The organism is Streptomyces enissocaesilis (assembly GCF_039533765.1).
In the GTDB taxonomy this organism is placed as follows: domain Bacteria; phylum Actinomycetota; class Actinomycetes; order Streptomycetales; family Streptomycetaceae; genus Streptomyces; species Streptomyces enissocaesilis.
Genome location: NZ_BAAAUD010000054.1, coordinates 1 through 57,379, shown reverse-complemented (window position 1 = coordinate 57,379; position 57,379 = coordinate 1). Strand labels below are relative to the sequence as shown.

The window sequence follows — 57,379 nt, the reverse complement described above, 5'->3', positions numbered from 1 at the left end:
ACGGGGCGCCGATGGAAGACGTCGCGCGACGGGCCAGGGTCGGGGTCGGGACGGTGTACCGCCGCTTCCCGAGCAAGGACGTACTGGTGCGCCGCATAGCCGAGGAGGAGACCTCCCGGCTGACCGATCAGGCACGTACGGCCCTGGGGCAGGAGGACGAGCCGTGGTCGGCGCTCTCCCGCTTCCTGCGCACTTCGGTGGCGTCCGGCGCGGGCCGGCTGCTGCCGCCGCAGGTGCTGCGGGTGGGCGTGGAGGGCGGCGACGGCGACGAGTCGCCGCTGGTGCAGGACGAGGCGCGGGTGCCGCAGCAGCGGCAGGCCGTGGGGTCGGCGGCGCCGGACCTGCGGTTGGTCGAGCCTCGGCCCACGGGCGCCGATGGTGCCGGGACGGACGGCCTGGGGAGTGACGACGCGGGCGCCGCGGCGCTGCTGGAGGTCGTGGGGCGGCTGGTGGACCGGGCGCGTGCGGCCGGTGAGCTGCGCGGCGATGTGACGGTGGCCGACGTGCTGCTGGTGATCGCCACGGCGGCGCCTTCGCTGCCGGACGCGGCGCAGCAGGCGGCGGCTTCCGCCCGGCTGCTGGACATCCTGCTGGAAGGTCTGCGGTCCAGGCCCGTGTAGGTGCGCGGACGCCGGTGCCTGTGCAGGGTGCAGGCGCATGGACGCCGGTGCAGGTGCCTGTGCGTGGACGCCGGTGCAGGTGCATGGGTGCGAGTGCGTGGGCGTGGGCGTGTGCGTGGGTCCATGGGGCCGGGCGGGCTGTTTCTGCGGTCAGAGTGCGCGGCGCGGTGGGACTCCGCCGGCCACCGCGCGCTGGCGGGGGGCCGCCGTGCCCGTCCAGCACGTGCCCCGGCGCGACACCAGGCGGCGCAGCCACAGTTCCGTGGAGACCAGGTCGGCGATCCCGTCGAGCTGTACGGGTTCGCCCTCGGCCGCCGCGCGCAGGGCCTTGCGTACGACGCGGGCCTCGATCAGGCCCGCGTCGGCCAGCAGGGGCGCGTCGAAGAGCGCGATCAGGTCACCGACGGCGGCGCACAGGCCGGCGCGGGCGGCCGCCGCCGAAGAGGCGTGGGACGTGGCGCCCCAGCCGGGCGGCAGGTCCTTGATCCCCGCACCGGACAGGACCGTGCGCAGGATCGCGGCGCGCGCGCCCGGCTGGACGCGCAGGGCTTCGGGGAGGCCGCGGGACGCCCGTACGACCTGGTTGTCGAGGAAGGGCGCGTGCAGCCGCTGGCTGCGGACCTCCGCGGCCTGCTCGAAGACCCGGTGGTCGGCGGCGGCGCGGGCCAGGGCGGCCCGCGCGCGGGCCTCGCCGGGCCGCTGCACGGACGTGGGCCTGGTCGCCGCCCCCTGGAGGCGAACCGATACTTCAGCCAGCGCCTCACCCGTCAGCCAGCGTGCGGCCGGTCCCGGCCTGCTCCAGGCGAGGGCGGCCAGCGAGGCGTCCAGCGCGCTGCCCTCGCCGCCGTTGCCCCCGCCCCTGGTGCCCGGTTCGTCGAAGCGGCGCTCCATGAGGCGGCCCGCCGTCTCCTCGATGCCCGCGCGGTACGGCGTACGGGCGAGGCGGCGGGCGGCGCGGTAGACGGTCAGCGGGACGAAGAGCGAGTGGGCGGAGGGTCCTTCGACCCTGGCCAGCGCGGTGACGGGGCGCAGCAGGTCGCGCCGCCTGCGGTCCATGAGCAGGTCGGCGAGGCGGGCCGGGTGGGCGTCGAGGACCTGACGGGCTCCATGGCCCGTGAAGTGGTCGGCGCTGCCCGCGGCGAGACGGCGGCGGTGGCGCTCTGCGGTGACCAGGGACGGGCCCGGTTCGTCGGTGAGCGGGCCGCTGCCCAGATCGGCGTACGGAAGGGCCTCTTCACCGGCGGCGACGACCACGTGGTGCAGGCGGGGGTCGGCGGCGATGGCGCCGGCCCGCTCCAACTCCGCCTTGTTCCCCCGGCCTTCGGCGGTCAGGTCGTTGAAGGTGACGGCGAGCAGCCGCTCCCCCGCACCCGTGCCGTGGCCCAGGACGGTGCCGGGCAGCCCCGGCAGGCCCGCGGCGAGCAGGGCGAGGGTGGCGGAGGCGCTGCCGCCGGAGAGGTCGGCGCCGATGCCGGGGACGGGCGCGCCGCGGGCGGCCCGGCGCTCGGCGGGGCCCATGCCGGGGACGGGCCCGGGGTCGGGCGGCAGGGTCTCGGGGGCGTGGCGCGGCGCGGTGAGTCTGGCCCGTACCGCTTCGACCAGGGCGTCGCGTACGCCGTCGACCGCGCGCTCCGGGTCGAGCTGGGGCGCGGCGACGGCGAGGGAGGCCACCGGTTCGTAACCGGTGATCTCGCGCGAGCCCTCGCGCAGGACGAGGGCGTGCCCCGGCGGAATGCGCCGTACGCCCGCGTACGGCGTGCCGTCGCGCAGCGCCTCGGGGACGTCGGGGCAGGCGAGCAGCGCCGCGAGGTGGCCGATGTCGAGCTGTGCCTCGATGAGGTCGGCGAGCGGGAGCGCGGCGGTGGCGTACGCCGTGCCATTGGCCCAGGGCGTGTAGAAGACCGGTCGGGCACCTGCCAGGTCACCGACCACGGTGACGCGGCGGCCGGCCTGGACGACGGCGGTGTAACTGCCGGACCACGCGGTCAGGTGCCGCAGTGCGCCGCCGCGCGCCGCGAAGAGACCGACGCGCAGTTCTTCGTCGGACGCGCCGCAGCAGCCGAGGACGGCGATCCGGGTGAAGGCGTCGACGCTGAGGGTGCGGACCTCGTCGGGACGCCAGTCGCCGACGGCCCACAGGGGGTCGGGATCGCCCCACAGGAGCTGGGCGCCGACCGGGTGCACGGTGAGGGATTCGTGGTCGGAGAAGACGGAGGAGCCGGGAGGGGCTGAGGAGCCGGGAGAACCGGAGGAGCGGGCGGCGCCGGCCGTGCCGACCGCGCCCACCGTCCCGAAGCTGGCGGCGACACTGCTCCACCCCACCAACCACCGCATCGCCGCCTCCACAGGCTGTGGGCAACCAAACGCACGTACCGAAGCAGCTTCGAGGAACACTGCGAGAAGTAGCTTCGGGACCATGCTGCCACGACAACGGCGTACGAGAGGGGCTGCGGAAGGTGCGCGGGCAAGACAATGCGCCCGCTGCGCCCAGGACTTCGGCCGGTTTGGGCGACAGGCGCCATTCGGCCATTCTGCGGGCGCGGTACAGCCACGGGTGGACGCACGGTCCGGGAGGCACTGTTCGCCCCCCGGACCGGTCCGCCACCCGCGGGGATGAAGGCGGCGGTGTCCCCCAGCCCGCTGGATCCAGTGCAGCGGGCCGACCCACGCGACTCCCATGGAAGCGGCTCCGGCACGGGCCCGACGAGAGCGCACGGGCGGGCGCACGGCCACACGCACGGAGCACGGGGCGGGGCACGGGCATTCGTGTAACTACACGAATCTCGCCATACGGAACACCGCCCCTTAACGGTCGGGATGCGGCGAACTACGCTGGGTTTACTGATGTCCTGCGCGGGCCGCATATTCCGGCTGGGCTGGCCGCGCGCTCGTGCGGGCAGTAAGGCCGGGAATGTCCCGGCGGACGGCCGTCTGTGTCGAGGGGTGGCGCATGTCCAGGGAGCAACGCGGGCCGAACGAAAAGCTCGGCACGGTTCTCGCCCTCGCGGGAATCAGCAACGCCGGCCTGGCGAGGCGGGTCAATGATCTCGGGTCGCAACGCGGCCTGACACTTCGTTACGACAAGACGTCGGTGGCCAGGTGGGTGTCCAAGGGCATGGTGCCGCAGGGCGCCGCGCCCCACCTGATCGCCGCCGCCATCGGCGCCAAGCTCGGCCGTCCCGTGCCGCTGCACGAGATCGGCCTGGCGGACGCCGATCCGGCGCCGGAGGTCGGCCTGGCCTTTCCGCGCGACGTGTCGGCGGCGGTGCGGTCGGCGACCGAGCTGTACCGGCTGGATCTGGCGGGCAGGCGGGCGGGCAGCGGCGGCATCTGGCAGTCGCTGGCCGGTTCGTTCGCGGTGAGCGCGTACGCCACACCCGCGTCCCGGTGGCTGATAACACCCGCCGACTCGTCGGTCGCGCGGGACTCCACGGCGACGCCCTCCGGCGAGCCGGCGGCCGACGCGACGCCGCTGCGGGTGGGGCACGCGGACGTGGCCAAGCTGCGGGAGGCGGCGGAGGACGCACGGCGCTGGGACTCCAAGTACGGCGGCGGGGACTGGCGTTCGTCGATGGTCCCGGAGTGCTTACGGGTGGACGCGGCGCCGTTGCTCCTCGGCTCGTACAGCGACGACGTCGGTCGCTCGCTCTTCGGCGCCACGTCCGAACTGACCAGGCTGGCCGGGTGGATGGCCTTCGACACCGGACAGCAGGAGGCCGCCCAGCGGTACTACATCCAGGCGCTGAGGCTCGCCCGCGCGGCGGCCGACGTGCCGCTGGGCGGGTACGTCCTGGCGTCGATGTCGCTCCAGGCGACCTACCGGAGCTTCGCCGACGAGGGCGTGGACCTCGCGCAGGCCGCCCTGGAGCGGAACCGGGGCCTGGCGACCGCCCGCACCATGAGCTTCTTCCGGCTCGTGGAGGCGCGGGCGCACGCGAAGGCGGGCGACGCGCAGGCGGCGGGGGCCGCGCTGAAGGCGGCGGAGGGGTGGCTGGAGCGGGCGCGGGAGGGCGATCCGGACCCGTCCTGGCTGGGCTTCTACTCGTACGACAGGTTCGCGGCCGACGCGGCGGAGTGCTACCGCGACCTGAAGGCGCCCCGGCAGGTGCGGCGGTTCACGGAGCAGGCGCTGTCGCGGCCGACGGAGGAGTTCGTACGCTCGCACGGCCTGCGCCTGGTGGTGTCGGCCGTCGCCGAACTGGAGTCGGGGAACCTGGACGCGGCGTGCGCGGCGGGCACGCGGGCGGTGGAGGTCGCGGGGCGGATCTCGTCGGCGCGGACGACCGAGTACGTACGGGACCTGCTGCACCGGTTGGAACCGTACGGCGACGAGCCGCGGGTCGCGGAGCTGCGGGAGCGGGCACGGCCGTTGCTGGTGGCACCGGCGTAGGGCGCGGGCAGGGGCAACCGCAGGGGGAGGGGACGGTCCTGGCGGTGGCCCTGGCGGTGGTTTGAAGGCGTTGTCAGTGGGTCAGTGCATCATCGGGAGTCCGGGACGCTCTCCGGGAGGACACGGACCCCGACACGGCCGTGGTGGGAGGTGAAGCGATGCCGTACGACCGCTCTGGCCGTTACGACTGCGACGTGCTGGTGATCGGTGCGGGAATCGTCGGTCTCTCGGCGGCGTACGCCGTCACGCGCGCCGCGCCGGGCACGCGCGTGGCGGTGCTGGAGAAGGAGCAGGGCCCCGCCCTGCACCAGACCGGACGCAACAGCGGCGTCATCCACAGCGGCATCTACTACCGGCCGGGCTCGCTCAAGGCCCGGTACGCGGTGCGGGGCGCGGCCGAGATGGTCAAGTTCTGCGCGGAGTACGGCATCGCGCACGAGGTCACCGGCAAGCTGATCGTTGCGACGGAGCGGACGGAGCTGCCGCGGCTGCACGCCCTGGCGCAGCGCGGCCGGGAGAACGGCATCCCGGTGCGGGAGCTCGGTCCCGCCCAGATAGCGGAGTACGAGCCGAGGATACGGGGCCTGGCCGCGATCCAGGTGGCCACGACCGGCGTGTGCGACTACGGGGCGGTCGCGGCGCAGCTCGCGGAGAGCCTGAGCACGTCGGGCGCGGAGGTCCGGTACGGCGCGGAGGTGACCTTCGTCGACCGGCGCCCCTGGGGTGTCGCCGTGCGTACGGCGGACGGGGCGGTGGTGCGGGCGCGGGTCCTGGTGAACTGCGCGGGGCTGCACTGCGACCGGGTGGCGCGGCTGGCGGGTGACGACCCGGGTGTACGGATCGTCCCCTTCCGGGGTGAGTACTACGAGCTGACCCGGCCGGAGCTGGTGCGCGGCCTGGTCTATCCGGTGCCGGACCCGGCGTTCCCCTTCCTCGGGGTGCACCTGACGCGGGGCATCGACGGCGGCGTGCACGTCGGCCCGAACGCGGTGCCGGCGCTGGCCCGGGAGGGGTACGCCTGGTCGGTGATACGGCCGCGCGAGCTGGCCGGGACACTCGGCTGGCCGGGCTCCTGGCGGACAGCGCGGCGCCACTGGCGGTACGGCGCGGGCGAACTGCACCGCTCGGTGTCGAAGCGCGCCTTCACGGAGGCGGTGCGGCGACTGCTGCCGGAGGTCACGGAGGCGGATCTGCGGGCGGCGCCGGCGGGGGTACGGGCGCAGGCGGTGCTGCGGGACGGAACGCTGGTCGACGACTTCCTGATCCGGGAGACACCGCGCGTGATCCATGTTCTGAACGCCCCGTCCCCGGCGGCGACCGCCTCGCTCCCGATCGGCAGACGGGTGGCGCGGCGGGCGCTGGGGGCACTGGAGACGCAGGGGGCTCTGGGGGCGCAGGGGGCGCAGGGGGCGCAAGGAGTGAGGTAGGCCAACGCCATCCGGGGCCTGCGGCGCCTCGGGCCCGCCGTGCCCTCCGGGACCTCCCGTCCCCCGGGACCTCCCGCCCTCCAGGGCCTGCGGCCCTCCGGGGCCTGCGGCGCTTTCCCCCTCCCCGTCGCGCCGTAGAATCGGGGCATTGTGTCTGAGTCCTCCAGCGTCCGTCCCGACGCCGCCCACCACGTCTCCCCCTTCCACCGAGCGAAGGGCGAGCCCCGTTTCCCCGGCGGTCCCGCGCCCGACCCCGCCGGGTCGCACCACGAGCGGCGGATCCGCAGCTTCCAGCCGCGGCGCAGCCGGGTGACCACGGGGCAGGCCGAGGCACTGGAGCGGCTCTGGCCCCAGTGGGGCCTGGACATCGACGGGCAGCGCGTCCTCGACCTCGACGAGCTCTTCGGCGGCCGCGGAATGCCGGTGGTGCTGGAGATCGGGTTCGGGATGGGCGAGGCCACCGCGCAGATGGCCGCCGAAGACCCCGGCACCGGGATCCTCGCCGTCGACGTGCACACACCCGGGCAGGGCAACCTGCTCGGTCTCGCCGAGCGCGCCGGTCTCACCAACGTCCGGGTCGCCAACGGCGACGCGATCATCCTGCTCCGCGAGATGCTGCCGCCCGCCTCCCTCGCCGGGCTGCGCGTCTACTTCCCCGACCCGTGGCCGAAGAAGCGCCACCACAAGCGGCGCCTCATCCAGCCCGAATTCCTCTCCCTCGCCGCGCCCGGCCTCGCGCCCGGCGCGATCCTGCACTGCGCGACCGACTGGGAGCCGTACGCCGAGCAGATGCTGGAAGTGCTCACCGCGCACCCCGACTTCGAGAACACCGTGCCGGACGGCGGTTACGCGCCCAGGCCCGGATTCAGGCCGCTCACCCGCTTCGAGGGACAGGGGCTCGACAAGGGCCATGCCGTGCACGACCTGCTGTTCCGCCGCAAGTAACAGCCACACGTACCACCCGTGGGCAGGGCCGGGGAGCAGAACCCGCAGGCAGGGTCGGCAGGCAGAGCCCCTGGGCATCACCGGCTGTCACGGCTGTCAGTGCTTCTCGTTAGGGTCGTCGGGTGTACGAGTCGCCTCCGCACCCCCGGCACCACCCGGCGGTCCCGGACTGTGAGCAGCAGCCGCAGTTCACCGCCGTACCGCCGCCTGCGCACTGGCGCTACAAGCCGCGCCGCGCCTGGTGGCGCACCAGGGCGGTGCGCGCGGGCGCGGTGATCACGCTGCTCGTGCTCTGCGCCCTGGTGATCCTGGCGATCGTCCGCGACCAGACCGGCACCCAGGGCTTCCTGGTCGGCCTGGGGCTGGCGGTGCTGCCGGTGCCGCTGCTGGCCGCCGCGTTCCGCTGGCTGGACCGGGTGGAGCCCGAGCCCTGGCGGAACCTCGCCTTCGCCTTCGCCTGGGGCGCGTTCGCCGCGGCCCTCGTCGCGATCATCGCGAACAGTTTCGCGACCCGCTGGATAGCCACGGCCACCGCCGATCCGGCGGGGGCCGAATCCCTCGGCGCGACGGTGATAGCCCCGGTCGTCGAGGAGAGCGCGAAGGCGGCGGCGATACTGCTGATCTTCCTGTTCCGCAGACGGGACTTCACCGGGATCGTCGACGGAGTGGTCGTCGCCGGCTTCACGGCGACCGGCTTCGCCTTCACCGAGAACATCCTCTACCTCGGCACCGCCTTCGGCGAGGACCAGGCGGCGGGCGCCTCCGGCCTCGCCTCGGTGACCGCGGCGACCTTCTTCGTACGCATCGTGATGTCGCCGTTCGCGCACCCGCTGTTCACGGTGCTGACGGGCATCGGCTTCGGGCTCGCCGCGCTCGCGCCGCAGCGACGCCCGGGCCGGTGGCGGCGGATCGCACTGCCGCTGCTCGGCCTGGTGCTCGCGATGGGCGTGCACGCCCTGTGGAACGGCTCCGCGGTCTTCGGGACGTACGGCTTCTACGCGGTGTACGCCGCCTTCATGGTCCCCGCCTTCGCGCTGCTGACCTGGCTGGTGATCTGGACGCGCCAGCGCGAGCTGCGCACGATCGCCGCCGAGCTGCCCGCCTACGCCGCCGCCGGCTGGCTGGGACCGGCCGAGCCGTTCGCGCTCGCCTCGATGCGGGCCCGTTCGCTGGCACGGGACGCGGCGGCGCGTGCGTACGGGAGCGGTACGTACGGCAACGGAAGCGGTCCGTACGGGAGCGGCCCGTACGGGATCAGTGCAGCATCCGGCGGGCGGGCCGCGTCCCGGGCCGCCGCCCGGGCCGTCGCCGAGTACGAGGTCTTCGCGACGTCCCTTGCCTTCCTGCGCCACCGCGCCCACCGCGGCGCGGTGGGCGCGGACTTCACGGCACGCGAGCAGGAGCTGCTGCACCACCTGTGGCAGCGCAGGGACGTGGCCGGACCGGCGCTGGAGTACGCGGCGCGGGCGACGAGCCGGGTATGGGCCCCGCCACCGCCCCCGTGGCAGCCCCGGCCGCACCCACAGCCGTCACCGGCGCCGTGGTACGGGCCGCCGCCCCAGCGTCCCGCCCCGCACCGGGACCACGCCGTCCACAACCCGTACCGGCAGCAGCGGTAACAAAACCGGCAGCCCTGGCGACGGGGGGTGTGTGCCAGGACTGCCGGGGACTGGGGGAGAACCGCGGGAAACACCGTCGGGCCACCGGGCCGTCGGACCGCCGGGTCGTCAGGCCGTCAGGCCGTCCGAGCCGTGTCAGGCCAGCCGGGCCACCGGCCGTCAGACCGTGAGGCCCTTGTCCCGCAGCCACGCGGCCGGGTCGATGGCGGAGCCGCCGGGCGTGCGCACTTCGAGGTGCAGGTGGTCTCCCGTCACATTGCCGGTGGCGCCCACGCGGCCGATGACGTCGCCCGCCCCGACCTCTCCGGAGGTGACGGTCATCGAGGAGAGGTGGCAGTACCAGATCTCCGTGCCGTCCGGGAGCTCCAGGACGATGCGGTAGCCGTACGCACCCGACCAGCCCGCCGACGTGATGGTGCCGCCGTGCACGGCCTTGAGCGGCGTGCCCTTCGGGGCGGCGAAATCCAGGCCGGTGTGCTGGCCGGAGGACCACATCGAACCGGACTGGCCGTAGGTGGAGGTGAGCGTGTACGACGAGAGCGGCAGCGAGTAGCTGGCGGCCAGCTTGGCGAGCCGCTCCTGCTCGGCCTTGCGCGCGGCCTCTTCCTCCGCCTGCCGCTTCTCCTCCTCGGCCTTCCGCTTCTCCTCCTCGGCCTTGGCCTCCGCCGCGCTCTGCTGCTCGGCCGCCTCGGCCGCGGCCTGCTCGGCGGCCTTCGCCTCGGCGGCCACCTTCGCCTCGGCGTCGGCGGCGTCCTGCTGCTGCTCGGCCTGCTGGAGGATGCGGGCGCGCAGCGCCTCGCCCGCGTCGGTGGTGCCCTGCTGCGCGTCGGCGGTGGTGATGCCCGCGGTGGTGAGCGGGGCGGCGGCCAGAATCGTTTCGCCCGCTGTGCCCGTACCCGCCTGAACGCCTGAGCCCGAGTCGTCGGACACCAGGGAGCCGATACCGGGAAGGGACTTGGCGTCGGGCAGCGAGTCCGCTATCGCGTCGGGAAGGGAGATCGAGACGGCCGGCTTGTCCTGCGCGGTGGCTATGCCGCCCGCGCCGACCGCGGCGATGACGCCGACGCCGAGAACGGTGGAGCTGCGGCCGATCCCGCCGCGCTGCTTGGCGACGCGATGACGGCCGCGTACGGGCCGGATGGACTTCTCGGTGGGATTCCACTCTCCCCAGGTTCCCTCGGCGCCACCGGGAATCCCGGCGGCGTTCGGAACGTTCGGTACCTCGTACCCGTAAGAGGGCAGGGGTGCTTCGGGGGCAGGCCTGTTGGACGCCACGGAGGCGTGCTCCTTTCCTTCCTTCTCGCCTACCGGGTTAGCTGACGGGTTCGGAGCAGGAAGGTCTCCTACGGGCCTCCTCGTAGGTACGAAGGAGTCCGATTCACCCCAAGGAACGTGGTTCCCCGGTTCCCTTGCGGAATTCGGCGCGTGCGCACGGTGTCGTCTCTTGTGACGACTGGGACGACCGTGCCGCGTTATCGAACGTTAATAGACACCGGGTCCGCTTTCCAAGCCGTTCCAGTTGATCGTTAACGATATTGGCGCGGACCAATCGCTACACAAGTGGTCACAGTGGGGCGAGTTGCTGTTCCCCCGATCCACACTCCGAAACCTCTCCGTAGTGACGGTTCGTCAATTGTTATGCGCAGGGGCGTCTTGCGACTACACGGTGTCGCGGGGTTGGCTTCACCACCATGGTTGTCAACAGCACGCGCTCCGTGACCGACCGCTACCGCGAGTTCTCCGAGCAGCAGGCCCGCGGCGTCTCCCCCGCCTACGCCGAACTCACCGCCCGCATCAGCGAGGACGAGGAGCTCTGCGCCCTCATCGCCGCCCTGCCGCCCGGCAACAAGCAGCAGCCCAACCTCCTCCTCGCCGCCGTCCGCTTCCTCGGCGGCCCCCACGAGCGGTGGACTCCCTTCCGCGCCTGGACCCTGGCCCACTGGGACGCCGTACGCGCCGTCGTGCTGACCCGCTTCACCCAGACCAACGAGCCCGCCCGCTGCGCCACCCTGCTGCCCCTCCTCGCCGCGCTCCCGCAGCCCCTCGCCCTCATCGAGGTCGGCGCCTCCGCCGGCCTGTGCCTCCACCCCGACCGCTACGCCTACCGCTACGACGGCGGCGCCGTCCTGGGCTCCTCCCCCGCCACCTTCGACTGCCGTACGGAGGGCCCCGCGCCTCTGCCCACCGCGCTGCCCGACATCGCCTGGCGCGCCGGCATCGACCTCAACCCCCTCGACCCCACCGACGAGGACGACGTCCGCTGGCTCCAGTCGCTGATCTGGCCGGGCCGTGCGGAGCGCCCGCGTCAGCAGCTCGCCGCCATCGAGGCCGTACGTACGGCGCCCCGCCCCCGCCTCGTCCGCGGCGACCTCGTCGACGAACTCCCGGCGCTGGCCGCCGACGCCCCGGCGGACGCCACCCTGGTCGTCTTCCACACCGCCGTACTGACCTACCTGCCGCTCGCCCGCCGCGAGGAGTTCGCCGCGCTCGTCCGCGCGCTGCCGGGCCACTGGATCTCCAACGAGCACCACACCGTGCTGCCCTGGCTCGACGCCCCCGCCCCCGACGACGAGCACCTGCTCACCCTCGCCCTCGACGAGCGCGCGGTCGCCTTCACGGCTCCGCACGGCCAGAGTCTGCACTGGTTCGGTGCGGCGAGTGCGACGGGCGAGACGGGTGCGACAGGTGCGGCGAGTGCGACGCCACCCGCCTGACCAGGCTCACGGTCCGACGGCGGTCCGGCTGCCCCTCGGCGGGCCGCGCGACCGCCAGCAGGGCCATGTCGTCCGTGGCGGCCCCGTGCGTGTGCAGCCGTACGTCGTCGGTGATCGCGTCCAGCAGCTCCTCGGGTCCCGGGAAGATCCGCCCGCGCAGCCGCGCGGGCGGATCGTAGAAGACACCGGCGGCGTTCCTGGCCTCGGAGAGGCCGTCCGTGAAGAGCAGCAGCGTGGCCCCCGGCGGGAACGCGCACTCCTGGGCCCGGTCGGGCCAGGACCCCAGCTCCCCCATCCCCAGCGGCAGCGCGGCCTCGTCCGGCACGATCTCGGCGAGATCCCCGTCGGCGTACAGCACGAGCGGTTCCGGATGGCCGCGGTTGACCAGCCGTACGACGCCCTGACCGCGCGGGATCTCGGCGAGCACCGCGGTCGTGAACCCCTCGAAGGCGTCGAGCCCGTCCCGCCGCGCGCCCTCCCGTATGAGCGCCCGCTCCAGCCGCTGCGCGACGCCTTCGAGCGACCTCTCCTGCTCGGCGGCCTCACGGAACGCCCCGATGACGACGGCCACCGCCTCCACCGCGCCGAGTCCCTTCCCGCGTACGTCGCCGACCACCAGCCGCACCCCGGCCGGTGTGTCCTGTACGGCGAAGAGGTCCCCGCCGATGAACGCGTCCGCCTGCGCGGCCTCGTACCGCGCCGCGACGTGCAGACCGGCGATCCGGTCGGGCGGCGTGGGGATCACGGCGCGCTGGGCCGCCTCGGCGATGGTGCGGGCGGAGGCGAGCTGCTCCCCGCTGCGGCGCACGACGCGGTTGATGACCAGCGCGAGGACGGCGACGGTGACCATGGTGACCAGCTCGGTCGCCGCCTCGATCTCGGCCGAGGTGCCGTTGTGGAGATGCAGCCCCACGACGGCGCCGGTCGCGGCGGCGCCGGTCAGGAGCGTGTTGAGGAGGGAGAAGAACGGCGCGGCGATCAGCGGGGCGGCGGCGAAGAGCGGCGCCGCGGTGAAGTGCGGCGGCGTGACGACGTCGAAGACGAGCCCGCCGGCGATCAGCAGCGCCGGCAGTGCCCGGAGGAAGTGCCGGGCCGCGCTCACGGCACCGACGCCCGCTCCGTCTTGCTTCCCCACCTGTGGTCTCCCGCTCGCTCCGCATCCGCGTGCGGACGGTACCGCGCCCAGCCCAGGCTGGCCGTAGCCGCGCCGCACGGCCATCCGGGGACGGCCGACCGGGGGACGGCGACGCCCGACGCGAGCCGGAAACGACGAAGGTCCGGATCTCTTCCGAGATCCGGACCTTCGTCTTCTTCTTCAGTAGCGGGGACAGGATTTGAACCTGCGACCTCTGGGTTATGAGCCCAGCGAGCTACCGAGCTGCTCCACCCCGCGTCGTTGAACTCAACTCTACGCCATTCGGGGACCGGCTCCGACCACTTGCGCCCGCGGCCGCCGTCCCCGGCACCCGGCCCCCGCGGGTCACCTCGCGCCCGGCGGCGACAGCGCTCTCGCACCGCACCCCGGCCCCCACCGCGCCGGGCCCGTCGGGGCCGGTCCGCCGACGGTCCCGCCGGGCGGCCCCGAGGACCAGCCAGGCCCCGAACCGTCACGGTGTCACCGCAACGACCACGCCCAACCCCCTTCCGGGCGATGGCCGTTGCCCGGCGGCGCTACTCGGCGACCTCCGTCCGCTCCCACCACTCGTAGACGGTCAGCCGTCCTTCGTCGCTGTCCTGGTGCCTCGTCGTGACCTTGAAGTGTTCGTACCCGCCGCGGTGCGGGATCTTCAGTTCCTGCCCGGGAGGAGTGATCGGGACGATCCGCCCGCGCAGATCGTCCGGGCCGCCTTCGAGAAGTGCCTTGTCCGTCATGCCCCCAGTGTTCCTACGCACGGACCGGCGCGCACGTGGAGGAGGCCGGGGCCGAGGACGCGAAAGCGCCCCGGCCGGGACGAGCCCGGCGGGGCGCTGACGTGCGGGTCGGCCGGGGATTCCCGGCCGCCTGGGGCGGTAGGCCGTGTGGGACTCGAACCCACAACCAACGGATTAAAAGTCCGCTGCTCTGCCAATTGAGCTAACGGCCCTCGGCGAGTCACCCCCGAGCATAGCCGCAGCGGGCCCGGCAGCCGATCGGGTATCGGTTGCCGGGCCCGTCGCAGTCTGCTCGGACCCTAGAACAGGCCCTTGTAGTTCTGCCAGCCGATGGCGATCTGCGTGCGTCCGCCGAAGGAGCCGCGCCCGTTGCCGTCGTTGCGGAACAGCTTCCCGGCGGTGTCGCGTTCGACGATGTCCGCCCTGCCGTCACCGTTCAGGTCACCGACGCCGACGATGGCGTTGTACGACCGGCCCCAGTCCTTGAAGACCTGGACCCGCCCCTTGAACGTGCCGTTCCCCGTACCGTCGTAGCGCCACAGCCCGCCCGTCCTGTCGTGCCCGAGCAGGTCCGCCCTGCCGTCGCCGGTGATGTCGCCGACGCCGGCGATCCGCCCGTACGTCTTCCAGTTCGCAGCGATCCGCACCTTGGCCTTGAACTTCCCGCCGGCCACGCCCGCGTAGAAGTACATGTCTCCCGTCGACGCCTGACGCGCCACCAGGTCCGCACGGCCGTCACCGTCCATGTCGCCGGGGGACGTCAGCACGTCGTACTGCCCCCAGCCCGTCCCGACCGAGGTGTACGCGGTCGACGGCGTCAGCGCCTTCCCGCAGCGGGGCCTGTACGCACGCAGCTCTCCCGACGGCTGCCGCACCAGCACGTCGTTGCACCGGTCGCCGTTCACGTCACCGAACGGCACGGCGTACGCCGACACCGGCCAGCCGCTGCCCGACGTCCTGCCGGAGAACTTCCCTCCCGCCGTTCCGTGCTGGAAGGTGAAGGAGCCGGAGCTGTTGAGCGTCAGCAGGTCGCCGACGGCGTCGCCCGCGGCGAAGTCGTGGCGCACCGGCCCCGCTTCCCGCAGCCTGACGGTCCCGGTCCGCCGCAGCGCGGCGCCGTTGCCGTCCGCCGGTACGGCGGACAGCGTCCAGGCGTAGGTGCCGTTCGGGAAGGGGACATCACCCGGCACGTCCCGGACCATGCCGTGCCAGTGGGCGGTGAGCCGCTCACGCGCGGCCCCGCCCCGCACCGTGTCGACGGTCCTGCCGGTGGCCCTGTCGCGCAGCGTCAGCGTCCAGGACGCGGCCGGCTTGGACAGCGGGGTGGTGGTGACGTCCCGGGGCACGGCGTCGAAGGTGCGCGGAGTGATCTCCGGGTGGTCCTCCGGCGTTCCGGCGGCGGTCATGGGCTGTCCGAGGACACCGGACGGGATCAGGTGCGTCCGCTCCTGGCCGTCCACGTACGCGGCGTTCCCGCCGAAGCGGTCGACGGTCCACCGCACGTGCCGCTGCGAGACCCCCGTGTCGGGCAGCTCGCCGACGGTACGGCTCCGGGCCTGCCCGGTGTCCACCGTGGTGAGCACGAGTTTCCCGGCGGACCTGTCGTGCGTGACCAGCCACCCGTCACCGAGGAGCGTCTCACCCGAAGGCACGGGCACGGACTTCTTCGCCGTACGGTCGTACACCCCGGCGGGGCCGCCCGAGGGGCAGCTCCAGTACAGCCAGCGGCCGACCGCCTGCAGTTCGTCGGGCACGCAGCCCGCGCCGGTGTCCGCCGTTTCGGCGATCGTCCCGGCGGCGAGGTCGCGCGCGGTGACCACGCCCTTCGCCGTGCCCGCGGTCCACAGCCGGCCCGCCCAGACGGCGGCGGCACCGGGGGCGCGCTGGACGAGGGCCTTGCCGTCGGAGAGGCGGTAGACGGTCTGCTCGCCCGCCGCCCCGGAGGTGTGGACCAGGTGGTCCGGGGTGACGGAGGTGATCTCGCCGCCCTCGGGGACCACCAGCGTGCCGCCGTCGCCGGCGGCCGGCCCTTCGACACGGACCAGGTCCCGCTCGGCGGTGTCCCGGTCCAGCCGCGCGAACCGCCCGTCGCCGACGCCGTGGAGGGCGCCGCAGGCCGCGTCGCCGTCCGCGCACGCCGGGAGGTCGGAGCTGTCGGCGGTGAGCCGGCTGCGCTCTCCGTACGCCGGCGTGCCGGTGGGGCTGAGCGTGCGGCCGTAGTCCCGCCTCACGCCTGTGCTGTTGTCGACGGAGCCGAGGCGCCCCTGCGCGAGCGCCAGCCCTTCCACCGTGGCGGGCAGAGGCGGCAGTTCCTTGACCGTCGTCACCTGCGGCCGGCCGTCCGGTCCCGCGGTGATGCGGCGTATGCCCCAGTCGTCGGCCCGGTAGCCGCCGACCGCCACCGCCGTTCCGTCCGGCCCCGCCAGCAGGCGCCTGTTGCTGCTCCGCAGCAGCGTGATCGACGGCCCTCCGGCGAGCGGCACCGCCTGTACCGCCGAAGAGACGCCGGGCACGTACACGAGCCAGTCTCCGACCACCGCCCAGCCGGTCACGGGGTCGGACAGCCCCGACTCCAGCGGCAGCGGCCCCGGGGTGGCGGAGAGGTCGTCGCGGGGAACGGACAGCACGGTGCGCTCGGTCGTGCTGTAGAGGGTGAGACGGTCCGGCGACAGCTCGGCGTACGAGAACGTCCCGCGCAGAGGCGCGGTCACTCCGCTCACGACGCCCGTCTCCTTGTCGACAAGGATCATGCGCTGCGTGCCGTCGACCTTCCCCGTGAGGACGATGGAGGTGTCGTCACCGCCTCGGGAGGAGCCGAGCACCGTGCCCTCGGGCAGGCCGCTGACCGGCACGTCGCGGGTCGTGCCGTCGGCGGCCGGCGAAAGCAGGTGCAGCGAAACGGTGTTCGTGCCGTCGCCGTTCGCGACCGACGCCGAGGTCAGGGCGGTCGAGCCGTACGTGGCGCGGTACGTCTGCCCCTCGGGGAGGGTGATCGTACGTACGGAACCGTCCGCCGCGTCACGAAGCTCGATGACGCGCCCGTCCACAAAGGCGAGCGCGTCGCTCCCGGTGGCCTGGCCGGGCCCGCCGTTCCGAGCGGTGCTGACGGGAAACGTCCTGCCGTCCGCGAAACGGGTCCACAGCCTGCCGCTCAGGCCCTCCTCGGTGTGGAACACACCCCGCCGACCGGTGGCGTCAGCGCCACCGACCACGGGACCCTGCAAGGTCGCGTCCCGAACCGCACTGCGGAATTCCGCTGGAACCACGACTTCTTGGACCTCTTGAACCCCGCCGTCCGCCACGGCTGCTTGCAGCGGTGCCAGACCTGCGGTGAGTCCGATTCCCACAGCGGCGGCGATCGTGCCGCGTACAAGGGCATGACGTGTCACTCGGTTCCCTCCCCGGGAGCCTGAAGAAGGCACGGGGAAGCGACGGCGGCTGTGCGCGCCGTCGGCGAATCGAATCGAGCCACGCCCCCCGGCAGTGCTCCCCATGCAAGTGGGCGGATCGTAACAGCGGTGACGCATGCGGGGGAAGGAAAAGAAAGGCGGGCCCGTTCGTGAAGAACGGACCCGCCTTTGCAGATCAGCGGCCTGCGCCGCCGACTTGATCAGCTGTCATGCGTCAGCTGCCGGTGGTCAGCTGCGCTTCCAGCGCGGCTTGTCGTCACGGCGGCCGAACGAGCCGGTCGCGGTGCCGGTGCCGGTGCTGCCGCCACCGCGGTGGTCGTCACGACGGCCCTGCGGGCGGTCGTGGCCACCGGTGCGGAAGCCGCCGCCGGCCGGACGGTCGTCACGGCGGTCACGGTTGAACGGACGGTCGGCGCCGCCGGAGCGGAAGCCGCCACCGGTGGCCGGACGGTCGTCACGGCGCTGGAAGCCGCCGCGGTCGCCGCCACCGCGGTTGTCGTCACGACGGTCGTTGTCGCGGCGGAAGCCACCGCCACGGTTGTCGTCACGGCGCTCGAACGGACGGCCACCACGGTCGCCGCCGGCCGGACGGTCGTCACGGCGCTGGAACCCACCGCGCTCGCCACCGCGGTCGTCACGGCGGAAACCGCCACCACGGTTGTCGTCACGGCGCTCGAACGGACGGCCACCACGGTCGCCGCCGGCCGGACGGTCGTCACGGCGCTGGAACCCGCCACGCTCGCCACCGCGGTCGTCACGGCGGAAACCGCCACGGTCACCGCCGCGGTCGTCACGACGGAAACCACCACGGTCACCGCCGCGGTCGCCGCCGCGGTCGTCACGGCGCTGGAAGTTGCCGCGGTCGTCGCGGCGCTCCGCCGCCTGGGCCACCACAGCGGCAGCAGCAGCGGCCTCGGCCACGGCCAGCTCGGCCTCGGCGGCCTTGGCCGCCTCCGCCACGGCCTCGTCCGGGTCCTCACCGCGCTCGCGCGCCGCACGGGCGACCAGACGGTCGGCCTCCTCGCGCAGCTCGGTCGCACGGCGCTGGACGCGCTCCAGCTCCCGGGTGAGCTCCTTGGCCTCGCGCTCCGCCTGCTTGGCGGCGTTGCTCGCGGAGTCGGCCTGGACCTCGGTCAGCGAACGGGCGCCGGTGATCTCGGCGACCTCCGGCTCGAACGCGCCCGCTCCGCCGACGATGTGGCGCGAGGCGTCGACGCCCGCGTCCTCCATCAGACGGAAGATCTGGCGGCGCTGGTGCGGCAGCGACAGGGAGACGACGACACCGGACTTGCCGGCACGGGCGGTACGGCCCGAGCGGTGCAGGTAGTCCTTGTGGTCACCGGCCGGGTCCACGTTCAGGACCAGGTCGATGCCGTCGACGTGGATGCCGCGAGCGGCGACGTCGGTGGCGACCAGGGCGTTGACGTAACCCTTCTTGAAGTCCTCGAGGACGCGCGTACGGGCGCCCTGCGTCATGCCGCCGTGCAGCGCGTCGGCCTTGACGCCCGAGTCCTGGAGCTGCTCGGCGATGCGGTCCGCGCCCAGCTGGGTGCGGACGAAGATGATCGTGCGGCCCTTGCGGGCGGCGATCGCGGCCGTGACCGGCGCCTTGTCCTTCGGCTTCACGACGAGGACGTGGTGGGTCATGGTCGAGACGTTGCCCTGGGCGCTGTCGACCTCGTGCGTGACGGGGTTCGTCAGGTAGCGCTTGACCAGCGTGCTGATCTCGTTCTCCATGGTGGCGGAGAAGAGCATGCGCTGGCCGCCGCCGGGGATCTGGTCGAGCAGCTCGGTGACCTCGGGCAGGAAGCCCAGGTCGGACATCTGGTCGGCCTCGTCGAGGACGGCGACCTGGACGTTCGCGAGCGACGCGGCGCCTCGGTTGAGGAGGTCGCGCAGACGGCCCGGGGTGGCGACGAGGACGTCGACGCCGCGCTCCAGGGCGTAGATCTGGTTGCTCATGGACGTACCGCCGCAGACGACCTTCATCTTCAGGCCGAGTACGTCGCCGTACGGCTGAAGCGCGTCCGCGACCTGCATCGCGAGCTCACGCGTCGGGGTCAGGATGATCGCGCGGGGCTTCTTCTTCTCGGTGTGACCGCCGGCCAGCTGGGCCAGGGTCGGCAGGCCGAAGGAGAGCGTCTTGCCGGAGCCGGTGCGGCCACGGCCGAGGATGTCCTTGCCGGCCAGGGCGTCCGGGATGGTCGCGGCCTGGATCGGGAAGGGCGCGGTGACACCGTTCTGCGCGAGCTTGCGGACGACGCCGTCGGGCAGGCCCAGAGTGGCGAAGGTCACGGTGGGCTCGGCGGGCTCAGTGGGTTCGGCGGCCTCAGCGGCCTCGGCCTCGACGGCCTCGATCGCGTCGTCGTTCTCGACGATCTCGTCGATCTCTGCGGCGATCTCGGTGGCCTCGATGACGTCTGCGGCCTCTACGGCCGTCTCGTTCTCGGGCATGGCGGTGCGGTCAGTGCTGGAAATGGACATGCGGAATGCGAAACCTCTCGGAGTCTCGGCACGCGCCCAAACTCCGTGAAATCGCAAATCAATCGCAAATCGACCGCCTCAGTGCGGTCAGTCACGGTAAGGGAGAGTACGCGCCACGGGGCGCTCCAGGTCCTCGTTCTTTACGAGAACTCAACGGCGCCGGGCAATGGGATCAAACGATCTATAACCATACGCACCCTCCCCCCCTTCTGGCAAACCGGCCCCGCTACACCGGCCCGACCTGCGGTGATGCCACCGGCTCGCGCTTCATTTCGCGCCGCTCCCCCATCGCCGCGGTCTGCGTGCCGGCCGCCGGTGACGCCGAGGGCGGCGGCGTGCTCGGCTCCGGCTCGGACGGCGTCACGGGAGGCGGCTCCGGCGCCGGCGGCGGCTCGGGAGGCTCGGCCGGGCGCGTCGGTGCCTGCGTGGTCTCCGTCGGCGTCGGCACGCCGGGGCGCGGCTTCGGCCGGGTGCCGCCCTTCCGGGGCGGGGCCTGGCCGCTCTTCGACGGTGCGGCGGAGACGCCCGGTGAGGAGCGGGGGCCCGCCGGGGCGTCGCCCCCGGTCTTGCCGTCGTCGCCCGCCTTCCCGCCCTTGCCGCCCTTGCCGTCCTTCCTCCCCCTGCCGTCCTTGCCGCCCTTGCCGCCGTCGCGGCTGGACACCGCCTGCCCGTCGGTGCGACCGGTTCCGGCCCCGACCCTCGCCCTCACCCCGTCGGGCTCCGCCGCCGCGCCCTGCCGGGCCGTCGGGCGGGAGGGCGCCGGTCCGCCTCCCTCGTCGCTCACGCTCATGCAGCCGGCGGACGCCGCGGCCACGAGCACGACAGCGGCCAATCGGGCCGGGGCCAATCGGACAGGCTGGGGCAACTGGCGCACGGACGGCACCTCCGGGGCACGGCGAGCGGGATTTCACTGCCCAACTCCCTTCGCCCCACAAGGGACACGCAAGGAGCGACAGGCAAAGGACGGACAGGAGCCGCGCGAGACGAGCCGCACCGCCCGTACACCCCCACGAGTGCCAGACGCCCCACGGGCCGTCACCCCAGCAGCCCCCGCGCGAGATCGAATCCCAGAAAGACCGCGCCGAGGCCCACCAGCAGCGACGCCCCCGCGTTCGCCGCCGCCAGGAACGTCCAGCCGCGCTCCGCCAGCCGCAGCGTCTCGTAGCTGAAGGTGGAGTACGTCGAAAGGGCCCCGCACAGCCCGGTCCCGATCAGCGCGTACGTCCCCGAGGACACCAGCGCCCCCGCGAGCACCCCCAGCACCAGGCTCGCGCCTGCGTTGACCACGAGCGTCCCCCACGGGAACACCGAATCGTGCCGCCCCTGCACCGCGCGGTCCGTCAGGTACCGCAGCGGCGCCCCGACCGCGGCCCCGGCCGCCACCAGCAGCCAGGTCACGCGCCCGCCGCCCGCCCCGCGGCCGCCCGCGTCACCGCCACCGCCGCCCACACCGCGCCGAGCGCCCCCGCGAACGTCCCGGCGGCGTACCCCAGCGCGGTGAGCGCGTCGCCCCGGTCCAGCAGCCGGGCCACATCCAGGGCGTACGCCGAGAAGGTCGTGAAGCCGCCCAGCACACCGGCCCCCAGGAACGGCCGGACCAGCGCGTGCCCCCGCCCCTGCTCGCTCACCAGCACCATCAGCACCCCGATCAGCGCGCACCCCACCACATTGACGCCGAAGGTCGTCCACACGCTCCCGGGCCACACCACCCCCGCCCCGTACCGGGCCAGCGCCCCCAGCGCGCCGCCCGCCGAGACCGCCGCGAGCACCCGCCACTTGCCGCTCCCGGCGGCCTCGGCGCGGTGCGCGGGCACATGGAGGTCGACGTCCGGGTCGATCGCGCCGCCGGAGCCGGTCGCGCCGTCAGGACCGTTCGCGCCGCCGGAGCCGTTCGCGCGGCTCACCCGTACCCCAGCGCGTGCAGCCTCTCGTCGTCGATCCCGAAGTGGTGCGCCACCTCGTGGACGACGGTGATCTCCGTCTCCGCGACGACGTCCTCCCGGGACTCGCACATCCGCAGCGTCGGCCCCCGGAAGATCGTGATCCGGTCCGGCAGCACCCCGGCGTACCACTCGCCACGGTCCGTCAGGGGAGTCCCCTCGTACAGCCCGAGCAGATCCGGTTCGTGATCCGGGTGGTCCGCCGACGGCTCGTCCTCCACGAACACCGCGACGTTGTCCATCAGTCGCGTCAGTTCCGGCGGGATCCTGTCCAGCGCCTCGGCGACCAGTTCCTCGAACTCCTCACGCGTCATCTCCAGCACCTGGCCATTGTCACGTAATTCCGCCCGACGGGCGGGGGTGGGCGCCCATCGGCATGGGCCGCCGCCCACATGGGCATACGGCAGCAATGGCCCGCGCTCCTTTTCGTGCCGTGCTCACCCGGCTGCAACGCCACTACCGCTCCCGCCACACCGCCCCCACCAGCACCCTCGTACACACCCCTCATCCCTATGCGCGGCTGCTCGGCCTCACCGCGGTGGTCCTCTGCGGTGCCTGGCTCGGCCTGCTGATCGTCGGCAGCGTCCGTACGCCGGTCGGCCCGGTGGACGCGACCATGACGCTGCGCGCGTCCGCCGCCGGCGGCACGAAGATCAACGTCTCCCCTCTCGGCGCCCTCGAACTCGACACCCACACCGCCCCCGTCCGCCTCGACGTGGACGTCGACCAGCTCGACCCGGTCCGCTCCCAGGCCCTCGTCGAGCACCCCGAACGCCTCTCCGGCCTCCAGGAGGAGATCGCCGAGGACGTCGCCGACGGCGCCACCGAACTGGCCGTGCGCTCCTGCGTCGCCGTCGTGTCGGGCGCCACCGCCCTCGGCCTGGCCGTCTACCGGCGCCCGCGCCGCGCCCTGGCGGCGGGCGGCCTCGCGCTCGCCCTGCTGACGGTGTCGGGCATCAGCGCGTACGTCACCTGGAACCCGAAGTCGGTCCTGGAGCCCAGGTTCTCCGGGCTCCTCTCCTCCGCGCCCTCCGTGGTCGGCAACGCGCGCAGCATCGTCAGCGAGTTCGACGTCTACCAGAAGGAACTGGCGCGGCTCGTCACCAATGTGACGAAGCTGTACGACGCCACGTCGAGCCTCCCGACCTACCAGCCGGACCCGGCCACGATGCGCGTGCTGCACGTCTCGGACATCCATCTCAACCCGGCGTCGTGGCACATCATCGGTTCGCTCGTCGAGCAGTACGACATCGACGTGATCATCGACTCCGGCGACACCATGGACCACGGCACCGCCGCCGAGAACGGCTTCCTCGACCCGATCTCCGACCTCGGCGCCCCGTACGTCTGGGTCCGCGGCAACCACGACTCGGCCGCCACCCAGCGCTACCTCGAACGGCTCAAGGGCGTGCACGTCCTCGACGAGGGCAGGGCGGTGACGGTGGCGGGGCTGCGGATCGCCGGCACGGGCGACCCGCAGTTCACCCCGGACCGCTCGGTCGAGCCACAGGGCGACCCGGCCGAACGCATGGCGGGCATCCGCCTCGCCTCGGCCCTGCGCGACCAGAAGCGCGCCGGCACGCCCGTCGACATCGCGGTGGCGCACAACCCGGTGGCGGCCCGCGAGACGGACGGCACGGTCCCGCTCGTCCTGGCAGGACACATCCACAACCGCAAGAACGAGGTCCTCGACCAGGGCACCCGCCTGAAGATCGAGGGCTCGACGGGCGGCGGCGGCCTGCGCGCGCTCCAGAACGAGAAGCCGGAGAAGGTACGGGCGTCGGTGCTCTACCTGGACCGTACGACCAGGCGGCTGCAGGCCTGGGACGAGATCACGCTGGGCGGTCTGGGCCTGACGACGGCCGAGGTCAGCCGCCATCTGCCGAAGGAGAACCGGCCCTGAGCGACCCCTTCGCCTATTCGGTTTGGCTGACACCGAAACGCCGTAGTACAGTCTCCGACGTGCCCAAGGGCGCCGGTCAGGGCTAGACCGTTCCAAGACCTCACAGGTCGGAGAAGAAGCGGAACCTCTCGAGGGGAAGCGGAGTCACATGCTTCTCACGTCCCCTGGGACGACAGACGCAGAAGCAGCAACACTAGTTGTTTTGCCCTCATCGTCTAGTGGCCCAGGACGCCGCCCTTTCAAGGCGGTAGCACGGGTTCGAATCCCGTTGGGGGCACGCACAACAGTGTGCGAGACTTGTTCTCGCACCACGCTTGGTCCTGTGGAGCAGTTTGGAGTGCTCGCCACCCTGTCAAGGTGGAGGCCGCGGGTTCAAATCCCGTCAGGACCGCTGCGGATCGAAAGATCCGAGTGGCTGGGTAGCTCAGTTGGTACGAGCGATCGCCTGAAAAGCGATAGGTCGCCGGTTCGATCCCGGCCCCAGCCACCACTTCGAAGGCCCCGTCCCTCCCGGACGGGGCCTTTCGTGTCATCCCTCCTCCGCCGAGGTCTTCGCCGGGATCTCTGCCGGGACCTCCGCCGGAGCCTCCACCGTGACCTTGCGGCGCAGGGCGCGCAGGGCGAGTACCACTCCCACCACCGCCACCACCCCGCCCAGCAGCACCGCGTCGGGCACCGCCTCACCGAGGCCGCCCACCCACTGCTCGACGGCGAACGAGTCGTCCACGTCCAGCAGTCCGGGCAGGGCCGTCGTCCCGTCGAACACGAGGAAGAGCGTGCCCAGCGCGACGAAGAAGAGCCCGGACAGCAGTGACGTGGTGTGCAGTGGGAAGCGCCCCGCCCTGAACGCCCGCCCGCGCAGCCACCGCCGCCTGCCCAGCTCGAAGCGCTCCCAGCCCAGGGCGAGCAGGAACAACGGCACGGCCATGCCCAGCGCGTAGACGGCCAGCAGCAGCCCGCCGTACACCGGGCTGCCGCTGACGGCCGCGACCGTGAGGACGCTGCCGAGGATGGGGCCCGCGCAGAAGCCGGCGAGCCCGTAGACGGCTCCCAGCGCGTACACCGAGACGGCCGTCGTGGGCCTGATCCGCCCGGAGAGGGAGGAGACACGGCGTGAGGCGAAGCCCATGCCGAGGATCTGCGCGAGGCCGAGGGCGATGATCAGCCAGCCGCCGGCGAGGACGAGCTGGTCGCGGTGCCCGTAGAAGAGCCGCCCGGCGAACGAGCCGGCCGCGCCCAGCGGTACCAGGGTGGTGGCCAGTCCGGCGTAGAAGATGCCGGTCCGGGCCATCAGCCGTGACGCCGAGTCGATCGAGTACGCGAAGAAGGCGGGGAGCAGCAGCGCGCTGCACGGGCTGAGCAGGGCGAGCAGGCCGCCGAGGAAGGCGGCCAGGTATCCGATGTCGGCGTTCACTTCGCCGCCTCGTCCGTCTTCCCCGTCTTCCCCGTCCTCCGGGTCTTCGCCGACTCCGCCGCCGCCTCGATCGCCTCGGTGAAGGTCCCGGCGGGCTGGGCGCCGGCGAGCGGCCGGCCGTTGACGAGGAACGACGGCGTGGAGGTGGCGCCCAGCCGGTACGCCTCCTCCTGGTCCTTCTTCACGGCCTCCGCGGCGGCTTCGCTGCCGGTGTCCCGGGTGAAGCGGGCGATGTCCTCGATCCCGGCCTCCTCGGCCAGCGCCTTGAGCCCGGCGTCCCCGAAGCCCTTCTCCTTGGCCCCCTCGGCGTACGCGGCCGCGTGGAACTGCCAGAAGCGGCCCTGCTGCCCGGCCGCCCACGCGGCGCGGGCCGCCGCGTCCGACTCCTTGCCGAAGATCGGGAAGTTGCGCCACTCGATGCGCAGGGTGCCGTTGTCGACGTACTTCTTCACCAGGGCGGGCTCGGTGTCGCGGGCGAACTTCCCGCAGTAGCCGCACTTGAAGTCGGCGTACTCGATGAGCACGACGGGCGCGTCCGTCCTGCCCTGCGCGAGCGTGTCCCCGGCGTCGCGGCGGGCGAGCTTCGCGAGCTCGGAGTAGACACCGGCCTGCGGGTCGGCGGAGACCTCGGCCGTCGCGGCGGAGCCGCGCCCGTCGGGCTTGGTGGCGGTGTACGAGACGACGCCGAGCAGGACGGCCGCGGCGGCGACGGCCGCGCCGATGGCGACGGGCTTGGAACGGTTGCGGTTACGGGAGGAGGTCATGGGCGTTCGGTACTCCTGACGGAATGCGGAGGCGGGGAGACGAGAGGCACGGCGGATCCGGCGGGGCTGTTCCCCGCCCCGGGCCCCGGCCCTCGAGCGCCGGACGGGCTTGAGGTGGCCGGCCGTCCGGCGCTCGAGGACACGCCCGGAAGGCGTCCGAGGTCCAGAGGGCCGGGAGCTGCCCCGGTACGGGGAAGGGGCGGACAGGGGAAAGCCCCGCAGGGCGGTCCGGCTAGACCCGCAGGATCGAGAGATCTATGGGCGACGGCGGGTCCGGCGACGGCGGACGGCGGCCGTGCGCCGGTCGCGGGGCCGGTCCGCCGGCGCCCCACGAACCGGCCCCGGCCCTGGTGTCGTACGGGGCGGGCAGCAGCTCGTACGCCGTTCCCTTGCGCGGCGACGTGACCGGCGCGCTTCCCACGCCGTCCCGGTGCCGCTCCCGGCAGCCGGGCTCCCGCTCGTCGGCGGAGCCGGGCGCGGCAACGGAGGCCGGAGCGGAAACGGAGGCAAAAGCAGGGGCGGGGGCCTCGTCCGGGGCCCCGCCCCTCATGTCCGTACACAGGAGCAGCGCGGCCGGCACCAGCAACGTCCCCGGCAGCGTGCTCGCCGTCGCCGCGCCGCGGCACCGACGGCTGACCTGGGGCATTGGCTCGAAATCTCCTGTCCTGGGGGCGTCCCGCCAAGCGTAGAGACTTCCGCGCGCCCGCACCCGCGCCCGCCCCGGCCGAAATCGGTTCGCCAGTCGCATCCGGCGGGTGAGATCCTGAATCAGGTATGTCTACTTCCTTCGCCGACCTCCAGACCGTGCTCGCCGGGCTGCCGCTCCGCGACGCCCACCGGCTCGGCCGCCGTCTCGACGGCGCCCGTCGCATCCGCAAGCCCGAGGCCCGACAGGCCGTGCTGGACGAAATCGCCGCCGAGGCGGAGAAGTCCGCCGCCCGCCTGGCGCAGCGCGCTGCCCGGATGCCCGAGATCACGTATCCGGAGTCGCTGCCGGTCAGCCAGCGCAAGGACGACATCGCCGAGGCGATACGCGACCACCAGGTCGTGATCGTCGCGGGCGAGACCGGCTCCGGCAAGACGACGCAGATCCCCAAGATCTGCATGGAGCTCGGCCGTGGCGTGAAGGGCATGATCGGCCACACCCAGCCCCGCCGCATCGCCGCCCGCACCGTCGCCGAACGCATCGCGGACGAGCTGAAGACCCCGCTCGGCGAGGCGGTCGGCTGGAAGGTCCGGTTCACCGACCAGGTCAACCCGGACGCGACCTTCGTCAAGCTCATGACGGACGGCATCCTGCTCGCCGAGATCCAGACGGACCGCGAGCTGCGTGCGTACGACACGATCATCATCGACGAGGCCCACGAGCGGTCGCTCAACATCGACTTCCTGCTCGGCTACCTCGCCCAGCTGCTCCCCAGGCGCCCCGATCTCAAGGTCGTCATCACCTCCGCGACCATCGACCCCGAGCGCTTCTCCCGCCACTTCGGCGACGCGCCGATCGTCGAGGTCAGCGGCCGTACGTACCCCGTCGAGGTCCGCTACCGCCCGCTGCTCGAAGACGACAGCGACGACTCCGACCGCGACCAGATCACCGCGATCGCGGACGCGGTGGACGAGCTCCAGGCCGAGGGGCCCGGCGACATCCTGGTCTTCCTGTCCGGCGAGCGCGAGATCCGCGACACCGCCGACGCACTCAACAAGAGGAACCTCCGCCACACCGAGGTCCTCCCCCTCTACGCCCGCCTCTCGCACGCCGAGCAGCACCGCGTCTTCCAGCGCCACACCGGCCGGCGGATCGTCCTCGCCACCAACGTCGCCGAGACGTCACTGACCGTCCCGGGCATCAAGTACGTGATCGACCCGGGCACCGCCCGCATCTCGCGCTACAGCCACCGCACCAAGGTCCAGCGCCTGCCGATCGAGCGGATCAGCCAGGCCAGCGCCAACCAGCGCAAGGGCCGCTGCGGCCGTACGTCGGACGGCATCTGCATCCGGCTGTACGCCGAGGACGACTTCCTCACCCGGCCCGAGTTCACCGACGCCGAGATCCTGCGGACGAACCTGGCCTCCGTCATCCTCCAGATGACCGCCGCCGGTCTCGGCGACATCGAGAAGTTCCCCTTCATCGACCCGCCGGACCACCGCAACATCCGTGACGGCGTCCAGCTCCTCCAGGAACTCGGCGCACTCGACCCGGCGGAGAAGGACCCGAAGAAGCGCCTCACCGAGCAGGGACGCAAGCTCGCCCAGCTCCCGGTCGACCCCCGCCTGGCCCGCATGGTCCTGGAGGCCGACAAGAACGGTTGCGTACGCGAGGTGATGGTGATCGCCTCCGCGCTCTCCATCCAGGACCCGCGCGAGCGTCCGTCCGAGAAGCAGCAGCAGGCCGACCAGCAGCACGCCCGCTTCAAGGACGAGACGTCCGACTTCCTCGCCTTCCTCAACCTCTGGCGGTACGTCCGCGAGCAGCAGAAGGAGCGCGGCTCCTCCAGCTTCCGCCGCATGTGCAAGTCGGAGTATCTGAACTTCCTGCGCATTCGCGAATGGCAGGACATCTACACGCAGCTGCGCTCGGTCGCGAAGCAGATGGACATACACGTCAACGAGGACGACGCTCCCGAGCTGTCCGTCCACCAGTCCCTGCTCGCCGGCCTGCTCTCCCACGTCGGGCTGAAGGACACCGAGAAGAACGAGTACCTCGGGGCCCGCAGCGCCAAGTTCGCGATCTTCCCCGGCTCGGCGCTCTTCAAGAAGCAGCCCCGCTTCATCATGTCCGCCGAGCTGGTCGAAACGTCACGCCTGTGGGCGCGGGTCAACGCGAGGATCGAACCGGAGTGGATCGAGCCGCTCGCCCAGCACCTCATCAGGCGCACGTACAGCGAACCGCACTGGGAGAAGGACCAGGCCGCGGTGATGGCGTACGAGAGGGTCACGCTGTACGGCGTCCCGATCGTCGCCCAGCGCAAGGTCAACTACGGCCGGATCGATCCGGAGACCAGCCGCGATCTTTTCATTCGCAACGCCCTGGTCGAGGGCGACTGGCGTACGCACCACAAGTTCTACGCGGACAACCGCAAGCTCCTGACCGAGGTCGAGGAGCTGGAGCACCGCGCCCGCCGCCGCGACATCCTCGTGGACGACGAGACGCTCTTCGACTTCTACGACCGACGCATCCCCGAGCACGTCGTCTCGGGCGCGCACTTCGACTCGTGGTGGAAGCACAAGAAGCGCGAGGAGCCCGAACTCCTCGACTTCGAGCGCGAGATGCTCATCAACGAGAAGGCCGGGGCGGTCACCAAGGACGACTACCCGGACAGCTGGCGCCAGGGGAAGCTCAAGTTCCGGGTGACGTACCAGTTCGAGCCGGGCGCGGACGCGGACGGCGTGACCGTCCACATCCCGCTCCAGGTCCTCAACCAGGTCACGTCCGAGGGCTTCGACTGGCAGATCCCGGGCCTGCGCGAGGAAGTGGTCACCGAGCTGATCCGTTCCCTCCCCAAGCCGGTCCGCCGCCACTACGTGCCGGCCCCGAACTACGCGCAGAAGTTCCTGGAGCGGGCCGTGCCCCTTCAGGAGCCGCTGCCCGTCACGCTCGCGCGCGAGCTGAAGCGGATGGTCGGCGTACCGGTCGAGGCGGACGACTTCGACCTGTCGCGCGTCCCGGACCACCTGAAGATCACGTTCCGGATCGTCGACGAGCGCCGCAAAAACCTCGCCGAGGACAAGGACCTGGAGGCGCTGCGGCTGAAGCTGCGCCCCAAGGCCCGTCAGGCCCTCTCCAAGGCCGCCGCGGCGACCGCGGGCCCCTCGGGCGAGTCGGTCGAACGCACGGGCCTCACGGACTGGACCATCGGCACGCTCAGCCGCGTCTTCGAGACGCGCAGGGCCGGCCAGCCGGTCCGGGCCTATCCGGCCCTCGTCGACCAGGGCGAGAACGTCGCCGTACGGCTCTTCGACACGGAGGCCGAGCAGCAGCAGGCGATGTGGCGGGGCACGCGCCGGCTCATCCTGCTCAACATCCCGGTGAACCCGGCGAAGTTCGCCTCGGACAAGCTCAGCAACCAGCAGAAACTGGCCCTTTCGCGCAATCCGCACGGTTCGGTCCAGGCGCTGTTCGACGACTGCGCGACCGCCGCCGCCGACAAGCTGATCGCGGACCACGGCGGTCCGGCCTGGGACGAGGAATCGTTCCGGAAGCTGTACGACAAGGTCCGCGCCGACCTCGTGGACGCGACCGTGCGCACGGTGAACCAGGTCCAGCAGATCCTGGCCGCCTGGCAGGCCTGCGAGCGCCGTCTGAAGGCCGCCTCCAGCCCGGCGCTGCTGGCCAACCTCGCCGACGTGCGCGACCAGTTGGCGGCCCTCGTGCCGCCCGGGTTCGTCACGAGGACGGGGCTGCGCCGGCTGCCCGACCTGATGCGCTATCTCGTCGCGGTCGACCGCAGGCTCCAGCAGATGCCGACGGCCGTCCAGCGCGACACCACGCGCATGGAGAAGGTCCACGAGATGCAGGACGAGTACGCCTGGTTGCTGGAGCAGCTGCCGCGGGGCAGGCCCGTGCCGCAGGAGGTCCTGGACATCCGCTGGATGATCGAGGAACTGCGGGTGAGCTACTTCGCGCACGCCCTGGGAACGGCCCAGCCCGTCTCCGACAAGCGGATCGTGAAGGCGATCGACGCGGCGGCCCCGTGACTCCGCCGTCGCCTTGAGTGAGTTCGCCCGCACCCCCTGACCTGCTGTACAGTCTGTCTTCGCAGCGCCGCGCAACACGGCAAAGCGAATCAAGGTCCTGTGGAGCAGTTTGGAGTGCTCGCCACCCTGTCAAGGTGGAGGCCGCGGGTTCAAATCCCGTCAGGACCGCACAAGAAGAAGTACGAGAAGGCCCGGATCCACAAGGATCCGACCCTTCTCGCGTCTTGACTGCGTCATCCGCCACCGGTACCCAGGCAACAGGGCATCGGGGGCCCGCACCGGGAGGTGGCGCATGGCGGCATCAACGGCCAGGCACGAGACGCGCGCGCTGCTGCGTGCCCATCTGGCGGCCTCGACGGGCTATCGCCACTTCACAAGACACTGCCCCATCTGTCACCGGCTCCTGCGGCTCGCCATGGAGCCCGAGGCGGAGGCGGAGCGGAAGTGGGCGCCCGGGAGGCCCGCGGAGGCCACCGGGCCCGCGGAGGCCGCCGAAGCGGCCGGGGCCGCCGCGACCGAAAGCCCCCCGCCGTCATGACCAATGACTCTGCGCGCCCTCGCCCTATCGCTGGCAGGGTGGAAATAAACAAGAGTTTCCCTGTGTGACGGGTGTCACCACATGAGTTTTGGGAAGTGGGGGACTTACACCCTCCCTACAACCGGTCAATTTAATATGTGCAATTGCACCCTCTCGAAGAGGCCGTTCGGAGCCCTCCCCTACACCGCCCCCGATCCGCCTTGAGGCACTCCGAGGACGCCGGGAGTCGGCGCACCGCAGGTCAGAGCGGTCGGCAGGCGTCCTGGCGCGGGCACAAAAAAAGATCGCGCTGGACCCGGCGGAGTCCAGCGCGATCAACGACGCATCCATCAAGCCCGGATGTGGCGCCTGTTGGGGCAGACGCCTGCCGTGTGGTGCTCAGGTGGGCGTCCGGGTTGGGGGACCCGGAGGATTGCCCGGTGAAGCGGGTTATTCAGTTGTTCAGGCCTCGCTGCGCTGCTGCGGAATGCCCGCAAGCAGTGCGCGGACCTCTGCCTCGCGGTAACGCCGGTGTCCACCAAGTGTGCGGATGGACGTGAGCTTGCCTGCCTTGGCCCAGCGCGTGACCGTCTTCGGGTCCACGCGGAACATCGTGGCAACCTCAGCCGGGGTCAGCAGCGGCTCGGCGTCAGGGGTGCGAGCGGTCATGAGCGGCCTCCTCGGGAGAACCGAACCATCACGGTTCTTTCCTCTAAATTCTGCACCTTGACCCGCGTTGCCCGAAATGGCGGACGCGGGCCGAGTCGGTTATAGGACGAACGGCTTGTCCTCGGCACTACAACTACACCATCCGTCCAGCCACGTCGGCCAAACCGATGGAATTGCCCTCCCAGGTGTTCATCAGCGACGAAGCCGATGGACCATGCCATAGCGGACAGTCACGTCACAGTGACGATCAGTCACAGAGCGATCAGGAGCCGTCATGACCCCCCATAGCGCGCAATACCGAGCATTCCGCCCATAGTCGGACGGAAGGAGCCCTCGCCGGACTCCTTGTCCTATTTTGGCATGAGGATGGGGGATGGGCGCAAGAGACCGCTAAGTGCTGTCCATCACGCTTGAGGCAAAGGCCCGTATCAGGACCTACGTCCCGGCCGCCGGATCAGCGCCCCGTCGCACTCAGTTCGCGAACTGACGCTCGCGCACCACCCGCCACCGCTCCATCAGCCTTCCGTACACCTCGCGGGCTCCCGCACCGTCCCCGGCCCGCAGCGCCGCGACCCCCTCGGCCGCTTCCGCCGCGGAGTGGTCCTCGGCGAGATGCTCCTGCGGAAGTACGTGCACCAGACCGCCGTAATCGAGCTCGACCAGCGACCTGGGGTGGAATTCCTCCAGCCAGCGCCCCACATCCACCAGGCCCTCGACGAGCGGCCCGCCGGCCTCGTCGTCGAGCTGCTCCCGCAGCGTCTTCAGCGCCCGCGCCACCCGCCGCCGCGCCTGGGCCATCGGCGTCCGGTAGCGGAGTACGGGCGCGGCCTCCCCCTCGCCCTTGCGGTACTCCCGCTCCTCGTCCGCGAACAGCGCGAACCAGCGCACCGGCACGTGCCACGCCGAACTCCTGATCCACGGCCGCGCGTCCGGGTGGCGCTCCAGCCACCGCTCGAAGTCCGCGGCCGCCTGCCGCCGCACCACCGGCGGCAGCGCCGCGTCCAGCATCGGCTCCGGGAAGAGTCCGGGCAGCTCCTCCAGCGCCAGCCAGCCGCGCAGCCGCGTACGCCAGGGACAGACGCACACCACTCCGTCCACTTCGGTCACGAACGCGTCGCCGCTCTCGTGGACCGGCACGGCGACCGGCGGGGTGGGCAGCAAATCGGCGAGGGAACGGCGAAGTTCGTCCTGGGCGGTGGGCAGCCGCTCACGGCCCGCGTACCGCTCCCAATGGCCGCGCTCCGGCTCGGGGAAGGCGGCCAGTGGTTCGTACACCCGCAGATAGGCGGCGTACGGGACGATCACCGATGACGCCTGGGCCACGCCTGCTCCTCACCTCGACCGGAAAGAACCTGGAAGAACCGGAAGGAAACCGGGGAGGAATCGTCCCACGCGTACTCCGCCGGGGGGTGATCCTCGGCACGGGGGTCCACCCGGGGCCTGCCAGGTCTTACTCTCTTGCCCACCGGCCCTCCCCACCCGCAGGAGGGCGTAGCGCCTCGTACTTGGGAGTCACCACCGTGACCGACGCATCCGAAGGCGTCCTGCACACCCTGTTCCGATCGGAACAGGGCGGCCACGAGCAAGTCGTGCTGTGCCAGGACCGCGCCAGCGGCCTCAAGGCCGTCATCGCCATCCACTCCACCGCCCTGGGCCCGGCCCTCGGCGGCACACGCTTCTACCCGTACGCGACCGAGGCGGAGGCCGTCGCCGACGCGCTGAACCTCGCACGCGGCATGTCGTACAAGAACGCCCTGGCCGGACTCGGCCACGGCGGCGGCAAGGCCGTGATCATCGGCGACCCCGAGACGCTCAAGAGCGAGGAACTGCTCCTCGCCTACGGCCGGTTCGTGGACTCCCTCGGCGGCCGTTACGTGACCGCCTGCGACGTCGGCACGTACGTCGCCGACATGGACGTCGTCGCCCGCGAGACCCGCTGGGCGACCGGCCGCTCCCCCGAGAACGGCGGCGCCGGCGACTCCTCCGTGCTGACCGCCTTCGGCGTCTTCCAGGGCATGCGGGCCTCGGCCCAGCACCTGTGGGGCGACCCGACGCTGCGCGGCCGCAAGGTCGGCGTCGCGGGCGTGGGCAAGGTCGGCCACCACCTCGTCGAGCACCTCCTGGAGGACGGCGCCGAGGTCGTGATCACGGACGTACGGGAGGAGTCGCTGCGCCGCGTCACCGAGCGTCACCCCCACGTCGCCGTCGCCGCGGACACCGAGGCGCTGATCCGCGTCGGGGGGCTCGACATCTACGCCCCGTGCGCGCTCGGCGGCGCGCTGAACGACGAGAGCGTTCCGGCCCTGACGGCGAAGGTGGTGTGCGGCGCGGCCAACAACCAGCTCGCCCACCCCGGCGTCGAGAAGGACCTCGCGGACCGCGGGATCCTCTACGCGCCCGACTACGTGGTGAACGCCGGCGGTGTGATCCAGGTCGCCGACGAGCTGCGCGGTTTCGACTTCGACCGGTGCAGGGCGAAGGCCGCGAAGATCTTCGACACCACGCTCGCAATATTCGCACGTGCGAAGACGGACGGCATTCCGCCGGCTGCGGCGGCCGACCGGATCGCCGAGCAGAGGATGGCCGAGGCACGCGGGCGCTGACGCCGGGGCCCTTCCCCGGGGGCCGGCCCGCCGTCGGTGGGACATGACGAGACATGACTCACCCCCGTCGGCGGGTCGGCCCTCAGAAGAGGTTAAAATCGCAGTTGACCAGCGAGGACGGGGCTTCTCGTGGGTTCTGTGCCGAGGCGTTGCATGCGGGCGGCGTACCGTATGGCCACGGAAGCAGGTACCGTTGATGCCCTACGGACCGGTCTCTCCGAGGGGAGTCCGTTCCGAACCATGAACGCGTGTCAAGACTCTGGGGCCGTCGAGCCCCGTCACCGAGGGGGTCGAGCCATGGGGCGCGGCCGGGCAAAGGCCAAGCAGACTAAGGTCGCCCGCCAGCTGAAGTACAGCAGCGGCGGGACTGACCTGTCGCGTCTGGCCAACGAGCTGGGCGCTTCGACGACTTCGCAACAGCCGCCTAATGGCGAGCCGTTCGAGGACGACGACGAGGAAGACGACCCGTACGCACAGTACGCGGCTCAGTACAACGATGACGGGGACGAGGACGAGGAGTCCGGTCCTTCGGCACATCGTCGCGGCGCTTGACGTCCGTACACCTCGAACAGGCACTACACACATGACCCGGTCCTGGGGCCTCGGCCCCGGACCGGGTTCTGTGCTGCCCGGGGGGACTACTTGGCGTAGTCGCCCGTAAGCGTCGCGCCCGTGGCGTGGTCGCCGCGCTCGGTGATCTCTCCGGCCACCCAGGCGTCGACACCACGGTCGGCGAGGGTCTCCAGGGCCACGTTCACCGACTCCTCGGGGACGACGGCCATCATGCCGACACCCATGTTGAGGGTCTTCTCCAGTTCGAGCCGCTCGACCTGACCGGCCTTGCCGACGAGTTCGAACACCGCGCCCGGGGTCCAGGTGGAGCGGTCGACCGTGGCGTGCAGGCCGTCCGGGATCACGCGGGCCAGGTTGTTCGCAAGACCGCCGCCCGTGATGTGGCTGAAAGCGTGCACCTCGGCGGTGCGGGTGAGGGCCAGGCAGTCCAGCGAGTAGATCTTGGTGGGCTCCAGGAGCTCCTCGCCGAGGGTGCGGCCGAACTCCTCGACCTCGCGGTCCAGCGACCAGCCGGCGCGGTCGAAGACCACGTGCCGGACGAGTGAGTACCCGTTCGAGTGAAGACCGGAGGACGCCATGGCGATCACCGCGTCACCCTTGCGGATACGGTCCGCGCCCAGCAGCCGGTCGTACTCCACCACGCCCGTACCGGCGCCGGCGACGTCGAAGTCGTCCTCGCCCAGCAGGCCCGGATGCTCGGCCGTCTCGCCGCCGACCAGGGCGCAGCCCGCGAGGACACAGCCCTCGGCGATGCCCTTGACGATGGCCGCGACACGCTCGGGGTGCACCTTGCCGACACAGATGTAGTCGGTCATGAAGAGCGGCTCGGCGCCGCAGACGACCAGGTCGTCGACGACCATGCCGACGAGGTCGTGTCCGATCGTGTCGTACACGCCCATCTTGCGGGCGAGGTCGACCTTCGTACCGACACCGTCGGTGGCGGAGGCGAGCAACGGACGCTCGTAGCGCTTGAGGGCGGAGGCGTCGAAGAGGCCGGCGAAGCCGCCGAGGCCGCCGAGGACCTCGGGGCGCTGCGTCTTCTTCACCCACTCCTTCATGAGCTCCACGGCGCGGTCGCCCGCCTCGATGTCGACGCCCGCGGACGCGTAGCTGGCACCTGTCGTCTCAGACATTGCTGGGAACTTTCGTGTCGTTAGAGAGGGGGCGTTACGGGCGACGGAGCGCCTCGGCCGCGGCGCTCGCCGGGCCGGCCGCGAGCTCGGTCTCCAGGAGCTGCTTGCCGAGCAGCTCGGGGTCCGGGAGCTCCATCGGGTACTCGCCGTCGAAGCAGGCGCGGCACAGGTTCGCCTTGGGGATGGTGGTCGACTCGATCATCCCGTCGATGGAGATGTACGAGAGCGAGTCGGCGCCCAGGGACTTGCCGATCTCGTCGATCGTCATGCCGTTGGCGATGAGCTCCGCGCGGGTCGCGAAGTCGATGCCGAAGAAGCAGGGCCACTTCACCGGCGGGGAGGAGATCCGGATGTGGATCTCGGCGGCGCCGGCCTCGCGGAGCATCTTGACCAGGGCGCGCTGGGTGTTGCCGCGGACGATCGAGTCGTCGACGACCACCAGGCGCTTGCCGCGGATGACTTCCTTGAGCGGGTTGAGCTTCAGGCGGATGCCGAGCTGGCGGATCGTCTGCGACGGCTGGATGAAGGTCCGGCCGACGTACGCGTTCTTGACGAGGCCCGAGCCGTAAGGAATTCCGCTGGCTTCGGCGTAACCGATGGCCGCAGGGGTGCCGGACTCGGGCGTCGCTATCACCAGGTCGGCTTCGACCGGGGCTTCCCTGGCCAGCTTCCGGCCCATCTCGACACGCGAGAGGTAGACGTTGCGGCCGGCGATGTCGGTGTCCGGGCGCGCCAGGTAGACGTACTCGAAGACACAGCCCTTGGGCTTCGCTTCCGCGAATCGGGAGGTGCGCAGACCGTTCTCGTCGATGGCGAGCATCTCGCCGGGCTCGACCTCACGGACGTACGCGGCGCCGCAGATGTCGAGGGCGGCGGACTCGGAGGCCACCACCCAGCCGCGCTCCAGGCGGCCGAGGACCAGCGGGCGGATGCCCTGCGGGTCGCGGGCGGCGTAGAGCGTGCCCTCGTCCATGAAGACCAGGGAGAAGGCGCCCATGACGTCGGGAAGGACCTTGGCGGCGGCTTCCTCGATCGTGAGGGGCTTGCCGTCGTCGTCCGTCTGGCCGGCCAGCAGGGCGGTGACCAGGTCGGTGTCGTTGGTCGCGGCGACCTGCGTCGCGCGGCCGTTCTCCTTGGGGAGGGCGGCGACCATCTCGGCGAGCTGCGCCGTGTTGACCAGGTTGCCGTTGTGTCCCAGGGCGATCGATCCGTGCGCGGTGGCACGGAACGTCGGCTGCGCGTTCTCCCACACCGAGGCTCCGGTGGTGGAGTAGCGGGCATGGCCCACCGCGATGTGGCCCTGGAGGGAGCTGAGGGAGGTTTCGTCGAAGACCTGCGAGACCAGTCCCATGTCTTTGAAGACCAGGATCTGGGACCCGTTGCTCACTGCGATGCCCGCGGACTCCTGTCCACGGTGCTGCAGGGCATACAGTCCGAAATAGGTGAGCTTGGCGACCTCTTCGCCGGGAGCCCAGACACCGAAGACGCCGCAAGCGTCCTGGGGGCCTTTCTCACCGGGGAGCAGGTCGTGGTTGAGTCGTCCATCACCACGAGGCACACCACCGAGTGTAGGCGAGATCGACCACTGGTCCGAATTGGGGATACGGACGGCCACCGGCCGAGGCGGGCCGGGGCTTGACAGGTGCGCGATGACTCGGACAGGCTCCTGGCCCATGCAGCCCGTCGGTGACCGCTCGGTCACCCTGGTGGAGCGCCGCCACGTCGACCTGGTCCGTGTCGCGAGCGCCATCTGTCGCTGCGCGTAGGCGCGTTTCCCTCCAGCGCCCCGTAGATCACCTCTCCTTCTCCTCGCGCCGCCTTCCCGCGGCCGTTCGTTGCCCCGATCCGGTCCCGGCCGAGCACTGAACCACGCCGCCGCGGGCCCGGCCGGCGTGCTCTTCATCACTGGAGACCCTGTGACCTCGCACGACAAGAAGCTGTCCCGGCGCGCCTTCGGCGGTGTCGTCGGCGCGGGTGCCGCCGCCGGCCTCGCGGCCGGACCGGCCCGCGCCGCCTCTGGCGGAGCCCCTGCCGGAGCCACCGCCGGCGTCCCTCGGGAGCGGCCCTTCCGGGCGGCCGCCGACCGGCGCTCCCGGCGGCCCAACATCCTGTTCGTCCTGGGCGACGACCTGGGCTGGGCGGACCTCTCCTCGTACGGCTCCCCCCACATCCGTACGCCGCACCTCGACCGGCTCGCCCGGCAGGGGGTGCGCTTCACCGACGCGTACTCCGGGTCCGCGACCTGCTCCCCGACCCGCTTCAGCCTCTACACCGGACGCTTCCCGGGGCGTACGCGGGGCGGGCTCGCCGAGCCGATCGCGGACAGGTCGGCGGGTCTGGAGCCGACGCATCCCACGCTCGCCTCGCTGCTGAAGGGCGCCGGGTACGCGACCGCGCTGATCGGCAAGTGGCACTGCGGGCACCTGCCGGACCACAGCCCGACGCGGTCGGGCTGGGACGAGTTCTTCGGCAACTTCGGGGGCGCGCTGGAGTACTACTCGAAGCTGGGGCTCGGCGGGGAGTACGACCTCTACGAGGGTGACGCCCCGTACAAGGACCTGCGGTACTACACGCGGATCCTGACCGGGCGGGCCGGCGAGTACGTGCAGCGCGAGCACGACAGGCCGTGGCTGCTGAACCTGAACTTCACCACCCCGCACTGGCCCTGGATCGCCGACGGCGACGAGGAGGCGAGCGCGGAGATCGTACGGCGGATCAGGGCGGGGGACCGGGGCGCGCTGTGGCACCAGGACGGCGGCTCGGTCGAGAAGTACCGGGAGATGGTCGAGGACCTGGACCGGTCGGTCGGCGAGGTGCTGGGCGCGCTGCGGCGGTCGGGGCAGGAGAAGGACACCCTGGTCGTCTTCGCGAGCGACAACGGCGGTGAGCGCTTCTCGTACCACTGGCCCCTGTCGGGCAGCAAGTCCTCCCTGAAGGAGGGCGGCATACGCGTGCCGACCCTGGTGCGCTGGCCCGCGCGGATCGACGGCGGCCAGGTCAGCGAGGTGCCGGTCTTCACACCGGACTGGACGGCGACACTGCTGGAGGTGGCGGGGGCGCGTCCCGACCCGGCGTACCCGCTGGACGGCGCGAGCCTCGCCGGGTACCTGCTGCGGGGCGAGCGGGCCCCGGCACGCGACCTGTTCTGGCGCGTGCGGGGCGAGCGGGCGCTGCGGCGCGGCGAGTGGAAGTACTACCGGGGCGCGGGCGGCAGGGACCAGCTCTTCCGGCTCACCGAGGATGCCCGGGAGCAGGCGGACAGGGCGTCGCGGGAACCGGAGCTGCTGGATGCGCTGCGCGCCGCCTGGGAGCGGACGGACGCGGGGCTGCTGCCGTACGGGGCGGTGTCCTGAGCGGGGGCGGCGGCCGTCGCGGTCACTTGGCGATCGCGACCGCGTCCAGCCCCTTGCCGTCCGCCGCGGTGAGGGACAGGGCGCGGTCACGGATCTCGTAGGCCGCCCTGCCGTCGAGGACGTCGAGCAGGGCCCGCTCGGCCTCCATCACCGGCGGCGGGCACAACTTCCGGGTCGTGGCGATCCTGGAGAAGGTGAGGGTGGATCCGGAGACCTCCGCCCTGCCCGAGACGTTGTTGCAGCCGAGATGGCCGCCGACGGACCCGTCCTCGGCGAAGACCAGCTTCGCCCTGCCCGCCGCGTCCCCGGGCAGCGGGGTCGCGGTGTCTCCGTCACGCAGCGACTCCACGAACCACTCGGTGCCGAGCAGCTGCGCGCCGGGCTCCGGCTCCGTCTCGGACAGGGTGACGGTGTCGCCCTCGCCCGTGGTCAGCGTGAGCCTGTCGTCCCTGACCTCGGCCTTGAGCTCACCGGTGAGGGTGCGCTGGAGGTGCTGCTCGAACTTCGCGACGTTCTTCGGGCAGCCGATCTCCGTGGTCTGCGCGGGCCCCACGGTGATCGTGTCGCCCTCGACCGTCGCATCGGCACCGAAGCGGTTGCAGCCGGTGCTGCCCTCGGCCCGGCCCTTGTCGTCGAACCGGACCGTGGCCTTCTCGGGCGCCGGGATCTTCTTGCCGTCGACGGTCACGCTGTCGACGGTCCAGTCGACGCCGGTGACCTGGGGGGCCGGTTTCACGGTGCCGTCACCTCCGGCGCCCGGGCCCGGCTCCGTACCGCAGGCGGCCAGGGTCAGGAGGGCGAGGACGGTGACGGCGCCGGTGAGGGGGCCGCAGATGCGGGTGCGCGACGTATCCATGGCGATGGGACGGGACGAGTAGCGTTTCTGGTTCCGTCTGCCCGGCCTATTCGTCCTTCCTGCCGATGACGACGGTGGCGTACAGCTCGTCGGACGTGACGACCCGCGGGACCAGCCCGTCGCGGGCGACGGTCTCCACGGCCCGCGGCGCCTGGCGCTCGCTCGTCTCGAACAGCAGGTGGCCGCCCGGCGCCAGCCACCGCGCCGCCTCCGCCGTCACCCGCCGCAGTACGTCGAGCCCGTCCGCCCCGCCGTCGAGCGCGACCCGCGCCTCGTGGATGCGGGCCTCCGGGGGCAGCAGCTCCATCTCCTCGGTCGGTACGTACGGCACATTGGCCAGCAGCACGTCGACCCGGCCCCGCAGCGTGGCCGCCGGCAGCGGCTCGTAGAGGTCGCCTTCGTACACCCGTCCGCCCATGGCACCGACATTGCGCCGGGCACACCGCACGGCGGCCGGATCGACGTCGGCGGCGTACAGCTCGGTCCGCTCCAGGGACGCGGCCAGCACCGCGCCCAGCGCGCCCGAGCCGCAGCACAGGTCGACCACGACGGACCGCGGCGGCGCGAGAGCGGCGGCCTGCCGGACGAGGAACTCGGTGCGGCGGCGCGGGACGAAGACCCCGGGGTCGACGGTGACGCGACGGCCGCAGAAATCGGCCCAGCCGAGGACGTGTTCGAGGGGAAGACCGGCGATCCGCCGGTCCACCATGGCGGCGAGGTCCGCGGGGTCCGGCGCGGTGGAGAGAAGCAACTCCGCCTCGTCCTCGGCGAACACACAGCCGGCGACGCGAAGCCTGGTGACGATGGCGGAAGGAGAGAGGGACACGGGAAACCTTTCGGGACGCCGATGGGCGCTCCCTCGGTCACCTATGCCAGGGGGACCGCGCGGTCGCGAGAGGAGAGCACCCGACCTGATGCAGCGGTAATGGGTCTCACCTCCTCGGTGCGTACGTCCTGCGTGGGCGTCGGCAACATTACATGATCAACTTTCACCCCTGCCCGAGAAGGGGCAACAACCCGGCCAGGTGGGCCCTTTCGCCACTGGCGGCGACCTTCGCCCCGCCGACGGCCGCGTCCCAGTCCGTGCGCCCCGTGGCGAGGCGGATCCAGGTGAGCGGGTCGGTCTCGACGACGTTGGGCGGGGTCCCGCGGGTGTGCCGGGGGCCCTCCACGCACTGCACCACGGCGTACGGCGGGACGCGGACCTCGACCGAACCGCCGGGTGCCTTCACGGCGAGGGCGTCGGCGAGGAGGCGGGTGCAGGCGGCGAGGGCCTGGCGGTCGTACGGGATGCCCAGCCCGGTCGCGTCGTTCAGATCGTCGGTGTGGACGATCAGCTCGACGGTACGGGTGACCAGGAAGTCGCCGAGCCGCATGGCCCCGAACCGCATGGGCACCAGCCGGTCGTCCGGGGCGCCCGGCAGCGCGGCGGCGAAGGCCGCCTCGGTCCGCGCGTACAGCTCGTACGGTCCGGACCCGGCGGCGAGCGCCCTGGTGTCCTCGTCGATCCGGTCCGCGGCGGTCACGGTGGCGAAAGGCCAGTCGAGCAGCGCCACCTCCTGCCGGGCGGGCTCGGGCGCCTCCAGTGCGCGGACGACGGAGCCGAGCGCCAGGGAGACGTGCGCCGCCAGCTCGCGGACCGTCCAGTCGCCCAGCCGGGTGGGGGCGGCGAGCTGCTCGGGGGTGAGGGTGCGGATCCCTGCCCGTACATGGCCGGACTGCGCCAGCACGGCGGCGCGGATCTTGGCGGGGTCGTACCTGCGGGCGCGCTTCCTGGCAGGGGGCATGGGGGCGAGGTTAATCGACCCGCTCGCGCCGGGCATGGCCGCGTGGCGGTCGCGGTGGCCGTGGCCGCGTGGCAGTGGGCGTCCACCCGGCGGACGATGGAAGGGGGCGGCCGTACGGATGACGGAAGGTGGGAAGCAACCATGGGCGAACACCCGGACAGTGCCCTGGTGCGCCGGGGCTACGAGGCGTTCAACACGGGTGACATGGACACCCTCGCGACCATGATGATGGCGGACTGCACGTTCCACGCGCCCGGTTCGAGTCAGGTCTCCGGTCACCACAAGGGCCGGGACAACGTCCTGGGCCTGTTCCGCAAGCTCTTCGAGCTGTCGGGCGGCTCCATGCGCACCGACCTGGAGAGCGTCTGCGTGGACGGGCGCGGACACGCCGTGGCCGCCCACAAGTGGTACGCCGAGCGCGGAGACCGCGGCATCGAGATGAAGGGCGCGCTCTTCTTCACGATCGTGGGCGGCAAGATGGCGGACATCGACGAGTGCGTCGAGGACATCGACGAGATCGACGCCTTCTGGGGCACGGCGGAGTGAGGCGGAGCCGCCGCTCGCGAACACGGCGCCGGACCGGCCGACGGCCCCGCCCTCTGCTGGGAGGGCGGGGCCGTACGTACGTCCTCGGGTCCGTGCAGGACTCAGGCGAAGAGGCCCGGGAGGGTCTCCTCGTGCGCCGTACGGAGCTCGCTCAGCGGAATGCCGAACTCGCCCTGCACCTCGATCTCGTCCCCGTCGACGACACCGATCCGGGTCGCGGGCAGACCCCGCGCCCCGCACATGTCGGTGAAGCGGAGCTCCTCGCTGCGCGGCACGGAGACGACCGCCCGGCCGGCGGACTCGGAGAAGAGGAACACGAACGCGTCCAGGCCGTCCGGCACGACCAGCCGCGCACCCTTCCCGCCCCGCAGGCAGGACTCGGTGACCGCCTGGATCAGGCCGCCGTCGCTCAGGTCGTGCGCCGCGTCGATCATGCCGTCGCGCGAGGCCGAGATCAGGATCTCGCCGAGCAGCTTCTCCCGGTCCAGGTCGACCTTCGGCGGCATGCCGCCGAGGTGGTCGTGGACGACCTGGGACCAGGCGGAGCCGCCCAGCTCCTCGTGCGTGTCGCCGAGCAGGTAGAGGAGCTGGCCCTCTTCCGCGAAGGCGACGGGCGTACGCCGCGTCACGTCGTCGATCACGCCGAGCACCGCGACGACGGGCGTCGGGTGGATGGCGGTCTCGCCGGTCTGGTTGTAGAGCGAGACGTTGCCGCCGGTCACCGGGGTGCCGAGCTGGAGGCAGCCGTCCGCGAGACCGCGCGTGGCCTCGGCGAACTGCCACATGACGTCCGGGTCCTCGGGGGAGCCGAAGTTCAGACAGTCGGAGATCGCGAGCGGCTTGGCGCCGGAGGCGGCGACGTTGCGGTACGACTCGGCCAGCGCCAACTGCGCGCCCGTGTACGGGTCGAGCTTGGCGTACCGGCCGTTGCCGTCGGTCGCCATCGCGACGCCCAGGTTCGTCTTCTCGTCGATCCGGACCATGCCGGCGTCCTCGGGCATGGCGAGCACGGTGTTGCCCTGCACGAAGCGGTCGTACTGGTCGGTGATCCACGACTTCGACGCCTGGTTCGGCGACGAGACCAGCTTCAGCACCTGCTCGCGCAGCTCCGCCGCGTTCGCCGGGCGGGCCAGCTTGTTGGCGTCGTCGGCCTGGAGCGCGTCCTGCCACGCGGGGCGGGCGTACGGCCGGTTGTAGACCGGGCCCTCGTGGGCCACGGTCCGCGGCGGTACGTCGACGATCTGCTCGCCGTGCCAGAAGATCTCCAGCTGCGAGCCGTCGGTCACCTCACCGATGACGGTGGCGATGACGTCCCACTTCTCGCAGATCTCCAGGAACCGGTCGACCTTGTCCGGCTCGACGATCGCGCACATGCGCTCCTGCGACTCGCTCATGAGGATCTCCTCGGGCGAGAGGGAGGAGTCGCGCAGCGGAACGGTGTCCAGCTCGACCCGCATGCCGCCCGAGCCGGCGCTCGCCAGCTCGGAGGTGGCGCAGGACAGGCCCGCGCCCCCGAGGTCCTGGATGCCCGCGACGAGCTGCTCGCGGAAGATCTCCAGGGTGCACTCGATGAGGAGCTTCTCCTGGAAGGGGTCGCCGACCTGGACGGCCGGACGCTTCGCGGGACCGGTCGACTCGAAGGTCTCGGAGGCGAGGACCGACACGCCGCCGATGCCGTCGCCGCCCGTGCGGGCGCCGTACAGGACGACCTTGTTGCCCGGACCGCTCGCCTTGGCCAGGTGGATGTCCTCGTGCTTCATGACGCCGATGCAGCCGGCGTTGACCAGCGGGTTGCCCTGGTAGCACGGGTCGAAGACGACCTCGCCACCGATGTTCGGCAGGCCCAGGCAGTTGCCGTAGCCGCCGATGCCCGCGACGACGCCGGGCAGGACGCGCCGGGTGTCGGGGTGGTCGGCCGCGCCGAAGCGCAGCGGGTCGACGACCGCGACCGGGCGGGCGCCCATGGCGAGGATGTCGCGGACGATGCCGCCGACTCCGGTGGCCGCGCCCTGGTAGGGCTCGATGTAGCTCGGGTGGTTGTGCGACTCGACCTTGAAGGTCACGGCGTAGCCCTGGCCGACGTCGACGACGCCCGCGTTCTCGCCGATGCCGACGAGCATCGCGTCGTTGGCGGGGACCTTCTCGCCGAACTGCTTCAGGTGGACCTTGCTGCTCTTGTACGAGCAGTGCTCGGACCACATGACGCTGTACATGGCGAGCTCGGCGCCGGTCGGGCGGCGGCCGAGGATCTCCCGGATGCGCGCGTACTCGTCCTCCTTGAGGCCGAGTTCCTTCCAGGGCTGCTCGGCCTCAGGGGTCTGTGAGGCGTGCTTGACGGTGTCCAGAGTCATGCGCTGACCAGCTTCTTCAGGATCGAGGTGAAGAATCCGAGGCCGTCGGTACGTCCCGTGCCGACCAGCGGCTCCACGGCGTGCTCCGGGTGCGGCATCAGGCCGACGACGTTGCCGGCGGCGTTGGTGATGCCGGCGATGTCGCGGAGCGAGCCGTTCGGGTTGACGTCCAGGTAGCGGAAGGCGACGCGGCCCTCGGCCTCCAGCTCGTCGAGCACGCGCTCCTCGGCGACGTAACGGCCGTCCATGTTCTTGAGCGGGATCCGGATCTCCTGCCCGGCGGTGTAGTCCGCCGTCCAGGCCGTGTCGCTCGTCTCCACGCGCAGCTTCTGCTCGCGGCAGATGAAGTGCAGGTGGTTGTTCTGCAGCATCCCGCCGGGCAGCAGGTGGGCCTCGGTGAGGATCTGGAAACCGTTGCAGATGCCGAGGACCGGCAGGCCGGCCTTCGCCTGCTCGATGATCGTCTCCATCACGGGCGAGAAGCGGGCGATGGCTCCGGCCCGCAGGTAGTCGCCGTAGGAGAAACCGCCCGCGAGGACGACCGCGTCGACCTGCTTGAGGTCCTTGTCGCGGTGCCACAGCGAGACCGGCTCGGCGCCCGCGGTCCGGACGGCGCGGAGGCTGTCCTGGTCGTCGAGTGTTCCAGGAAAGGTGACGACTCCGATACGAGCGGTCACTTCGACTCCTCCACCTTCACGGTGAAGTCCTCGATGACGGTGTTGGCGAGGAACGTTTCGGCCATCTCGTTGATGCGGGCGAGGGCGGCGTCGTCGACCGGCCCTTCGACCTCGAGCTCGAAACGCTTTCCCTGACGGACGTCCGCGATTCCCTCGAAGCCGAGACGGGGCAGTGCACGCTGCACCGCCTGTCCCTGCGGGTCGAGGATCTCGGGCTTGAGCATGACGTCGACTACGACGCGTGCCACTGGCACTCCCGGTGGTGGTGTGGTGCGAAGGCGGTTCCATCAGCGTACCCGCCCAGAAATTCTACGCGGGTAGATAAGGGTTGGCGTGGATCACGGCCCGGTATCGGAGCGACAGTCCCGAGAAAAAAACAGGGAAAAATGGCCGCCTCCGATTGCGGACGGACGCGCGGACGGAATTAACTGGGCTACGCCATGCAATGCCTGTCGCTGTACAAAGCAATAGCGAATAAATCAGCATTGCTCCAAAACAGCCGGAAGGCCGGTGTCGCCCCACGTCAAGCGTGGTGACGCCGTAGGAAAGGACCGATATCCGTGGCTCAGCGCGTAGTGGTCACGCTCTCCGACGACATCGACGGAGGGGAGGCAGCGGAAACGGTCAGCTTCGGCCTGGACGGGAAGTCGTACGAGATCGACCTGAATCCCGCCAATGCCAAGAAACTGCGCACGGCCCTGGAGCCCTTCGTCCGGGCCGGCCGAAAGCAGTCGAAGTCGGGCAGGGTCTACCGCCACACCGCCGTGGCCCCCGACCCGGCGGCGGTGCGCGCGTGGGCGCGCTCGCACCAGATGGACGTGCCGGCCCGCGGCCGCATCCCGAAGAAGGTCTACGAGGCCTTCACGGAGGCCTCCTGACGCCACGTGGAGGAACCGATTTGCATTGCACCCCCACCTGTCGGCTAGAGTCTGGATCACGCCGAGGGGCAAGGCCGAAGGGCCGGTCCCCGAGCAGCGTGCGGGTGTAGTTCAGTAGTAGAACATCCCCCTTCCAGGGGGAAGGCGCAGTGTGCAATTCCTGTCACCCGCTCTGCATCGCTATACCGGCCACTTCGGTGGTCGGGTACAGTGGTGGCACCACATGCGGACGTGGCTCAGTTGGTAGAGCATCACCTTGCCAAGGTGAGGGTCGCGAGTTCGAATCTCGTCGTCCGCTCAGCGAGTACGAAGGCCCCGGTCATGACGACCGGGGCCTTCGTCGTGTCCACCCGTCGTACCCGCCCCCGGCCGTACTGACATATGTCATGCGCGGTGGTGACAGCGCGCACTGCCGCCGGCCGTGGTCCGGCGGAAGTCTGGGGACATGACCACCCATGACTACGTGATCGACGCGGAAGGGCTGCGACGCGTCTACAGCGGCGGCTTCGAGGCCGTCCGCTCCCTCTCCTTCTCCGTGGCGCGCGGCGAACTCTTCGCGCTGCTCGGTACGAACGGCGCGGGCAAGACCTCGACCCTGGAGCTCCTGGAGGGCCTGGCCCCGCCCAGCGGCGGCAGCGTCCGGGTGCTCGGCCACGACCCGTACACCGAACGCGCGAAGGTGCGGCCCCGGGTCGGCGTGATGCTCCAGGAGGGCGGCTTCCCGTCCGAGCTGACCGTGCGCGAGACGGCCCGGATGTGGGCGGGGTGCACCAGCGGGGCGCGGCCGGTGGGCGAGGCGCTGGAGCTGGTACGCCTGGAGAGGCGGGAGGACGTACGGGTCAAGCAGTTGTCCGGCGGTGAACGGCGGCGGCTCGACCTGGCGATGGCGCTGCTCGGACGGCCGGAGATCCTCTTCCTCGACGAACCGACGACGGGTCTCGACGCCGAGGGGCGGCGCGAGACGTGGGAGCTGGTGCGTGAACTGCGCGACGGGGGGACGACCGTACTGCTGACCACGCACTACCTGGAGGAGGCCGAGGAGCTCGCCGACCGACTGGCGATCATGCACGAGGGGCGGATCGCCGCCGAGGGGCGGGTCGACGAGGTGGTGGCGGCGTACCCGTCGCAGATCTCCTTCGAGCTGCCGGACGGTTACCACCTGGGAGACCTGCCGCCGCTGGGGCAGCTGGGCGTCACGGGGCACGAGATGGCGGGCCGGACGGTCCGGTTGTTCACAGGCAGGCTCCAGGCGGCCGCCACGGGGCTGTTGACGTGGGCCGACGTGACGGGGGTGGAGCTGCGCGGGCTCGATGTGCGGTCGGCCTCGTTGGAGGAGGCCTTCCTGAACATCGCGCGGGCGGCGAAGGAAGAGACGAAGGAAGCGGGGGACGCGGGCGTGACGGGCGAGGGGGCGGCGCGATGAGCACGACTGCCGCGGGACGTATGGCGGCGCTGACACGGGCCGAACTGACTCTGCTCGTACGGCACAAGGCGGTGCTCGTCACGGCGCTGGTGCTGCCCGTCGCGATGACCTACGCGATGCGGCCGTTCCTCGACGGCCTGGACCCGAAGAAGGCCGGGATGTCGCCGGGCGCAGCGATGATGCCGATGACCGTGGCGTTCGTGCTGCTCTTCGGGGTGTACTCGGCTCTGGTCACCGTCTATGTGGTGCGGCGCGAGGAACTGGTGCTCAAGCGGCTGCGGACCGGGGAGCCGGGCGACGCGGAGATCCTGGCCGGGACGGCGGCCGCCACGCTGGCGGCCGGGCTCGCGCAGTGCGTGGTGCTGGTGGTCGCGGGGGCGGCGGTCCTGGGTACGGAGATGCCCGCCGATCCGTTGTGGGTGGCGGTCGGTGTGGTGCTGGGTCTGCTGGTCGCGGGCACGACGGCGGCGGCGACGACGCTCTTCACCCGGTCCGCCGAGGGCGCGCAGATCACGATCATGCCGATGCTGCTGGTCTCGATGGCCGGGTCGGGGGTCGTCGTACCGCTGGAGCTGATGCCGGACAGGCTCGCCTCGGTCTGCGAACTGCTGCCGCTGTCGCCGGTCGTGGAGCTGGTGCGAGGCGGCTGGACCGGGCGGTTGGGGGCGTACGAGGCGCTGGGCGCCGTCGCCACGGCGGTGGCCTGGACCGTACTGTCGGTGTTCGCCGTGCAGCGGTGGTTCCGCTGGGAACCGCGGCGCTAGGCGTCCGGGAAGAGGGAGAGAGCGGGGGGACGGGGATGAGGGGTTTCTGGCGGGAGCGGAGCCAGGCCGCGAAGCTGGATCTGTACATGCGGGTGGTGCTGTACGTCATGCCGTGGCTGTTCGCGGTCGGCATCCTCGCCCCCCTCGCCCAGGAGCTCGTCCGCGGCCCCGACGCCGTCGCGCTCGCGCGCGGGCTGGTGGCGCTCTCCGTGGCCCAGTGCGCGGTCGCGATGCACACCATCCACCACGGGCTCGCGCACTACGTCGACGGGGCCCCGGCGCCGCGGCGCTCGGCGGCCCTCGCGCTGGCCCTGGGCGGCGTTTCGGCGGGCCTGCTCCTGACGCTCCAGGCGATCGGCGGGATCGGTGACGGGACGGTGATGCTGCAACTGCTGCCGTACGCCCTGCTGACCCCGGCCATGTCGACGTTCATGCTGTCGACGCTGCGGCGGCTGGTGCTGGGGACGGTGGTGGCCGCGGCGCTGGTGGCCGGTGCCATGGTGGCCACCGGGGCGGAGCCCCCGCTCGCGGTGTCGGCCGCGGTGGTCGTGTTCTTCGTGGGACTGTTCGCGCTGGCCACCACGCGCTCGACGGCCTGGTTCATGGCGATGATCTGGGAACTGGACCGGTCCCGCGACGTGTCCGCGCGGCTGGCGGTCGCCGAGGAACGGCTGCGCTTCGGACGGGACATGCACGACGTCATGGGCCGCAACCTCGCCGTCATCGCGCTCAAGAGCGAACTGGCGGTACGGCTGGCGCGGCGCGGCAGGCCGGAGGCCGCCGACCAGATGGCCGAGGTGCAGCGGATCGCGCAGGAGTCGCAGCGCGAGGTGCGCGAGCTCGTACGCGGCTATCGGGACGCGGATCTTTCCGCCGAACTGGAAGGGGCGCGGGGCGTGTTGAGTGCGGCGGGCATCGACTGCCTGATGGACCGGGAGCCGCTCGGCGACGGGCTTCCGTCGGGCGTGCAGTCGGCGCTCGGCTGGGTCGTGCGGGAAGCCACGACCAATGTGCTGCGGCACGGGGACGCGCGCAGCTGCACGGTGCGGCTGACGTCCGACGGCGGGCGGGCGGTGCTGGTCGTGGAGAACGACGGCGCGGAGGGCGGGCCCGCTCCGGGCACTCCGGGGTCGGGGCTCGCCGGGCTCAGGGAGCGGCTGACCGCGGTCGGCGGGACGCTGCGGGCGGGGCCGGCCGGGGACGGCAGGTTCCGGCTCACGGCCGAAGTGCCGCTGGCACAGGAGGCGCTGGTGCAGAACGCGCGGGGGCAGGGAGTGCAGGCTCAGGGGGTACGGGCGCCGGAAGCACCGGGGATGCGGTTGCAGGAAACGCGGACGCCGGGGGCACGGGCGCAGGAAGCGCCGGCACCGGGAGCGCCGGCTCGGGGGGCGCTGCGATGACCGCTCCCCCGGTTCCCGTACGGGTACTGCTGGCCGACGACGAGCATCTGATCCGGGGCGCGCTCGCCGCGCTGCTCGCGCTGGAGGACGATCTGGTGGTCGTCGCCGAGGCGGCCACGGGTCCCGAGGCGCTGGCGATGGCGCGGGCGCACCGGCCGGACGTCGCCGTCCTGGATCTCCAGATGCCGGGGATCGACGGTGTGAGTGTGGCCACATCGCTGCGGGCCGAGCTGCCCGGGTGCCGCTGCATGATCGTGACCAGCCACGGGCGGCCCGGACACCTGAAACGGGCGCTCGCGGCGGGGGTGCGGGCCTTCGTGCCGAAGACCGTCAGCGCGCAGCGGCTGGCCGAGCTGATCCGGAGCGTACGGGACGGAAACCGCTACGTGGACCCGGAGTTGGCGGCCGACGCGATCTCCGCGGGGGACTCACCGCTGACCGCGCGCGAGGCGGAGGTGCTGGAGCTGGCGGCGGACGGGGCGCCCGTCGCGGAGATCGCGGAGCGGGCCGCGCTGTCGCCGGGGACGGTGCGCAACTACCTGTCGTCGGCCGCTTCGAAGCTGGGTGCGGAAAATCGTCATACGGCTGTACGCCTCGCACGCGAGCGGGGTTGGGTATAGTGGGCACCGCGCCACGGCGCATGCGGACGTAGCTCAGTTGGTAGAGCGCAACCTTGCCAAGGTTGAGGTCGCCAGTTCGAACCTGGTCGTCCGCTCGGAGTGAGTCAGAAGGCCCCGGTCATCGCGACCGGGGCCTTCTGCGTTGCCCTAGGACCAGCTGGTGCCGGTGAGGAGCTCGTACGCCTCCAGGTACTTCGCCCGGGTCGCGTCGACGATCTCCTGCGGGAGGGCGGGCGGCGGCAGCTCCGCCTTGCGGTCCCAGCCGGAGGCGGGCGAGGTCAGCCAGTCGCGGACGTACTGCTTGTCGTACGACGGCTGGGCGTGACCGGGCTCCCAGGTGGCGGCGGGCCAGAAGCGGGAGGAGTCCGGGGTCAGCACCTCGTCGGCGATGACCAGCCGGTCGCCGTCGAACCCGAACTCGAACTTCGTGTCGGCGAGGACGATGCCCCGGTCACGGGCGATGTCGCGGGCCCGGCTGTACACGGCGAGGGTCGTCTGGCGCAGCCTGGCGGCGGTCTCGGCGCCGACCTGGCGGGCGACTTCCTCGTAGCTGACGTTCTCGTCGTGATCGCCGACGGCCGCCTTCGTGGCGGGTGTGAAGATCGGCGCGGGGAGCTCGGAGCCGTCGGTCAGACCTTCGGGGAGGGCCAGGCCGCACACGGTGCGGGACTCCTGGTACTCGACGAGGCCGGAGCCGGTGAGGTAGCCGCGGGCCACGCACTCGACCGGGACCATCTGCAAGGACGTGCAGACGAGCGTACGGCCGGCCCAGTCCGCAGGGGCTCCGGGCGGGAGCTCGGTGGAGACGACGTGGTTCGGGATGATGTCCACGAGCTGCTCGAACCACCAGAGCGAGAGCTGGGTCAGCACCCGGCCCTTGTCGGGGATCTCCGTGGGCAGCACCCAGTCGTACGCGGAGATGCGGTCGCTGGCGACCATGACGAGGTCGCCCGCCTCGTTCTGGTAGAGGTCACGCACCTTGCCCGTGTGGAGGTGGGTCAGACCCGGCAGCTGGAGAGGCTCGGGCTTTTCTACGAATCCGGACACGGTTCCTCCGCGTAGGTTGATCCAGGAACGCTTCCGATTCTCCCGTATGCGGGGCGCGGACGTCGTGGCGGGGCGGTCCGGGAGCTCAGTCACGTTTGCAGATGCGGTCCAGGAGATTGGCCGTGGCCCGCTGGATGCGCGGGTCCACATGGCCCGGACGGTCCAGTGCCGGGGACCAGGCGAACGTGCCCGAGGCGAAGACGAGGGCGCCGCTGGGGGCCCGGTAGAGCGAAGTCTCCTGGTGGCGGAGGGCTCCGTCGCCGTCCCGGTAGGGGGAGTGGGCGAGCAGGATGCGGCCCTGGTGCTCGGGGAGGGCGGTGCGCGGGAAGTAGCGGTCGGCCTCGCCGGCCACCAGGCCCTCGATCTCGTCGTTCTCGTGGGCACCGGTGGAGTCCCAGAGCCAGTGGTCCGCGTTGCGTACGACCAGGGCACTGGGCTCGGGGACCCGGCCGGCGTACTGGATGCCCATCAGCTGCTGCTCGGGGCGGTCGACCTCGCGCCAGAGGGCGGACTTGCCGGGACCGCGGCGCTTGCGGCAGGTGAGGAGGCCGTCGGCGGTGCCGGAGGCGGAGGGCGCGAGTTCGACCTGCCAGTACATGGTGTTGGCGGAGAGGAAGACGAGGGAGGTGCCCGCCTCGCGCGCGAGCTCGGTGGTGCGGCGCATGGGGGCGGACCAGTACTCGTCGTGGCCGGGGAAGACCAGGCCGCGGTAGCGGGTGGGGTCGACGCGGCCCGCGTGCAGGTCGCGGGCGTCGGCGTAGGCGAGGTCGTAGCCGTAGCGCTCGGCCCAGCGGATGAAGTCGTACGCGTGGCCCACGTGGAGGGGCAGGCCCGCGCCGGCGTACGGGCGGTCGAAGGAGACGGTGGTGGCTGCCTGCTCTTCGCCCAGGAGGCGGCCCATGCTGTCCCACGCGTGGTAGAGGCTGGCGCCGGTGCGGCCGTCCTCGGGGTAGAGGTTGTACGCCTGCCAGGTGATGTCGGGCAGGAGCAGGAGGAGGTCGGCGGGGTGGTTGTCGCGGACCGTGAAGGGGATGTGGGAGCGGTAGCCGTCGGCGGTGGTGAGCACGGCGACGTACGCCCCGACGCTCCAGGAGTCCGTGATCTGCAGGCGCCAGGACAGCCACCAGTGGTGGCAGGAGACGGTGCGGTCGGCGGTGAGCGGGGCCGGCTGGACGATGCCGGACAGGCGGGGGCTGGTGGTGATCTTGGCCGCGCCGTGGCCGCCGTAGTGGCCGATCCGGTAGATGTCGACGGAGAACTGCTGGGGCGGGTCCACGGTGATGTGGAAGTCGATCGCCTCGCCGGGCGCGGCCGCGCCGGGGGACGCGAAGCCCTTGATCTGCTGGCGCACGTCGTCGGCGGTGCGGGGGCCGCCGGCGGAGGCGGGGCGGGGCTGCGGGAGCCGGACGCCGGTGACCGGGTCGACGTGTTCGATGTACTCGGTGTGCTCGGCGTACCAGGGGATGACCTGGCCGCTGTCGCTGAAGAAGTGCTCGCCGCCGCGCAGCCAGGGCAGGGGGCCCTGGCCGAAGGGGTCGGAAACGGCATGTGCGAGAGCGCCCGATTCCCAGCGCCGGATGAACTCGTCCCCCATACCGCTTCCCTCCCTCGAGCCCCCGAGGCAACAGTGATGCACCACTTGTCAGCCACCGACCCCCAGCACATCACATAACGCACGCACTCCGTCACCGTTCGTCGCGAATAGGCGTGAACGGAATCTGATGATCCGGTACGTGGGGGCGTGACAGGGGGTCGGAGGCGCGGCCGGGGTGCGGCGCATCTGGGGGCAGGCGGCGGGGGCGGGGGCCGGGGGGCCGGTGCCGCGCCGGGGCGTCCCCTCGGACGCCGGACGTTCGGGTACGGGGACCTTCTTCGGGGTGGTTGCGTTCGACGCCCCGCGGGGAGCGCCCCGGCACCTCCCCTCCCGGGCCCGCGGGGCGGCGGTTCTCAGACCAGGCGGACCGGTTTCTCCGGGCGTACGCCGACGGAGGCCAGCCAGGAACGGAGCGGCGCCGCGTCGCCGTCCTCGACGAGGCTCAGGACGTGGGCGGTCAGTTCCGCCCGGCGCTCGCCTCCGACCAGGAGTACGGGGCCGTCGAGCCAGTCCAGGCCGGGTACGGCGCCGGCCGTGTCGACGGCGGCGCAGCAGACCATCGCGGTGACATGGTCGGCGAGCAGGTCGCGGCCGGTCCGGGGCGGCTGGAGCGGGAAGAGTGGCAGGGGTCCGGTGTCCCACAGGCCGTCGCCCTCACCGGGGCCGAGTGGCGCGGGCGCCGGGACGGCCGCCCCTTCCCGGGCGACCTCTGCCTCGATGGCCGCGGCGAGCGCCTCGGCCGCCGGGTGGGGGCCGAGGGGGTGCGCGTCGCGCGTGGGCGGGGCCGCCGACAGGTGATCCATCACCCTGGTCAGGGTGGGGGTGTCGGGGGCCGTGGAGCGGCGTGCGACCAGGGTGTCCAGCACGTGGTGCAGGCGGGCGGCGTCGGCGCGCCACTTGCGGTCGACGACCTCCTCCGGGTACTGCGACCAGTCCACCGGCGACCAGTCCGGCCCCGGTTCGGCGGGGCCGCCGTGGAAGAGGCGGGCGGCGAGGAGGGACGCGGCCTCGTCCACGGCGCCGGGCTCCTCCAGGAGGTCGCACGCCGGCCGGTCGCCCAGCCGGGAGGTGAAGCCCTCGGCCAGACGGTCGCGCCGGGAGAGCTCGGTGAGGGCGGAGACCACGCCCGCGTCGAGCCGGGACGGCCAGCGGCCCATGCGCCAGGCGGGCAGCGCGACCCGGGTCAGCAGCCGGTCCCAGCCCGCGTACGCCAGACCGACCTGCTCCTGGGCCACGATCCGCAGGCCGTAGTCCACGGTCTGTGCGCGCTCGGACGCGGCGGTCGCGACGCCCCGCTCCATCTCGGCGGCGTGTGTGCGGCAGCTGCGCAGCATCAGCCGGGAGGTCCAGCCGACGAAGCCGAGGGGTATACGGCGCAGGAGGCTCCGGTCCGGGAGGGCGGCGACCGCGACGGCGGCGTCCAGACCCCGCACGAAGCGGCGCGCGGCGGCTATGTCGGGGTGCGCGGAGGGCCCCGTACCGGCGACGACCGGGGCGAGCACCGCCCGCAGCTCGGCCACCCGCATCCACCACAGGAACGGCGAGCCGATGACCAGCACGGGCGCGGTCGCGGTTCTGCGCCGGGCGGGGGCGGGGGCCGAGGCGGTCGGCGGGGATGCCGAGGCCGGGTGCGTGCGGTCCTCCAGCCAGCTGTCGCAGTCCGGCGTGAGCGCTATCGCGGACGGCGCCGGCACCTCCAGGCGGTCCGCCAGATCGCGCACGAGCCGGTAGAGATCCGGCGCGGACTCCTCGGTGACCTCCACCGTCGGGGTGACGGCCGGCCTCGCCCGTACGATCACAACCCCTACCGCGACGGCGGCCAGCAGCGCCACCACCGCGACGACCGACGTCACCCAGCGCGCGGCGTCCCACCCCCCGCCGTCCGCGTGGCCCGTGGCGCCGCCCACCAGCAGGACGACGGCGACGGCCGCGGGAAGCAGGGCGACGGCCAGCGCCCTGCCGCGGACGCGCAGCACGGCGAGAGCCCTGGAACGCGCGGACTGCGCGCCCTTCTCCACACTCTTACCGGTACCGGACACGGCCGGACGTCACCCCCTTCGCCCTGCGACGGCTTTGCTCATTCCCCCACTGTGGCACCCGCCACTGACATCGCAATGTCGGTGGGCCAAGTGCCGGAATGCTTGCGCCGCACCCTAGTTGGGGGTGGGGCAGGCGTCAGCCGGATGGACCAGCGGTCACTCGATGGAATGGCTTTGGGGAAAGCTGCTGACGTCGTCGGGCGTCGGGAGGGGGTGGGATCAGGCCCCGGACGCCGCCTTCTGCGCGATGTCCGTACGGCACTGCGCCCCGTCGAGCCGGATCCGTGCCACCGCGGCGTACGCCCGCTCGCGGGCCTCGGTCAGGTCCGCTCCCGTCGCGGTCACCGACAGCACGCGGCCGCCCGCACTCACCACGGCGTCACCGTCCCGCTTGGTTCCGGCGTGCAGGACGTACGCGTGGGGCGCGTCCTGGGCCGCGACCTCGTCGAGACCTTCGATCCGGTCGCCCGTCCGCGGCGTGTCCGGGTAGTTGTGCGAGGCGATGACGACCGTCACGGCGGCGTCGTCGCGCCAGTTCAGCGGGGGTTCGGCGTCAAGAGTGCCGTTGGCGGAGCTGAGGAGCACGCGCGCCAGCGGGGTCTTGAGGCGGGCCAGGACCACCTGGGTCTCCGGGTCGCCGAAACGGGCGTTGAACTCGATGACCCGCACGCCGCGCGAGGTGATCGCCAGACCCGCGTACAGCAGCCCGGAGAAGGGCGTGCCGCGGCGGCGCAGCTCGTCGACGGTCGGCTGGAGCACGGTCGCCATGACCTCGTCGACCAGCTTGGGGTCGGCCCACGGGAGCGGGGAGTACGCGCCCATGCCGCCGGTGTTCGGGCCCTGGTCGCCGTCGAGCGCGCGCTTGAAGTCCTGCGCGGGCTGGAGGGGGAGGACGGTCACACCGTCGGTGATCGCGAAGAGCGAGACCTCGGGGCCGTCGAGGAACTCCTCGATGACCACGCGGTCGCAGGCGAGCGCGTGCTCGCGGGCAGCCTGGAGGTCGTCGGTGACGACGACGCCCTTGCCCGCGGCGAGGCCGTCGTCCTTGACGACGTACGGCACGCCGAAGGCGTCCAGCGCCGTGTCGATCTCTTCGGGGGTGGTGCAGACGTAGCTGCGGGCTGTGGGGACGTTCGCCCCGGCCATCACGTCCTTGGCGAATGCCTTGGAGCCCTCCAGCTGGGCGGCCTCCCGGGACGGGCCGAAGCAGGGGATACCGGCCGCGCGCACGGCGTCGACGACCCCGGCGACGAGCGGCGCCTCCGGGCCTACGACGACGAGGCCGGCGTCGAGCTCACCGGCGAGCCGGGCCACGGCCGCACCGTCGAGGGCGTCGACCGGGTGCAGCTCGGCCACCTCGGCGATGCCGGCGTTGCCGGGGGCGCAGTACAGCGCGGTGACGTCGGGATCGAGGGACAGAGAGCGGCACAGGGCATGTTCGCGGGCGCCGCCGCCGATGACGAGGACCTTCACGGGTGCAGCCTAGCCCGCGCGCCGCGCTCCCCCCGCCGGGCGTCGGCCGGGCTCCCGCCGGGCTTCGGCCGGGCTACTCGTTCGTGAACTCCTCGACGACCGTCGCGCCCAGCTCCCGCACGATCAGGTCGTGGCCGGACAGCGCCGAGTCGACGAGGTCCGGATCGTCCTCTTCCGGTACGTCGTCCTCGATCGCCATCGGCGGGGGAGGAGGCGGGGGCGTCGAATCCACGGCGTAGGAGGCACCGGAACCGGAGCCGGCCCGGGGGCCGGGACCTGAGGTGTTCTCCGGTGCCGGGCGCTGCGGGCCGGGGGGCTGGGGAGCGGCGGGGGCGGCCGGGGCTGCCTGGTACGGGGGCGCGGGGCGCGGGGCCGGGGACCGCCCGCCGAAGCCGCCGCCACCGCCGCCCGGGCCGCCACCGAAGCCGCCTGTGCCGCCGGGCGGCTGCGCACCGCCACCGGACGGGTCGACGACCGACTCGACCTTCCACTGCACGTTGAAGGACTCGGCCAGCGCCTGCTTCAGCACGTCCTCGCTGCCGCTGCTCGCGAAGTTGTCCCGGGCACCGGCGTTGATGAAGGCGATCTGGAGCGTGGTCCCGTCGAAGCCGCTGACGTGGGCGTTCTGGCTGAGCAGGATCCAGGTGAAGCGCCGCCGGTTCTTGACGGCCTCCAGGATGCCCGGCCACATGTTCTGCACCTGCGCGGCGCCCTGGGCGGCCGACTGCGACACGGCGGGCGCGGACGCGGGCGCGGCTGCGACAGGGGACGCCGCCGGGGCCGCGGCCGGCGCGGCCTGCGGCTCCGGCCGGCCCTGGCCCGGAGCGGAGGCGGTGGGCCACCCGCCGGGCCGGCGACCGGCGTCCTGCCCCGCCCCGG

The 57,379-nt window shown here is 72.1% G+C and carries 47 protein-coding genes, 9 tRNA genes, 1 pseudogene and 1 riboswitch (1 of these 58 cut by a window edge); of the genes and pseudogenes, 26 read left to right on the top strand and 31 right to left on the bottom strand.

What is annotated here, in order from left to right; all coding sequences use genetic code 11:
- Positions 1-620: the 3' portion of a TetR/AcrR family transcriptional regulator gene (locus tag ABD374_RS28555; protein ID WP_344498952.1), read on the top strand. Its footprint begins 160 nt before the window's first position; the window shows 620 of its 780 coding nt (coding positions 161-780); its start codon lies off the left edge, out of view; its stop codon occupies positions 618-620.
- Positions 621-770: 150 nt separating this feature from the next.
- Here ABD374_RS28555 and ABD374_RS28550 read toward each other — a convergent pair whose 3' ends face one another.
- Positions 771-2,954 (bottom strand): asparagine synthase-related protein, encoded by a 2,184-nt coding sequence (locus ABD374_RS28550; RefSeq protein ID WP_344498950.1) that lies wholly within the window; start codon positions 2,952-2,954, stop codon positions 771-773.
- Between the two features lie 616 nt (positions 2,955-3,570).
- Here ABD374_RS28550 and ABD374_RS28545 point away from each other — a divergent pair.
- From ABD374_RS28545 to ABD374_RS28530, 4 genes are all read left to right on the top strand, one after another.
- Positions 3,571-5,010 carry an NsdA family TPR-like regulatory protein gene (locus ABD374_RS28545; protein ID WP_344498948.1) on the top strand — a complete coding sequence of 480 codons (1,440 nt, stop codon included), beginning with the start codon at positions 3,571-3,573 and terminating at the stop codon, positions 5,008-5,010.
- A 158-nt stretch (positions 5,011-5,168) separates the two neighbouring features.
- Complete coding sequence (gene lhgO / locus ABD374_RS28540) at positions 5,169-6,437, top strand: L-2-hydroxyglutarate oxidase (RefSeq protein ID WP_344498946.1); 1,269 nt, start codon at positions 5,169-5,171, stop codon at positions 6,435-6,437.
- Between the two features lie 150 nt (positions 6,438-6,587).
- A complete protein-coding gene (gene trmB, locus ABD374_RS28535; RefSeq protein WP_344498944.1) occupies positions 6,588-7,382 on the top strand; it encodes a tRNA (guanosine(46)-N7)-methyltransferase TrmB in 795 nt (264 codons plus the stop codon).
- Between the two features lie 122 nt (positions 7,383-7,504).
- A complete protein-coding gene (locus ABD374_RS28530; protein WP_344498942.1) occupies positions 7,505-9,001 on the top strand; it encodes a PrsW family intramembrane metalloprotease in 1,497 nt (498 codons plus the stop codon).
- A gap of 159 nt (positions 9,002-9,160) precedes the next feature.
- Here ABD374_RS28530 and ABD374_RS28525 read toward each other — a convergent pair whose 3' ends face one another.
- The gene (locus tag ABD374_RS28525) at positions 9,161-10,276 is read right to left on the bottom strand and encodes a M23 family metallopeptidase (protein ID WP_344498940.1); all 1,116 of its coding nucleotides are present in this window, start codon (positions 10,274-10,276) and stop codon (positions 9,161-9,163) included.
- Positions 10,277-10,287: 11 nt separating this feature from the next.
- Positions 10,288-10,435, bottom strand: a riboswitch (cyclic di-AMP (ydaO/yuaA leader).
- A 257-nt stretch (positions 10,436-10,692) separates the two neighbouring features.
- Between ABD374_RS28525 and ABD374_RS28520 the strand changes: the two genes are divergently transcribed.
- Entirely contained in the window at positions 10,693-11,715 is a 1,023-nt protein-coding gene (locus ABD374_RS28520; RefSeq protein WP_344498938.1) for a DUF2332 domain-containing protein, read from the top strand.
- Here the strand turns inward: ABD374_RS28520 and ABD374_RS28515 are convergent.
- The 11 genes from ABD374_RS28515 to ABD374_RS28465 all read right to left on the bottom strand — a co-directional run bounded on the left by ABD374_RS28515 (position 11,615) and on the right by ABD374_RS28465 (position 21,744).
- The gene (locus ABD374_RS28515) at positions 11,615-12,850 is read right to left on the bottom strand and encodes a PP2C family protein-serine/threonine phosphatase (protein WP_344498936.1); all 1,236 of its coding nucleotides are present in this window, start codon (positions 12,848-12,850) and stop codon (positions 11,615-11,617) included. The genes ABD374_RS28520 and ABD374_RS28515 overlap by 101 nt on opposite strands.
- Positions 12,851-13,034: 184 nt before the next feature.
- Positions 13,035-13,108, bottom strand: a tRNA-Met gene (locus ABD374_RS28510).
- Positions 13,086-13,235 carry a hypothetical protein gene (locus ABD374_RS28505; RefSeq protein ID WP_344498934.1) on the bottom strand — a complete coding sequence of 50 codons (150 nt, stop codon included), beginning with the start codon at positions 13,233-13,235 and terminating at the stop codon, positions 13,086-13,088. Before ABD374_RS28505 ends, ABD374_RS28510 begins: the two co-directional genes overlap by 23 nt.
- A gap of 151 nt (positions 13,236-13,386) precedes the next feature.
- Positions 13,387-13,587 carry a DUF5988 family protein gene (locus tag ABD374_RS28500; protein WP_344498932.1) on the bottom strand — a complete coding sequence of 67 codons (201 nt, stop codon included), beginning with the start codon at positions 13,585-13,587 and terminating at the stop codon, positions 13,387-13,389.
- A gap of 139 nt (positions 13,588-13,726) precedes the next feature.
- Positions 13,727-13,799, bottom strand: a tRNA-Lys gene (locus ABD374_RS28495).
- Positions 13,800-13,886: 87 nt separating this feature from the next.
- Entirely contained in the window at positions 13,887-16,763 is a 2,877-nt protein-coding gene (locus ABD374_RS28490; protein ID WP_344498930.1) for an FG-GAP-like repeat-containing protein, read from the bottom strand.
- 462 nt (positions 16,764-17,225) lie between these two features.
- Positions 17,226-19,481, bottom strand: coding sequence for a DEAD/DEAH box helicase (locus tag ABD374_RS28485; protein WP_344498928.1), 2,256 nt, complete (start codon positions 19,479-19,481; stop codon positions 17,226-17,228).
- A gap of 226 nt (positions 19,482-19,707) precedes the next feature.
- Entirely contained in the window at positions 19,708-20,271 is a 564-nt protein-coding gene (locus ABD374_RS28480; protein WP_344498926.1) for a hypothetical protein, read from the bottom strand.
- Between the two features lie 245 nt (positions 20,272-20,516).
- Positions 20,517-20,879 carry a fluoride efflux transporter FluC gene (locus ABD374_RS28475; RefSeq protein ID WP_344498924.1) on the bottom strand — a complete coding sequence of 121 codons (363 nt, stop codon included), beginning with the start codon at positions 20,877-20,879 and terminating at the stop codon, positions 20,517-20,519.
- The gene (locus ABD374_RS28470; RefSeq protein WP_344498960.1) at positions 20,876-21,295 is read right to left on the bottom strand and encodes a fluoride efflux transporter FluC; all 420 of its coding nucleotides are present in this window, start codon (positions 21,293-21,295) and stop codon (positions 20,876-20,878) included. The genes ABD374_RS28475 and ABD374_RS28470 overlap by 4 nt, the downstream gene beginning before the upstream one ends.
- An 86-nt stretch (positions 21,296-21,381) precedes the next feature.
- Positions 21,382-21,744, bottom strand: coding sequence for a metallopeptidase family protein (locus ABD374_RS28465; protein ID WP_218058192.1), 363 nt, complete (start codon positions 21,742-21,744; stop codon positions 21,382-21,384).
- A gap of 86 nt (positions 21,745-21,830) precedes the next feature.
- On the opposite strand from ABD374_RS28465, the gene ABD374_RS28460 reads away from it, so the two are divergent.
- The 4 genes from ABD374_RS28460 (at position 21,831) to ABD374_RS28445 (ending at position 23,814) form a co-directional block, all read left to right on the top strand.
- Positions 21,831-23,324 carry a metallophosphoesterase family protein gene (locus ABD374_RS28460; RefSeq protein WP_344498921.1) on the top strand — a complete coding sequence of 498 codons (1,494 nt, stop codon included), beginning with the start codon at positions 21,831-21,833 and terminating at the stop codon, positions 23,322-23,324.
- 204 nt (positions 23,325-23,528) lie between these two features.
- Positions 23,529-23,601 (top strand) — tRNA-Glu (locus ABD374_RS28455).
- A 39-nt stretch (positions 23,602-23,640) separates the two neighbouring features.
- Positions 23,641-23,715 (top strand) — tRNA-Asp (locus tag ABD374_RS28450).
- Positions 23,716-23,737: 22 nt separating this feature from the next.
- Positions 23,738-23,814 (top strand) — tRNA-Phe (locus tag ABD374_RS28445).
- Between the two features lie 39 nt (positions 23,815-23,853).
- Here ABD374_RS28445 and ABD374_RS28440 read toward each other — a convergent pair.
- The 3 genes from ABD374_RS28440 to ABD374_RS28430 form a co-directional block, all read right to left on the bottom strand.
- Positions 23,854-24,738 carry a cytochrome c biogenesis CcdA family protein gene (locus ABD374_RS28440; RefSeq protein WP_344498919.1) on the bottom strand — a complete coding sequence of 295 codons (885 nt, stop codon included), beginning with the start codon at positions 24,736-24,738 and terminating at the stop codon, positions 23,854-23,856.
- Complete coding sequence (locus tag ABD374_RS28435; RefSeq protein ID WP_344498917.1) at positions 24,735-25,502, bottom strand: DsbA family protein; 768 nt, start codon at positions 25,500-25,502, stop codon at positions 24,735-24,737. The genes ABD374_RS28440 and ABD374_RS28435 overlap by 4 nt, the downstream gene beginning before the upstream one ends.
- A 232-nt stretch (positions 25,503-25,734) precedes the next feature.
- Positions 25,735-26,148, bottom strand: a complete 414-nt coding sequence (locus ABD374_RS28430) for a hypothetical protein (RefSeq protein ID WP_344498915.1) — start codon at positions 26,146-26,148, stop codon at positions 25,735-25,737.
- A gap of 128 nt (positions 26,149-26,276) precedes the next feature.
- Between ABD374_RS28430 and hrpA the strand changes: the two genes are divergently transcribed.
- The 3 genes from hrpA to ABD374_RS28415 all read left to right on the top strand — a co-directional run bounded on the left by hrpA (position 26,277) and on the right by ABD374_RS28415 (position 30,735).
- Entirely contained in the window at positions 26,277-30,197 is a 3,921-nt protein-coding gene (hrpA, locus tag ABD374_RS28425) for an ATP-dependent RNA helicase HrpA (protein WP_344498913.1), read from the top strand.
- 93 nt (positions 30,198-30,290) lie between these two features.
- A tRNA-Asp gene (locus tag ABD374_RS28420) sits at positions 30,291-30,365 on the top strand.
- A 124-nt stretch (positions 30,366-30,489) separates the two neighbouring features.
- On the top strand, positions 30,490-30,735 hold the full coding sequence (locus ABD374_RS28415; protein ID WP_344498911.1) for a DUF6274 family protein: 246 nt from the start codon (positions 30,490-30,492) through the stop codon (positions 30,733-30,735).
- A 441-nt stretch (positions 30,736-31,176) separates the two neighbouring features.
- Here ABD374_RS28415 and bldC read toward each other — a convergent pair whose 3' ends face one another.
- Together bldC and ABD374_RS28405 are read right to left on the bottom strand one after the other, a co-directional pair.
- On the bottom strand, positions 31,177-31,383 hold the full coding sequence (gene bldC / locus ABD374_RS28410) for a developmental transcriptional regulator BldC (RefSeq protein WP_003949541.1): 207 nt from the start codon (positions 31,381-31,383) through the stop codon (positions 31,177-31,179).
- 471 nt (positions 31,384-31,854) lie between these two features.
- A complete protein-coding gene (locus ABD374_RS28405; RefSeq protein ID WP_344498909.1) occupies positions 31,855-32,706 on the bottom strand; it encodes a DUF8083 family protein in 852 nt (283 codons plus the stop codon).
- 197 nt (positions 32,707-32,903) lie between these two features.
- Between ABD374_RS28405 and ABD374_RS28400 the strand changes: the two genes are divergently transcribed.
- Entirely contained in the window at positions 32,904-33,986 is a 1,083-nt protein-coding gene (locus tag ABD374_RS28400; protein WP_344498907.1) for a Leu/Phe/Val dehydrogenase, read from the top strand.
- A 297-nt stretch (positions 33,987-34,283) separates the two neighbouring features.
- Positions 34,284-34,538: a DUF3073 domain-containing protein gene (locus ABD374_RS28395; protein ID WP_028815102.1), complete on the top strand. Its 255-nt coding sequence runs from the start codon at positions 34,284-34,286 to the stop codon at positions 34,536-34,538.
- Between the two features lie 86 nt (positions 34,539-34,624).
- Here ABD374_RS28395 and purM read toward each other — a convergent pair whose 3' ends face one another.
- Both purM and purF read right to left on the bottom strand, forming a co-directional pair.
- Positions 34,625-35,692, bottom strand: coding sequence for a phosphoribosylformylglycinamidine cyclo-ligase (gene purM, locus ABD374_RS28390; protein WP_344498905.1), 1,068 nt, complete (start codon positions 35,690-35,692; stop codon positions 34,625-34,627).
- A 34-nt stretch (positions 35,693-35,726) separates the two neighbouring features.
- Entirely contained in the window at positions 35,727-37,250 is a 1,524-nt protein-coding gene (purF, locus tag ABD374_RS28385; RefSeq protein WP_344498903.1) for an amidophosphoribosyltransferase, read from the bottom strand.
- A gap of 115 nt (positions 37,251-37,365) precedes the next feature.
- On the opposite strand from purF, the gene ABD374_RS28380 reads away from it, so the two are divergent.
- Both ABD374_RS28380 and ABD374_RS28375 read left to right on the top strand, forming a co-directional pair.
- Positions 37,366-37,458, top strand: a complete 93-nt coding sequence (locus ABD374_RS28380; RefSeq protein WP_344498901.1) for a putative leader peptide — start codon at positions 37,366-37,368, stop codon at positions 37,456-37,458.
- 150 nt (positions 37,459-37,608) lie between these two features.
- A complete protein-coding gene (locus ABD374_RS28375; RefSeq protein ID WP_344498899.1) occupies positions 37,609-39,045 on the top strand; it encodes a sulfatase-like hydrolase/transferase in 1,437 nt (478 codons plus the stop codon).
- A 22-nt stretch (positions 39,046-39,067) separates the two neighbouring features.
- Here ABD374_RS28375 and ABD374_RS28370 read toward each other — a convergent pair whose 3' ends face one another.
- From ABD374_RS28370 to ABD374_RS28360, 3 genes are all read right to left on the bottom strand, one after another.
- A complete protein-coding gene (locus ABD374_RS28370; RefSeq protein ID WP_344498897.1) occupies positions 39,068-39,901 on the bottom strand; it encodes an META domain-containing protein in 834 nt (277 codons plus the stop codon).
- Between the two features lie 46 nt (positions 39,902-39,947).
- Entirely contained in the window at positions 39,948-40,727 is a 780-nt protein-coding gene (locus ABD374_RS28365) for a putative protein N(5)-glutamine methyltransferase (protein ID WP_344498895.1), read from the bottom strand.
- Between the two features lie 163 nt (positions 40,728-40,890).
- Positions 40,891-41,688 carry a maleylpyruvate isomerase family mycothiol-dependent enzyme gene (locus tag ABD374_RS28360; RefSeq protein WP_344498893.1) on the bottom strand — a complete coding sequence of 266 codons (798 nt, stop codon included), beginning with the start codon at positions 41,686-41,688 and terminating at the stop codon, positions 40,891-40,893.
- Positions 41,689-41,829: 141 nt separating this feature from the next.
- On the opposite strand from ABD374_RS28360, the gene ABD374_RS28355 reads away from it, so the two are divergent.
- The gene (locus tag ABD374_RS28355) at positions 41,830-42,234 is read left to right on the top strand and encodes a nuclear transport factor 2 family protein (RefSeq protein ID WP_344498891.1); all 405 of its coding nucleotides are present in this window, start codon (positions 41,830-41,832) and stop codon (positions 42,232-42,234) included.
- 101 nt (positions 42,235-42,335) lie between these two features.
- On the opposite strand, the gene purL is transcribed toward ABD374_RS28355, so the two are convergent.
- From purL to purS, 3 genes are read right to left on the bottom strand one after another with little or no spacing between them, the layout of a single operon-like run.
- On the bottom strand, positions 42,336-44,585 hold the full coding sequence (purL, locus tag ABD374_RS28350) for a phosphoribosylformylglycinamidine synthase subunit PurL (protein WP_344498889.1): 2,250 nt from the start codon (positions 44,583-44,585) through the stop codon (positions 42,336-42,338).
- Complete coding sequence (gene purQ / locus ABD374_RS28345) at positions 44,582-45,262, bottom strand: phosphoribosylformylglycinamidine synthase subunit PurQ (protein ID WP_344498887.1); 681 nt, start codon at positions 45,260-45,262, stop codon at positions 44,582-44,584. The genes purL and purQ overlap by 4 nt, the downstream gene beginning before the upstream one ends.
- A complete protein-coding gene (purS, locus tag ABD374_RS28340; RefSeq protein WP_093800170.1) occupies positions 45,259-45,510 on the bottom strand; it encodes a phosphoribosylformylglycinamidine synthase subunit PurS in 252 nt (83 codons plus the stop codon). The genes purQ and purS overlap by 4 nt, the downstream gene beginning before the upstream one ends.
- A 312-nt stretch (positions 45,511-45,822) precedes the next feature.
- Between purS and ABD374_RS28335 the strand changes: the two genes are divergently transcribed.
- The 8 genes from ABD374_RS28335 to ABD374_RS28300 all read left to right on the top strand — a co-directional run bounded on the left by ABD374_RS28335 (position 45,823) and on the right by ABD374_RS28300 (position 50,442).
- Positions 45,823-46,140 (top strand): histone-like nucleoid-structuring protein Lsr2, encoded by a 318-nt coding sequence (locus tag ABD374_RS28335; protein ID WP_344498884.1) that lies wholly within the window; start codon positions 45,823-45,825, stop codon positions 46,138-46,140.
- 100 nt (positions 46,141-46,240) lie between these two features.
- Positions 46,241-46,312: transfer RNA gene (locus ABD374_RS28330), tRNA-Gly, on the top strand.
- Positions 46,313-46,365: 53 nt separating this feature from the next.
- Positions 46,366-46,438, top strand: a tRNA-Gly gene (locus tag ABD374_RS28325).
- A 147-nt stretch (positions 46,439-46,585) separates the two neighbouring features.
- Positions 46,586-47,563: an ABC transporter ATP-binding protein gene (locus ABD374_RS28320; protein WP_344498882.1), complete on the top strand. Its 978-nt coding sequence runs from the start codon at positions 46,586-46,588 to the stop codon at positions 47,561-47,563.
- Entirely contained in the window at positions 47,560-48,327 is a 768-nt protein-coding gene (locus ABD374_RS28315; RefSeq protein ID WP_344498880.1) for an ABC transporter permease, read from the top strand. The genes ABD374_RS28320 and ABD374_RS28315 overlap by 4 nt, the downstream gene beginning before the upstream one ends.
- A 35-nt stretch (positions 48,328-48,362) precedes the next feature.
- The gene (locus ABD374_RS28310) at positions 48,363-49,727 is read left to right on the top strand and encodes a sensor histidine kinase (RefSeq protein ID WP_344498878.1); all 1,365 of its coding nucleotides are present in this window, start codon (positions 48,363-48,365) and stop codon (positions 49,725-49,727) included.
- The gene (locus tag ABD374_RS28305; RefSeq protein ID WP_344498876.1) at positions 49,724-50,347 is read left to right on the top strand and encodes a response regulator; all 624 of its coding nucleotides are present in this window, start codon (positions 49,724-49,726) and stop codon (positions 50,345-50,347) included. The genes ABD374_RS28310 and ABD374_RS28305 overlap by 4 nt, the downstream gene beginning before the upstream one ends.
- A gap of 22 nt (positions 50,348-50,369) precedes the next feature.
- Positions 50,370-50,442: transfer RNA gene (locus ABD374_RS28300), tRNA-Gly, on the top strand.
- Positions 50,443-50,494: 52 nt separating this feature from the next.
- On the opposite strand, the gene ABD374_RS28295 is transcribed toward ABD374_RS28300, so the two are convergent.
- From ABD374_RS28295 to ABD374_RS28275, 5 genes and pseudogenes are all read right to left on the bottom strand, one after another.
- Positions 50,495-51,394 carry a phosphoribosylaminoimidazolesuccinocarboxamide synthase gene (locus ABD374_RS28295; RefSeq protein WP_344498874.1) on the bottom strand — a complete coding sequence of 300 codons (900 nt, stop codon included), beginning with the start codon at positions 51,392-51,394 and terminating at the stop codon, positions 50,495-50,497.
- 85 nt (positions 51,395-51,479) lie between these two features.
- A complete protein-coding gene (locus ABD374_RS28290; protein ID WP_344498872.1) occupies positions 51,480-52,988 on the bottom strand; it encodes a N,N-dimethylformamidase beta subunit family domain-containing protein in 1,509 nt (502 codons plus the stop codon).
- Positions 52,989-53,341: 353 nt separating this feature from the next.
- Positions 53,342-55,027, bottom strand: a complete 1,686-nt coding sequence (locus tag ABD374_RS28285; protein WP_344498870.1) for a M48 family metalloprotease — start codon at positions 55,025-55,027, stop codon at positions 53,342-53,344.
- Positions 55,028-55,246: 219 nt separating this feature from the next.
- Complete coding sequence (gene purD, locus ABD374_RS28280; RefSeq protein WP_344498868.1) at positions 55,247-56,500, bottom strand: phosphoribosylamine--glycine ligase; 1,254 nt, start codon at positions 56,498-56,500, stop codon at positions 55,247-55,249.
- A gap of 73 nt (positions 56,501-56,573) precedes the next feature.
- A pseudogene (locus ABD374_RS28275) lies at positions 56,574-57,379 on the bottom strand (DNA polymerase III subunit gamma and tau); the annotation flags it as partial.

Bases quoted from the DNA above. Each gene is read 5' to 3' on its own strand.
- ABD374_RS28550 (WP_344498950.1), bottom strand. From the start codon at position 2,954: ATGCGGTGGTTGGTGGGGTGGAGCAGTGTCGCCGCCAGCTTCGGGACG.
- ABD374_RS28545 (WP_344498948.1), top strand. From the start codon at position 3,571: ATGTCCAGGGAGCAACGCGGGCCGAACGAAAAGCTCGGCACGGTTCTC.
- lhgO (WP_344498946.1), top strand. From the start codon at position 5,169: ATGCCGTACGACCGCTCTGGCCGTTACGACTGCGACGTGCTGGTGATC.
- ABD374_RS28520 (WP_344498938.1), top strand. From the start codon at position 10,693: ATGGTTGTCAACAGCACGCGCTCCGTGACCGACCGCTACCGCGAGTTC.
- ABD374_RS28500 (WP_344498932.1), bottom strand. From the start codon at position 13,587: ATGACGGACAAGGCACTTCTCGAAGGCGGCCCGGACGATCTGCGCGGG.
- ABD374_RS28485 (WP_344498928.1), bottom strand. From the start codon at position 19,481: ATGTCCATTTCCAGCACTGACCGCACCGCCATGCCCGAGAACGAGACG.
- ABD374_RS28480 (WP_344498926.1), bottom strand. From the start codon at position 20,271: ATGAGCGTGAGCGACGAGGGAGGCGGACCGGCGCCCTCCCGCCCGACG.
- ABD374_RS28460 (WP_344498921.1), top strand. From the start codon at position 21,831: ATGGCCCGCGCTCCTTTTCGTGCCGTGCTCACCCGGCTGCAACGCCAC.
- ABD374_RS28435 (WP_344498917.1), bottom strand. From the start codon at position 25,502: ATGACCTCCTCCCGTAACCGCAACCGTTCCAAGCCCGTCGCCATCGGC.
- ABD374_RS28430 (WP_344498915.1), bottom strand. From the start codon at position 26,148: ATGCCCCAGGTCAGCCGTCGGTGCCGCGGCGCGGCGACGGCGAGCACG.
- hrpA (WP_344498913.1), top strand. From the start codon at position 26,277: ATGTCTACTTCCTTCGCCGACCTCCAGACCGTGCTCGCCGGGCTGCCG.
- ABD374_RS28415 (WP_344498911.1), top strand. From the start codon at position 30,490: ATGGCGGCATCAACGGCCAGGCACGAGACGCGCGCGCTGCTGCGTGCC.
- bldC (WP_003949541.1), bottom strand. From the start codon at position 31,383: ATGACCGCTCGCACCCCTGACGCCGAGCCGCTGCTGACCCCGGCTGAG.
- ABD374_RS28395 (WP_028815102.1), top strand. From the start codon at position 34,284: ATGGGGCGCGGCCGGGCAAAGGCCAAGCAGACTAAGGTCGCCCGCCAG.
- purM (WP_344498905.1), bottom strand. From the start codon at position 35,692: ATGTCTGAGACGACAGGTGCCAGCTACGCGTCCGCGGGCGTCGACATC.
- ABD374_RS28380 (WP_344498901.1), top strand. From the start codon at position 37,366: ATGCAGCCCGTCGGTGACCGCTCGGTCACCCTGGTGGAGCGCCGCCAC.
- ABD374_RS28370 (WP_344498897.1), bottom strand. From the start codon at position 39,901: ATGGATACGTCGCGCACCCGCATCTGCGGCCCCCTCACCGGCGCCGTC.
- ABD374_RS28360 (WP_344498893.1), bottom strand. From the start codon at position 41,688: ATGCCCCCTGCCAGGAAGCGCGCCCGCAGGTACGACCCCGCCAAGATC.
- ABD374_RS28355 (WP_344498891.1), top strand. From the start codon at position 41,830: ATGGGCGAACACCCGGACAGTGCCCTGGTGCGCCGGGGCTACGAGGCG.
- purL (WP_344498889.1), bottom strand. From the start codon at position 44,585: ATGACTCTGGACACCGTCAAGCACGCCTCACAGACCCCTGAGGCCGAG.
- ABD374_RS28320 (WP_344498882.1), top strand. From the start codon at position 46,586: ATGACCACCCATGACTACGTGATCGACGCGGAAGGGCTGCGACGCGTC.
- ABD374_RS28315 (WP_344498880.1), top strand. From the start codon at position 47,560: ATGAGCACGACTGCCGCGGGACGTATGGCGGCGCTGACACGGGCCGAA.
- ABD374_RS28310 (WP_344498878.1), top strand. From the start codon at position 48,363: ATGAGGGGTTTCTGGCGGGAGCGGAGCCAGGCCGCGAAGCTGGATCTG.
- ABD374_RS28305 (WP_344498876.1), top strand. From the start codon at position 49,724: ATGACCGCTCCCCCGGTTCCCGTACGGGTACTGCTGGCCGACGACGAG.
- ABD374_RS28290 (WP_344498872.1), bottom strand. From the start codon at position 52,988: ATGGGGGACGAGTTCATCCGGCGCTGGGAATCGGGCGCTCTCGCACAT.